Genomic DNA, 53680 nt, shown 5'->3' with positions numbered 1-53680 from the left:
TTACTCACCCGTCCGCCGCTAACCATTCCCCGAAGGAAATGATCCGCTCGACTTGCATGTATTAGGCACGCCGCCAGCGTTCGTCCTGAGCCAGGATCAAACTCTCCATTAAAGAAAAGCTGACTTGCTCATTTTGAAGCATGGCAGAAACTCCATTACAAAGTTTCTATATTTAACACTCACTCGATGTTCAGTTTTCAAAGGGCAATCTTTGTCGTTTCTTGTCGCTACCGTTTAGCGGCGACTTGATTAATATAGCATAACCGCCTAAAGGAATGCAAGCATTATTTTTGAATTTATTCATCTTCGTTATTCTCTGCCTCCCTGCTTATACTACCCAAAGCTTCAATGCAGCCAGTACGGCCAGTCCCGGAAGTCCCAATACACTCACGGTCCCCACCGTTACTGCGTTGAGCGGCAGCTCGATATGAGTGTAGCCGCTGAACAAGTTCATCATATACAAGAGGATCGAAGCAAAGGCGAGATGTAAACACACCTTGCCCAGCATTTGAAAGGCAAAACGGTTTCGAAGAATAACGGCTCCGAGCAGTACCCCCGATCCTATCAGTACGCTCCACAGCATAACCGTCTTCATGAAGACCCCTCCATTGCCCGTCCGGCACAGACCTCTGCCTGTGTAATGTGCATTCCCTTCGCCTGCTTCAACAACATCTCGAACCTTTTCTCCGCAGCTTCCAAAGCAAAGACCGCATAGTCGATCTGCTCTTTCTCCATCACATATTCGAACCGAATTTGGGCGGTGACCCATTCCTTATGCGCTCTCTGAATCTCCCTCACCAGCAGCAGCCTGTCGAGCTCCGCAGCCTCAAGCCGTTCATGCTCCTTGCGGTTCCACCATCTCTCCCAGAACCGGAATCTCCTCCCATGCCCCATTCGCTTCATCCGTATACCTCCCGCGCCACAGTTTGTCCCTACACTAATACATATCCTCTGCGGCACTACGATAGAACAACAAAAAGGCCATACCTCTCGTACCGGGAGTCATCCCGGCACGGAAGTACAGCCTCATCCTAATAAAGCTCTAAAGCTCTCTTCTTCCCTCTAATGCCTTGGTTAATGTGACTTCGTCGGCATATTCCAAGTCTCCCCCCACAGGGAGCCCATGGGCAATGCGCGTGACTTTCAAACCGAACGGACGCACCAAACGGGACAAGTACATCGCTGTGGCCTCCCCCTCGATATTGGGATTCGTAGCCAAGATCAACTCCTGTACCTTCTCATCGCTCAGACGCCGGAGCAAGTCCGGAATCCGGAGTTCATCGGGCCCGATGCCTTCCATTGGAGAGATGGCCCCATGAAGGACATGGTAGTACCCATTGAACTCTTTGGTGCGCTCCATGGCCACCAGATCCTTGGGCTCTTGAATCACACAAATGATAGACCCGTCACGGGCCTTGTCCTGGCAGATCCTGCAAGGATCGGTATCAGTAATGTTGCAGCATACGGAGCAGTAATGAAGGTTCCGTTTGACATTGACCAACGCTTTGGCAAAATCAATAACGTCCTCTTCTTTCATACGAAGCACATGAAATGCAAGACGGCCTGCCGTCTTCGGGCCAATGCCCGGCAGACGAGAGAAAGAATCAATCAGTCGGGCTAACGGTTCAGGATAGAACAATCGGACAACTCCTCACCCTCATAGAATCAACGGACAACGCCGTTCGAATCGGCTAAAAAACAAAAGAAGGAGGCCTTCGGCCTCCGTATCACGCACGCTTGCTTAGAACAGCCCTGGGATATTCATACCGCCAGTCAGCTTGGACATCTCTTTGCCGGCTGTTTCTTCGGCTTTGGTCATTGCATCGTTCACTGCAGTAAGCACCAGATCCTGCAGCATTTCGACGTCATCCGGATCTACAGCTTCCGGTTTGATCGTTACAGCGGTAAGCTTCTTCTGTCCGTTCACCGTAACGCTCACTACTCCGCCGCCGGCTGTGCCTTCGAAGGTACGCACTGCCAGATCTTCCTGGGCTTTGAGCATTTGCTCCTGCATTTTCTTCACTTGCTTCATCATTTGGTTCATGTTGTTCATGTAACCCACGCTCCTTTTAGTGTTCTTTTAGTCTTCTTTAATTTTAACGAGATCTTCTCCGAACATCGAGATCGCCTCGGAAATCCACTCTTCTTTGGTCCCGCCTGCCCCCGGCTCTTCTTCTGGAACGAGCTGCAACTCTTCGCCCGTCTCGGCTGGCTTCGCCTGGTCGGCAGAAGCCCTCCAGTCTTTCATCATGACCGTAACCAGTCGGCGGGGCTCGCCATACACTTCACTGAGCACCTGCTCGATCAACTGCTTATTCGCAGGCTTCTCGGTGGTTTCACGGTGCATGGAGCTCTTGAAGGCAACAAGCAAGTTCTCTTCATGAAGAGATACCGGCTCCCCATCCACCAGCCAGGCATGAACCGTGATCTTCAGTTCCTTCACCCGGGAAAGCACCTGGCTCCACTGCTGCACGGCTGTTCGGAATGCGGGATCCTCGCGGCCCGCGAGATAGGCATCCAGCTTCTCGATCCGCTTGACCACCACCGGGGCGGACGGCTGCCTGATACTGCTTCCTCCGCCCCCACCTCCGCTGGCAGGTGCGACACCCTGCTTCAACAGCTGCGCGAGCTGTTCCTCCAGCTTCTGAATACGGCCCATCAGCTGAGCGACTTGAGGCTCGGGACGGGAGGAAGCAGCAGGGACTGCCGCACTAGCAGCCGCCGCCGGCGAACCGCCAGCTTGACTGCACAGCTTCATCAGCGCGACTTCGAGCAGCGTCTGAGGCTGAACCGAGTATTTCATCTCGGTCTGATAATAGTTCAGCGTATCGATCATAGCGATCAACGCTTCGCTGCTGAACCGATCAGCCACTTCCTTAAACTGCCGAATGTCCAGTATCCGCTCTGTCACCGCCTGGGAATTTGGCACCATTTTGACCATGAGGAGGTCGCGGAAATAATAAATGAGGCTTTCCATGCACTTGTCGGCGCTCTTGCCTTCCTGCATGAAAGCTTCAATCAGCTGCAAGGCTGCCCCGACATCCCGGCTCTGCACAGCCGCCACCAGCTTCTCAAACTGGTCGGAAGCCATCCCGCCCGTAATGGACAGGACATCATCATAGGTTACCCGCTGTCCGGAGAATGCAATAATCTGGTCGAGCAGACTCAGCGCGTCCCGCATCCCGCCGTCGGAGAGACGGGCGATGAAGGAGAGCGCATCCTCTTCGCTCTCGATTCCTTCCTCCGTGCATACCTCGCGCAAGCGCTCCACCTGCTCCTCAAGCGCCACCCGGCGGAAGTCAAAGCGCTGGCATCTGGAAATGATGGTAGCCGGAAGCTTGTGCGGCTCCGTCGTCGCCAGAATGAACATGACATGGGCTGGAGGCTCCTCCAGCGTCTTCAGCAGGGCATTGAACGCCTCCGTCGTCAGCATGTGCACTTCATCGATAATATAGACCTTCTGCCGCACTTCCGTCGGCGCATACTTGACCTTATCGCGAATGTCCCGGATTTCCTCCACACCGCGGTTGGATGCTGCATCGATCTCGACTACATCCATGACGGCGCCTTCCGTAATCCGGACACAGGCTTCGCACTCATTGCAGGGCTCAACAGCCGGTCCCTTGAGGCAGTTGACCGCTTTGGCCAATATTTTGGCCGCGCTGGTCTTTCCTGTTCCCCGCGGTCCGCTGAACAGGTAGGCATGACTGAAGCGGCCTTCCCGTAGCGCATTCTGCAGCGTCTGGACAATATGCTTCTGGCCGACCATGTCCTGGAAGGATTGCGGCCTCCACGTACGGTATAAAGCAATATGTGCCATTCTGGCCCTCTCCAACTGTTGGTTATCGTCTTATTATACTATACTTGCGAAGAGGTTTGAAGCAGACGCTGTACATAACGATCATTCGCCTTTCTTCGAACGGCGAAAGCGCTTAAGCAAATGGTATGCTTACCGTAAATGTAGTCCCAAACCCTTTCGATGACACGCGAATGTGCCCGCCGATGTCATGGATAATCCGCTGACATACCGACAGGCCGAGGCCGGTGCCTTCCGATTTCGTAGTGAAGAAGGGATCGAATATTTTGTCGATCACAAACGTAGGAATGCCCGGTCCGGTATCATGAATATCAATAAGCACCCTGCGTTCTTCCCTGTCGACTCTCTCGGTGATCGTCAGGTAACCCTCATCCCCCATGGCCTCGATCCCGTTCTTGCATAGATTCAAAAACACCTGCTTGAGGAGTTCCCGGTCGGCCACAACATGCGGGAGTCCATACATCGCTTCATATTGAACAACGACCCGGTGCAAAATCGCCTCGTTGTTAATGATCGGAAGGATCTCCCGAAGGACTAGGGGTACGTCCACTTCTTCAAACGAAACGTTCTTCGGTTTACTGAGGAGCAGGAATTCATTTACGAGCTGGTTGATCCGGTCAATCTCCTTCAGCATGACTTCGGTATACCCGGTTTCACGGTTCATCCCTTGGTCCTGGAACGTTCGGCGGAGTACCTGAAGAAAGCCCTTAATGGAGGTCAGCGGATTACGAATCTCGTGCGCAGTGCCGGCGGCGATCTGTCCGATCATGGCCAGCCGGTCGCTGCGCTGAACCTGCTCTTCCAGGGAGCGTAGGTTCGTTACATCTTTGAATATAATATAGGCACCTACCACCTGGTCCTCCTCGTCCCGAAGCACATTGGAGTCGACGAGCAGTTCATAGCGTTCCCGGTTGTTCGTCCAGGATACCGCATGATTACGCACGACGATCCCATCGAGTATCTTGCGGTCGACCAGCTGATGGTCCGCGGGAAGCCCCGAGAAAATGAGATCCATCCCCTGGCCTACCACCTCTTCCCTCGCCACTCCCAGTACGCGGCAGGCCATATCGCTGATATCCATTAACTCATAGGATGGATTAATAAGCAAAACGCCCAAGTTGACATCCTTCAGGAATATATCTGCAAAACGTTGAAGCAAGCTGAGTTCAGGCCGCAACGCTGTTCCTCCCCCCGTGTCTCTCTGTCCGCGCAGCCGCATGCTCTTGCCTTATGTTTCCCAGCCAGCTGCAACACCTACAATACCTACTGCTATCACTTTAAGACAAATACATTCTCCCAATATTTTCATTTTCCTTCTTCAACTTACAAAAAAACACCAGTGCTCTGCCTGATCAACCGGCTTCGGACTGGTGTTGTCTGATTACGCATATGCGATTATGTAAAAAGAGAACCGTGCACCTACCTTGATATTGCGATCCAAGTGGAATTTTTATCGTCAGCTCAAGTTGGGCTACCCTCCGGCACATGGAACATCTCGCTTACGGCTGCTTCCTTCCGGACCTGACCGGGTTCACGAGCTTCCATTGCGGAGGACCCGACTCTCAACACCAACTCTAAAACCCAACCCTTACATCGCAATACCGCGTGTAGGCGATCAACCCCGCTGTAGCGGATTGCGGGTTACAGGGCACCGCTACCTCCCCGTCTAGCACGGTAAGATTAAGTATAGTCGATTCGAAGTCAAATAGCAACCTTGGGGTATTACTTGGAATTTACATCTACCTCTACCTCATACCGAGGCGCTTCATAAGCGAGAACACCGGCTGCTTCGCTGCGAAGCCGATCCCTCTCCTCTGCCGTAGTGTCCGCCGGAACGAATAAGCGGACAAGCGCCTTCGTGCCATTCAGCGAGATCCGGGTGTCCTGAACTTGAGGGAACCGCTTGGCAATCGCATCCTTCATTACACGAAGGTCATCCGGGTAATGACGATACGTCCGACTCATCGGATTATTCGGGTTGACATCCGTGATCCCGAGAAGTCCATCTCGGGAATGCTGCTTGGCCTCAACGGTGCCCTGCTTCTGACAGCCTGCTGTGATGACCACCAGCAACGCAGATGAGATGACCGTAAGCATGGTTTGGCGATACATAAGAAAAACACCTCCTGCGCTCCGTAAGATTACTCTTAGGATAGCCACAGGAGGTGTACTTATGCTCTTCCGGCATATAGAAACAATTAGATGCCGTATTTCTTTTTGAATTTATCGACGCGACCACCAGCATCCAGGAACTTCTGCTTACCTGTGAAGAACGGATGACAGTTGGAGCAAATCTCAACACGAAGATTTTGCTTCAGGGAGCCTGTCTCAAACACGTTACCGCAAGCGCAAGTAACTGTCGTTTGGTGGTAGTTCGGATGGATTCCTTGTTTCATTGACCTTTCACCTCTTTTGCCCTGAAACACCATGTGAATCAGAGTTATAAACGCAGTGTCCCGATTATATCATGCAGAAGGATCCTGTTGCAAGATCTTCTTGCGTGCGTTTGCCAGCTCGTCCGGGATGTGCGTATAAGAACCTAATATGACCCCGGGCAGTTCCTCCCGGAAGATCTCCAGCATTTGTTTCATACCGTAGCGTTCCCCACGGGCAGGAGGGATAAGAGAAAGATAGCTCTCAGGGTCGATATTCAAATTACGCAGCTGAATTAACTTGAGGTCCGTTCTGCGGACGAATTCGATCATCGCTTCCATCTCCTCCTCCCGGTCCGTAACCCCAGGGAAGATCAGGTAGTTGATCGAAGTTACGACACCCTTGTCGGCTGCATAACGCAGAGACTTCTCGACATTCTTGAGCGTATAACCCCTTGGCTTGTAGTAAGCGTTATAGTGATCGTCAAGGGCGCTAATGGTGCTTACCCGCATAAGATCCAGCCCCGCATCCACAATGCCCCGGATATGATCGGTCAAACCGGCATTCGTATTGATATTGATATATCCCATGTCCGTCCGGCTGCGGACCTCACGCATAGCCTCAATAATTGTCTTGGCCTGGGTTGAAGGTTCGCCTTCACAGCCTTGGCCGAACGAGATGATGCTCTGCGGGGTCTTCAGATGCTCCAGCATAACCTGGACTACTTCTTCCACGGTCGGCTTGAAGTTCATCCGGGTCTGCGGCGCGGGGAATCCGCTATCGTCGGGCTGTTCGGAAATACAGCCGAAGCAGCCCGCATTACAGGAGAACGATACCGGTACCGCGCCCTCCCAGCGGCCGAGGAACGTATTCGAAGCTGTGAGGCATTCGTATCCCAACGCACAGTTGGACAAATGCTTATACAGCCGGTTCTCCTCGTACTCGCCAAGAATCCGCTGAACTTGCACTTCCAACTCGGCCGGGTCGCAGTTCTTTGGGTTCCACCGCTCCGGATCATCACAGGCTTCCGCCGCGACATGGAACCCGCCGTCTTTCCACACCACCGCCGTATAGCCGAACAGCGGGAGCACTTTGCTCCGGTCCGCCTTGGCATAGCCGGGCAGCATCAGTCGGGTGAAGCTCTGCGGCAGCAGGGCACCCACGGCCGTATACTCGCCTGGCAGCACCTTCATCTCGCCGGTAGCCGTGTCGATGCCGATCGGCCGGGTATCCGGAAGGGATACCAATGTGGCGCCTTCGGGCAGCGGAATCAATTCCTCCTCGAACAGTTCGAGGATATCCTCACCGCTGCGGCCCACAGCCGTATAGTTCGGATGATCGTATACATTACCGTTCAAGTCGGCGTAAACCAAGTTCATCGTGCTGTTCCTCCTATGAAACGGAATGCTTCACCCGGCGGGAAGCGCTGCCGCCCGATTGGGGCGAACCGCCGCTTGTATCCAGCGAGTCCAGGAATTCCTGATTCGTCTTCGTGTCTGCAAGCTTCTTCAAGAAGGCTTCCACGTAATCATGCGATTCGTTCATATTCTTGCGGATCGCCCAAATTTTGTCGAGTTCTTCTTTGGTCAAGAGCATTTCTTCGCGGCGTGTCCCCGAACGGCGGATATCGATGGCAGGGAAGATCCGGCGTTCCGCCAGTTTGCGGTCCAGATGGATCTCGTGGTTGCCGGTACCCTTGAACTCTTCGTAGATGACTTCATCCATCCGCGAACCGGTTTCGATCAGTGCCGTAGCCAAGATGGTCAGGCTGCCGCCCTCTTCAATATTGCGGGCAGCACCGAAGAACCGCTTCGGACGGTGGAACGCCCCCGGATCGATACCGCCGGACAACGTTCGTCCTGTGGGAGGTACGACCAGGTTGTAAGCACGCGCAAGTCGCGTGATGCTGTCGAGCAGGATCACAACGTCCTTCTTGTGCTCCACGAGGCGCTGGGCTCTCTCGAGTACGAGCTCCGCAACCTTGATATGATTCTCCGGAAGTTCGTCGAAAGTGGACGCGATAACTTCGCCCTTGACCGAACGCTGCATATCCGTTACTTCCTCCGGACGCTCATCAATCAAAAGAACGAAGAGCTCCACGTCCGGATGATTCGTTGAAATGCTGTTGGCAATTTCTTTAAGCAGCAGCGTTTTCCCTGCTTTGGGAGGTGCTACGATCAGACCCCGCTGCCCGAAACCGACAGGAGCGAGCAGATCCATCAGACGAGTGGAAAGTTTGGAAGGAGAGGGTGTTTCCAGTACCAATTTCTTTTGCGGGTACAGGGGAGTCAATGCCGCGAAATGGAATCGCTCCGCAGCCGTTTCGGGACTCTCGCCGTTGACGGCCTCTACATGCAGCAAACCGAAGTAACGTTCGTTTTCCTTGGGGGGCCGGCACTTCCCCGAGACGATATCGCCGGATCTGAGATCGAATCTGCGGATCTGCGAAGCGGAAATATAAATGTCTTCCGTGCTGGGGAGGTAATTAATCGGGCGGAGGAAGCCGAAGCCTTCCTGCAGAATGTCCAGGACACCCTGCATGAACATAAGGCCGCTCTGTTCCGCCTGCGCCCGTAAGATGGCAAATATAAGTTCCTTCTTTTTGAGCTGACCGTAATACGGAATCTGGTGCTTCTTGGCCAGCTTGTACAACTCCGTAAGCTTGAGCGCTTCGAGTTGTGCCAAGTGCATATCCATAGTATCCAACCACCAAACTATTAAATTTTCAAGCTGCGCGAAATATACATTCTAGCATTACCCAAAAACCTTGCCGCCTATACGGACTCAGTCGTTCTGCCGCCAAACTTCCGCGCCTAAGCTTGATAGATTGGTCACGAGGTGATCGTACCCTCTGTCGATATACTCCACGCCCGTAATCTCCGTAACCCCTTCCGGTACGGTGAGTCCGGCAATGACCAGTGCGGCACCCGCACGCAGGTCCGTTGCTTTGACTTTGGCAGCGCTGAGCGTCCCGCCTTCGATGATCGCAGAGCGCCCTTCCACTTTCACTTTGGCACCCATCCGATTGAGTTCGGGAATGTGCTTGAAGCGGTTGCTGTACACATAGTCCGTCATGATGCTGACCCCGCGGGTCTGCGTAAGCAGAGAGCTCATCGGTGACTGCAGATCGGTCGCGAACCCGGGATACACTAAAGCTTTGACATCCACGCTCTCATACTCGGGCTGTCCGACGACCCGGATGGACTCGTCCATCTCGTAGATATGGACTCCCATCTCCTGGAGTTTCGCCGTGACCGCTTCCAAGTGTTTGGGGATGACATTATCGACAACCACATCGCCGCGGGTAGCCGCAGCCATAATCATATAGGAACCCGCCTGGATCCGGTCGGGAATAATGGAGTGGCGGCAGCCGTCCATGCCGTTAACCCCTTCTATGCGGATGGTTTCGGTGCCCGCACCCTTTATCTTGGCACCCATGGAGTTGAGAAGCGTTGCTACATCTATAATTTCAGGCTCTTTCGCCGCATTTTCGATGATTGTGATGCCTTTGGCCCGCGAGGCCGCCAGCATGATATTGATCGTCGCGCCTACGCTGACGACATCCAGATAAATCTTGGCTCCACGAAGTTCTTTTGCGCTGATGTGCAATGCGCCGTTCTCTGTCGTTACCTTGGCCCCCAGTGCTTCAAAACCCTTGATATGCTGGTCTATCGGACGAGGCTCGAAATTACAGCCGCCCGGCATCCCGATCGTCGCTTCGCCGAAGCGTCCGAGGAGCGCACCCATCAAGTAATACGATGCTCTTAACTTCTTCACATTGCCGTTCGGCATCGGCTTCGATACCAGTCGGCTTGAGTCGATCACCATTTGATCCCGGTCCCACCGGACACCAGCGCCCAGCTCCCCGAGCAGCTCCGTGTAAATGGCCACGTCGCTCAGCTCCGGCAGATTGTCAAGCGTCACCGCACTCTCCGACAAGATTGCAGCCGGAATAAGCGCTATGGCGCTGTTCTTGGCTCCGCTGATCTGAACCGTTCCACGCAGCGGACGTCCGCCGGCGATCATCAATTTCTCCATTCGATTGTTATCCTCCCACTTCGATGCTATACGCATGACCAAACTATGAAATCTTGAATCTGAGATGTGTGCTAGAGTTTACGCATGAAGAAGAGAAGGGAAAATACACCGGCCTTCCGGTGTATTTTCCACTATTTCTATACTAAATTAAGCTTGGTTTGCGCTGCCGAACAGTTGAATTTTGGATTTAACCACTTCAACCATGGCGTTACGGGCAGGAGTGAGGTATTTGCGAGGGTCGTACACTTTCGCGTCTTTGCCGAGTACATCGCGGATCGCTTGCGTGCAAGCTACCTGGTTCTCGGTGTTAACGTTGATCTTACCAACGCCAGCAGCGATCGATTGACGGATCATCTCGTCCGGAACGCCGGAACCGCCGTGAAGCACGACAGGTACTGGGATCTGGGAAGCTACCTTCTCGATAATGTCAAAACGGATGTTCGGCTCGCCCGCATACATCCCGTGTGCCGTACCTACAGCAATCGCCAGACAGTCTACGCCAGTCTCTTCGTAGTAGCGGATCGCTTCTTCGGGCTTGGCCAAACTTGCGTCAGCCTCATCCACGGAGATGTCATCCTCTACGCCGCCGATTGTCCCCAGCTCGCCTTCAACGGAAACGCCCATCGCATGCGCCGCTTTGACGACTTCTTTCGTCAGACGGATGTTCTCCTCGAAAGAGTAGTGGGAACCGTCGAACATAACGGAGCTGAAGCCTGCACGGATACACTTCATGGCAACTTCAAACGAGCTGCCGTGATCCAGATGCAGGGCGATCGGCAGGCCGGACTTCTTCGCAGCCGCTTCCGCGATAGCTACCGTGTACTCCATACCCATGTATTTCAGGGCGCCCTCGGAAACTCCGAAAATGAACGGGGAGTTAAGCTCTTGAGCCGCGTCCGTGATGGCTTGCGCGAACTCCAGGTTGTTCATGTTGAATTGGCCTACGGCGAATCTCTTCTCTCTTGCCTTAGGGAAAAATTCGTTCATTGAAACGAGTGGCATGGTATTTCTCTCCTCCTAGAATTAAATGGACCGTGCAGAGTGCAATAGACCGCTCTACTGTCATACTGAGACATTATACCATAATCATTTACAAAGGTTAAACATGAAAAGTCTGTGTTTCTATTGGAGCGGAGCGGGCGGACGCTGCTTCCGCCTTGTCCCTATCCAAAAAGGCATGCACCCCAAGGTCCATGCTTCTTTCGGAAACACAAAAAGAGACCCTTTTCAGGATCCCACAGCATACGAATTATTATTAGGAGAGCGCAGCTGTCCGTTCACGGCTTGACGAAGTTCGTCAATGTCAAACGGCTTCGTGAAGTGCATGATCGCTCCGAGGTCCGTCGCTTCTTTAATCATATCCAGCTCACCGTATGCGGTCATCATGATCACCTTAATCGACGAATCGATGCTCTTGATATGCTTCAGGATGTCCAGGCCGTCCATCCCGGGAATCTTCATATCCAGAAGAACCAGATCCGGCGAAACATTGCGCACGATCTCGAGGGCAAGCTTGCCGTTGGATGCCTGGTACGTTTCATACCCTTCGCTACTGAAAACTTCCATCAGCAAGATACGGATCCCATTCTGATCGTCCACGATAAGCAGCTTCTTCTTCATTAAGTTTCCTCCCGTTCCTTCTCCCGTAGGTTGGAAAGTCTGTCCTCAGGTACCGGCTTCTAAAACATATTCGATATCCCGCTTATGATTCCTGCCGAATGGGGCAAAAAAGTTGAAACTTTTTACAATTGTAGAAGAGTTTGCTCCATGTCTGCTTATTCGGTCCCGTGCGAAAACAGAAAACCGGATCCGTCAAGTGAACTCCTTGACCGGACCCGGCAGATAGATTAACGGGCGCTGTTATAAGCCGCCTCTACAAAATGCTTGAACAAAGGCTGCGGACGGTTCGGACGCGAAGTGAATTCCGGGTGGAACTGCACGGCGAGGAACCAAGGGTGATCCGGACACTCGACAATCTCGACGAGTCTGCCGTCAGGGCTTGTCCCGGAAATTTGCAGGCCGGCCGACTCGATCACATCACGGTACTCGTTGTTGAACTCGTACCGGTGACGGTGACGCTCGTATACGAGCTCATCATCGTAGCACCGCATAGCCAAGGAGCCTTCTTTGAGTTTGCACGGGTACAGCCCAAGGCGCATCGTTCCCCCGAGGTCTTCGATATCCTTTTGCTCCGGAAGCAGGTCGATCACCGGGTAAGAGGTCGTCGGGTTGATCTCCGAAGAGTTCGCTCCCTGGAGTCCGACTACCGAACGGGCATACTCGATGACGGCAACCTGCATACCGAGGCAGATGCCGAAGAACGGAATGCGGTTCTCACGGGCATAGCGGATTGCCGATACCTTGCCTTCGATCCCCCGGTCGCCGAAGCCGCCCGGTACGAGAATTCCCTGTACGCCGGACAAGAGTTCGCCGACGTTGTGATCGAATACTTCTTCCGCGTTGACCCAGCGGATCTTCACTTCCGTATTGCAGTCGATACCGGCATGGCCGAGCGATTCGACGATCGACAGGTAGGCATCGTGCAGCGCCACGTACTTGCCGACGATGGCAATCTCCGTCGTGTCCTTGAGGTTCTTGACCCTCTGCACGAGGCTCTCCCACTCCTGCATGTCCGGCTCGCCGGCCTTCAGCTTGAGATGGCTCACGACGATCTCGTCAAGGCCCTGCTCGCGAAGCATCATCGGCACTTCATACAGCGTCTCGGCATCGCGGCATTCGATGACGGCGCCCGCATCAATATCACAGAACAGGGCCAGCTTGCGCTTCATGTCCTCGGCGAGCGGCTGCTCCGTCCGGCACACGACCACATGCGGCTGGATGCCCAGGCTGCGCAGTTCCTTCACACTGTGCTGCGTCGGCTTCGTCTTGGCTTCGCCGGCCGCCTTCAGGTAAGGAATCAGGGTACAGTGGATATACATCACGTTCTCGCGGCCGATATCGCTCTTGATCTGGCGGATCGCTTCCAGGAACGGAAGGCTCTCGATGTCGCCGACGGTGCCCCCGATCTCGGTGATGACCACATCCGAGTGGGCCTCGCGGCCGGCGCGGAAGACACGCTCCTTGATCTCATTGGTGATGTGCGGGATAACCTGCACCGTACCGCCGAGATATTCGCCGCGGCGCTCTTTGGCAATAACGGAGGAGTAGATCTTGCCGGTTGTCACGTTGCTGTTCTTCGAGAGGTTAATGTCAATGAAGCGCTCATAGTGTCCAAGGTCCAGATCCGTCTCGGCGCCGTCGTCCGTGACGAACACTTCTCCGTGCTGGTACGGGCTCATCGTTCCCGGGTCCACGTTAATGTACGGGTCGAACTTCTGAATCGTCACTTTCAGGCCGCGGTTCTTCAGCAGGCGCCCGAGTGAAGCGGCGGTAATCCCTTTGCCCAGCGAGGAAACCACGCCGCCGGTCACGAAAATATACTTTGTCATTATGTAATACCTCCCAAGTTTGTCATGCCGCCCCTGCGCGGCCCCCTCTTTCGGTACGGACGGAGCGGCTGAGCCGTCTTCGTCTTTCGGAAAGACCGGTACTACCCCCACATGCTTCTGACCCATCCGACAATTACATCAAGGCGTCTTACGGAAGAAAAGAAATAGGCCGCCTATCCAATAGGCTTATCTTACCCCAGGGGGATTCCTTCCACTGCTGCAAACGAAAAACTTCTGTCCGGCCAAGGACCGGATGAAGTTTCGTCGGAACAACCTATGGTTCTAAAAAAGAAAAAGCGCCCCGCCTGCGGACGGGGCACTTTTATTGTAAGGACCGGCTCGGTCCGTTAGATATCTTCTAAAGCCCAAAAAATAGTTTACATCGGCCCTTGGTTCCCTGTCAAGGAGAATCCTCAAGGTCGGAAACAACCCTCTAAGAGAGGTGTTCTAACGTCCATGCCCATACCGGCTCCCCGCGGAATCCTAAGCGGCGGTCCGGCCTTACTTGTCGTCTTCATCCTCATCAGCCGCATCGTCCTCGGCGTCATCCTCTTCCAGCTCTCCGTCCTCGTCCAGTTCGCCGGCCTCGTCGATCTCTTCCTCTTCGGCCTCTTCGTCTTCGAAGAATTCGGTCTCTTCCTCCGCTTCTTCTTCCGCCTCAAAATCTTCACGCGGCGCATCGAAAGAGTCGTAATCCTCCTCTTCAGCGAAGGTGTCCTCTTCTTCGGCGAACAGGTCCTCGTCGTCGAGATCGTCGTCCTCGTCGTTGATGATCCGCGGACGCTTGCCGCTGCCCATGGAATCCTCGGACTTCTCCACCGGATACCAGCGCTTCAGTCCCCACAGGTTCGTGCCGACGCACGCAAAGCGTCCGTCGATATTGATCTCCGTGTAGAGCTGGGCAATCACGTTCATGACCTGCTCGTCCGTCAATTCCTTAATTTTGGCAATTTCGTTCATGAGATCCCGGTAATAGAACGGCGTATTGGCCGCTTTCAGAAGTTCGAAGGCGAGGTCCACCATCGGCATTTCCTTGGCTTGCTCCGCACCGATTTTGAGTGTGTATTGAGCGCTCATTTCAGGGCACATCCTCCCAAATGATTGTGTATGTAACTGCAGATATCCAGCATCCGCCATCTTGAGTTTAAGTAAACCCTATTTTCGGTAAAAATGCAACTGCCCCCGCCCGCCCCAAAGGAGGAGTCCTCCAAAAGAAACGAAGGATCGCACTGCCACCGTAAGCCTCGGTTCGAGGCCCGTACCCGGCCGCAATCTGATCCTTCGTACCCGACTGTATCCGCAAGGAGCGCGCCTCCCTTGGCCCGCCCCTTGCCCCTTGGAGATCGACAGAAGAATGCGGGGGCACTCCTCTCCAGATATCCTATGTTCCCGCCCGCCCTTTAGTCACGGCCTATCACCCATTTATTTTCAATAAGGCCATGGCTCATACCACGGCGCCCTCCCCCACATACGATAGAGCAATGGACGGTCATCGGAACCAAAGCGCTATCAGGAGAGGGGGACGACAGTGAATCCTACGACATTCGTAGCCTGGCTGCATGAAGCCATGCAGCGTCCCGAAGGAGACCACCGCAGGCAGATCATCCGCTTCGGCAGCGACCGGGACTACGGTCTGCTTGCACGGTATATCTCCCGGCAGCGCAAGCAGCTGCCTCTGCTCGGAAAGGTCCAGCCCTTGCGGCTGATCCGCGCCATCTCCTGCCCGGTCCTGCCGGAGGGAACGCTTGCCTCCGCTCCCTTCATCTCTTCCGTCGAAGCCGACAGCCGGATCCGGGTGCACGGCAGCACCAACTCAGGAGCCTCCGGCAGCAGAGGGAAAGCCTCCGGCGGAGCTGCCGTAATCCCCTGGGGCATCCGTCATATTCGTGCGCCGCAGGCATGGAGCAAGTCCAAAGGCGATCAAATCCGCATCGGGATCATAGATACCGGGGTCGATTATACGCACCCCGATCTGCGGCACAGCCTCTCGAGAGGCGTCAATATTTTGAACAGGCAGCTGCTTCCTTACGATGATAACGGCCACGGCACGCACATCGCGGGCACGATCGCGGCCTATGCGCAGCAGAAGGGAGTCATCGGCGTAGCCCCGATGGCCCTGATTCACCCCATTAAAGCGTTCGACCAGCAGGGCGGCGCTTACGTCTCCGACATTATCTCCGGCATCGATTGGTGTGTCTCGAACGGCATGAACATCATCAACATGAGTTTTGGCATGAAAACGTACAGCAAAGCGCTCGAAGCGGCAGTCCTGAGCGCCCACCGGGCCGGCGTCATCATCGTCGCCTCCTCCGGCAACGAGGGCAAGCAGGCGGAGATCGACTATCCCGCCCGGCTGCGCCAGGTGATTGCCGTCGGAGCCACCACGCGCCGAGGGCGCATCGCTGCGTTCAGCAACGCCGGCAAGGGCATCGATATCTACGCGCCGGGCGAGAAGATCTATTCGACATGGCTGAGGGGCAAGTATAACGAGCTCAGCGGCACGTCCATGGCCACCTCCCATGTGTCCGGTGTCGTGGCCTTAATGCTCGCCAAGCGGCCCGGCCTCAAGCCCCTGCGCGTCAAATCGCTCTTGAAGCGGCATGCACGCTTTGTCGTCAGTCCGGGCAAGAAGATCGGGGGCGTAAAGGAGATTCATGCGCTTAGGGCCGTAGCCGCGGTATCCTCTTCCCCCAAGCGCTGATGCCCCGCCCTCGCCCTGCTACGGCATCCGCTCCGCTGTCAGAATGAGGCGGAACTCCCCTGCAGGCTCACCCATCACAGACAACCGGTAAGCCCAGCTGACCGTCAGCAGCAGGCCGGCAGGCTCCGGTGCCCTGTGCCCGCCGCGTACCTCAAGATGCTCGGTGAACGTCTCCAGCTCCATCCGGCCCTGCGGGGTGTCCAGATAGCCGTAATGCGTCACGCCCGCCGCGAAGACTTGGTCGAACGGTGTATCGCCGTGCCGGATGATGCGCAGCTCGGACGGCGCCGCTTTCACGGTCGTGACCGTACGGCCCATCTCCGACTCCGGCGGTTCTTGGTACCGGAGGTACAGGGACCCGCCCTTCGGAAACAGCTCCCCCTCCATCGTGCGGTCCACCGGGCCGCTTCCCGTGCTTCCCCTCAGCGTGATGCGGACACGGCAGCGGTCCGGCAGACCCTCTTGATTCTCCTTCATGAAACGATCCTCTCCGATCACAACGATACTGTAACATGCTTCACCCCATGCTGCTCCCGCCCATTGTACCCAATTCGGCCCCGGAATGCGAACGGTTGTAGGTAACACCGCCCCCCGGCAGGTCATCCACCTGCCGGAACGTTTCACCGGATTCCTTTCCTGCCGTTTTCTTGCTAAGATGTACATAACCAGCCGATATGCCTTGCCGAGCAAGGCGGCTCTACTCTATACCCGCAAGGGGGGAGTCTGCTATGGACAGCAACGTATTCCGCGTCGTGACCGAAACCGACCGCATGCTGCCCGTCTATGTGACCGGCGCTGGCGGATGGCGGCACCAGGAGCCGATGGAGCGCGAGGAAGGCTTCCCCCACTTCCAGTGGATCCAGACGGTGCATGGGTCCGGCTGGTTCGAAGCCGGCGGCCGTACGCATAACGTGGGCCCGGGCCAGGGGATGCTGCTCTATCCCCAGGAGAAGCACCGGTATGCGCCGGTGAAAGAGCCTTGGACCGTGCGCTGGGTCACCTTCGACGGGGCTTATGTCAAAGAAATGCTGGGTGCCGGAGGCCTGAGCGCTTCGCAGGTGCTCTATCTGACCAGCCCCGAGCTGCTGCTGGGCCGCATGCATGCCATCCTGCTCCTGATCGATTCGAAGGATCCCCGCGCGGCACTCGAAAGCTCATCTCTTGCCTACCAGCTCATCCTGGATCTCTACTTATACGCTTCACCCTCCGAAGTACGCTCGAAGGAGCAGCATTATGACCAGCTCGCTCCCGTATTTCATTATATCGCCGAACATTATGCGAAGCCGGTTTCCCTGCAGGACATGGCGGGGCAGCTCGGTGTCACGCCCCAGCATACGTGCCTGCTGTTCCAGCAGACCCTGGGCATGCGGCCCTTCGCTTATCTGACGCTGTACCGCCTCCGCAAAGCCAAGGAACTCCTGCTTCAAGAGCCTCATCTTGAAGTACGGAACGTCGCCGCCAGGGTCGGCTATGAAGACAGCAGCTACTTCATCAAGCTGTTCAAGGGACAGGAGGGCCTGACGCCGAGCCGGTTCCGCAAAATCCACGGCCAGGGATAGTCCTTCCTTATCGCAGGAAGGACTCCTGCAGTATTCTTTTATGAAAATCGTACGGAACTTTTCATAGCCTCAACACGTCATGGTATGAACACCGAACACACGCCCATCCATCAACCATGGAAATGATACATAAATGGAGGATCTCCCGCAATGGACCCGAATACACCCGCTCCCGAAACCAAAAAATTGTCCCGCCGTTCCTTCCTGAAGAAAGCCGTGCTGACCGGCGTCGGCGTGATCGCAGTCCCTCCGGCTGCCTACTCTTATGCGCGCTATGCCGAACCGAAGTGGCTCGATATCCATGAAGTCACCCTGACGCTCGGCAGGCTGCCGAAAGAACTCGACGGCCTGCGCCTTGTGCAGTTCAGCGACGTGCATCTCGGCTTCCACTATGATGCGCCTGCCTTGGAAGTCCTCGCCGAGACGATCAACGGCCTGAATCCCGAAGTTGTCTGCTTCACCGGCGATCTCGTCGACTATGCGGTCGGTCAAGCCGGAGGCGCCTATGTGAAGGCCCTCTCGCTCATCAAAGCTTCCATCGGCCGGTATGCGGTGCTCGGCAACCACGACTACTTCAACGGCCCGAACGCCGTCGAGAAGGTGCTGAACAGCGCCGGCTTCAAAACGCTGCGCAATGCCGGGATCCGTGTGGAGCGCGGCGGCGGGTCGATGTGGCTGGCCGGCGTCGAAGACCAGTGGCACGGCAAGCCGAATCTGGAGAAAGCCATGAACGGAGCCGCTCCCGAGGACTTCACGCTCCTGCTCTCGCACTGCCCGGACTTCGCGGACGAAGCCGTGAACTTCCCGGTCGATCTGCAGCTCTCCGGCCACAGCCACGGCGGCCAGGTCCGCCTGCCTCTCTACGGGCACGTCGTGACGCCGAAATTCTCCAAGAAGTACGTGATCGGCCGCTATGAGCTCGGGGGCGGCAAGCTCCAGCTGTATGTCAACCGGGGCATCGGCGTCTCCCAGCATCAAGTCCGGTTCCTGTGCCGCCCTGAGCTCACGGTATTCACCCTGCGGAAAGCCTAGGCTTCTGCGGCCATGCGGAGCCCAGCACGGCGGCAAGCGCCCCATACAGCTCCAGCTCCATATCGTGCTGCGTATCCCATGGGTCGCCCTGCGTCCCGATGAAGAGCGTGCCGAGCTCGGGCGCCACGAGCAGGGCCACCCACATCTCGATCAGCTCGTAGAAGGCGCCGGTCGCGAGCACGAGCAGGACGGCACCGGTGCGGGCCGCGGCCGGCCTGAGCCCCAGCGTACGGGCAAGCACCTCGGCCGCCGGGCAGGCGAGCAGGAGCCCATAGGCGAGATGGACCAGACGGTCGTATGGCAGGCGACCGCCGCCGAAGACGGCCTGCAGCCACGGGTCGAGCGGCGTCGCGCCGTAAGAGCTGTGCGCCCCGTAAGCGTGCAGAGCCAGAAACAAGCCGAGCTGAATATACGAGACGGCGGTCAGCGGCAGCCTCCGGTACGTACCCGCCAGCAGGCCGACGCAGGCGAATACGAGCAGATTCTCGAGCAGCCAGTCGGACCGGTGGTGCGGCGCATAGGCCATCCACAGCCAGAAGGCCGTATAGGCCCCGGAGAGCCGGAGAACGAACGGCAGCGAAGCTCCCCTGTACCCCATCTCCACTGCGATAGGGATTCCATCCCTTCCCTGCATAGCAAGACCCCCTTCTCTTTTGAGGTTCATTGTATGCGGGGATCTCCCGCGGGCAGAAGTACTAACTTTTTCTAGTACTGGGCGAGGGAGGGACGACGCTGTTCGGCAGTCCTGCACAAGACACGCCAAAAAAACGGCTTCCGCCTCAATCGCGGAAAGCCGTTTTTGGTGTGCGTGAAGCCAAGGCGCCTGAGGCGCCCGCCGCAGCGCGGTCTTACTTCACGAGGCCGAGCAGAATCTCGCGCATGAGCTTCGATGCGACGATCTGCGTCTGCTCCGAGTGGTCGTAGTGCGGTGCCACTTCCACGATGTCCGCGCCCACGAAGTTGATCTCGCTGGCAGCCATCGCATGAATGGCATCCAGGAGCTCCTTGGAGGTAATGCCGCCCGGTTCGGCGGTACCGGTGCCCGGCGCGCACGACGGGTCGAGCACGTCGATGTCGATCGTGAGGTAGACCGGACGGCCCGCCAGTTCAGGCAGCCTCTTCTTCAGCGGCTCCAGCACCTCGAACGGGTGGAAGTTGATGTTCTCGCGCGCATAAGTGAACTCCTCGCGGGAGCCGGAGCGGATCCCGAACTGGTAGATGTTCTTGCCGCCCATCAGGGCAGCGGCCTTGCGCAGCGGCGTCGAGTGCGAGAGCGGCTCGCCTTCGTACGACTCGCGCAGATCGGCATGGGCGTCGAAGTGGATGATCGCCAGGTCCGGATACTTCGCGTACATCTGCTGGATGACCGGCCAGGAGACAAGATGCTCCCCGCCGAGGCCGAACGGGAACTTGCCGTCCGCCAGCACGCCCTTCACATACTCGCCGATGATTTCGAGCGAGCGGCCTGCGTTGCCGAAGGGCAGCAGCAGATCGCCGGCGTCGAAGTAAGTGATGTCTTCCAGGCTTTTATCGAGATAAGGGCTGTATTCTTCCAGGCCGATCGACACTTCGCGGATGCGCGTAGGGCCGAAGCGGGAGCCGGGACGGAACGATACCGTATAGTCCATCGGCATGCCATAGATGACCGCGCGGGATGCCGCGTAGTCGTCCGAGCTCAAGATGAACACGTTGCCGGAGTATTTTTGGTCGAGTCTCATGGGAATTCAGGTTCTCCTTCGCTTCAAGCGGATTCGGGTAAGTAAGGCTTACTTCGTCAGATCTTCCACGAACTTCGGCAGCGCGAATGCGGCCTTGTGCAGACGCGGCGTGTAGTACTTCGTATCGATCTCCGGAATCGCCGTCTCATCCACCTGCAGCGGATCGTACTTCTTGCTGCCGAGGGTGAAGGTCCACAAGCCGCTCGGGTACGTCGGGATGTTGGCGCAGTAGACGCGCACGATCGGGAAGATCTCCTTCACGTCGCGGTTCACGGTCTGGATCAACTCCGCCTTGAACCAAGGGTTGTCCGTCTGGGCGACGAAGATGCCGTCTTCCTTCAGGGCGTCGAAGATGCCTTTATAGAATCCCTGTGTGAACAGATTCACGGCCGGGCCGACCGGCTCGGTGGAATCGACCATAATGACGTCGTATGTATTCTTATGGTCATGGATGTGCATATAGCCGTCGTTGACGATCACTTCGACACGCGGGTTCTCGAGTTCGCCGGCGATCGTCGGCAGATACTTCTTGGAGTACTCGATAACCTTGCCGTCGATCTCTACCAGTACGGCCTTCTCCACTTCCGGATGCTTCAGCACTTCGCGGATCACGCCGCCGTCGCCGCCGCCCACAACCAATACGTGTTTCGGATTCGGATGCGTATTGAGCGCCGGATGCGCCACCATTTCGTGATAAACGAATTCGTCCTTCACCGTCGTCATGACCATGCCGTCGAGCACGAGCATCGTGCCCCACTCGGCGGTTTCGATCATCGCCAGATCTTGAAAATCCGTCTTCTCCGTTACGTGCGTCTCGGTGATCTTGGCCGTAATGCCGAAGTTATCCGTCTGTTTCTCCGTATACCACAATTCCATTTTGAGTATTCCACCTTTCGTATAGAGCCTTCGACCTGGGCCGGACCCTTGCCGGAAAGTAAGTTACACCGGGGTTTCGCGTGCTTTCAGCCTGTCCTCTTGCATGTCACATTGTATTATAGTATTTCTCCCTGAAATTGCAAGCCGAAGGGGGACGAATGCCTAAGGCGCGCGAAAATTTTACACTGCGTTTACACAAGCGCATGAATAGCTCTCCGTTTCTTTTTCCATACTGGGGAATGGAACTTATTTCTATGGGGACTTCTACCTGTCGGTCCCAACGGAGGAGGCGGAGGACATGAACAGTACGCGCAAGGACATTGAGGCGGTGGAAAAGGAACCCATGTACCGCAAATCCCGGGGCTGGCGGGGGTGGATGTCATTCGTCTTTACCTGCCTGATGCTGGGTGCTGCCGCGGCCGTAGTAGGCGTGCTCTTCATGCGCTCCCAGTCGCTCCCGGTCTCCAAGATGGCCTCCGCCTCCGAAATGTACGACATCCACGGCGAGCTCATCGAAGCTTACGGCAGCACGAAGAACAAACAGGCGGTGACGCTGCCCGAGATCGCACCCAGCCTCATCCAGGCCACTCTGGCTATCGAAGACCGCAAGTTCTACGAGCATTACGGCTTCGATCCGAAAGCCATCGCCCGGGCGGCTTGGGTCAACTTCCAGCACATGAGCAAGGTGCAGGGCGCCGGGACCATCACGCAGCAGCTCGCGCGGAATCTGTACCTGACCCACGAGCGGACGTGGACCCGCAAAGCCAAGGAGACGTATTACGCCGTACAGATGGAGCTCCAGATGAGCAAGGACCAGATTCTGGAACAGTATCTCAACCAAATCTATTACGGCCACGCCACCTACGGGATCGGAGCGGCCGCACACCTCTTCTTCGGCAAAGCGGCGTCGGACCTGACCCTGGCTGAGAGCGCCCTGCTCGCCGGCGTGCCGAAGGGCCCGCGCTACTATTCACCTTACTATGATATGGACAAATCGCTGGAGCGCCAGAAGACGGTGCTGCAGACGATGGTCGAGGCGGGCTACATCACGCAGCGGGAGGCCGAAGCGGCCGGAAGGGAGAAGCTGAACATTCTGCCGCTCGAGAGCAAAAAGGCGGTGACGGCCCCTTACTTCCGCGACTATGTGCGGGCAACGGCGACCGAGCTGCTCGGCCTCGAGGAGAAGGAGTTCGAGGAGGGCGGCCTGCGCATCTACACGACACTCGACCTCAAGGCGCAGAAGGTCGCCGAGGAAGTGGTGTCGGAGCAGCTGAAGAGCTTCCCGGAGCTGCAGACGGCCCTCGTCTCCGTCGATCCGCGAAGCGGCTACGTCAAAGCCATGGTCGGCGGCCGGGATTACGCCAAGAGCCAGTACAACCGGGCCCTGAGCGCCACGCGCCAGCCCGGCTCGTCCTTCAAGCCGATCGTCTATCTGACGGCCCTGAAGGAGAAAGGCTTCACGCCTGTCACCCGGTTCAAGAGCGAGCCGACGACCTTCACTTACGAAGACGGCAAAACGTACACGCCGAGCAACTTCGACAACAAGTTCTTCGATTGGATCGACCTGCGGACAGCGCTGGCCAAAAGCGATAACATCTTCGCCGTGCATACCGTGCTCGAGGCCGGTCCCGACCGGGTCATCGAGATGGCGCGCCGGATGGGGATTACCAGCGAGATGAAGCCGATGCCCTCGCTCGCCCTCGGCACGTTCCCCGTCTCCCCCTTCGAGATGGCGTCCGCGTTCAGCATCCTGGCGAACCAGGGCGTCCGCACGGAACCGGCCGCCATCCTGCGCATCGAGGACCGGCGCGGACGGGTACTCTACGAGGCGCAGCCGAAGCAGGAGACCGTCATTGAGCCGGCGTACACTTACGTGCTGACGCAGCTTATGGAGAGCGTATTCGACCAGGGCGGCACCGGCAGCCGCGTCTCCAGCGTGCTGAAGCGGCCCGTCGCCGGCAAAACCGGCACGACGAACTCGGATGCGTGGCTCGTCGGCTATACGCCGGAGCTGTCGACGGCCGTCTGGGTCGGCTACGATAAAGATAGAACCATCGGCACCATCGAGTCTCACCTGGCCGCGCCGATCTTCGCGGAGTTCACGGAACGGACGCTGGAGGCGGTGCCTCCGAAGCTGTTCCCGATCCCCGAGGGCGTAAGCAGCGTCTACATCGATCCGAAGAGCGGCAAGCTCGCGAACGAGGGATGCCCGAACCCGAGGCTCGAAGCATTCGTCCAAGGCACGGAGCCGACGGAGTACTGCACGGAGCAGCCGGATGCGAAGAAGGAAGACGCGAAGCCCGATGCCGGCAAAGAGAACGGGACGTGGTGGAAGGATCTTAAGCGGTGGTGGAGTTCGTAAGCACCGCGAGTAGCGATTATACAGAAGCGGCCGCCTTGGCAGAATGCCGGGGCGGCCATTTTGGGGATGTGTGCCGCTTGGGGCGTGGACGGGACAGAGGCAGGTTGCCGTGTAGGAGTTCGTCGTCCGTTCCCAGTGTAGGGGCCTCCCCCTGTTTCAGCATCCTTCTATATGGTGTATGGGTAAGTACGAGCCTTCGGATCCAAACCGGATGCGCCAGCCTTACTTCAGAAAGGAAGGATGCCCCATGGAAACCCTGCAGGAGCGGACCGAGACGTACCGCGAATGGAAAAAACAGCTCAAGCGGCATTACCGCAAATTCGCCGCCTTCGCCAAGGAGGCGTACCGCTACGAAGACGTGGAGGATGTGCACCAGGCCCGGGTCCACTGCCGCAAGCTCCTCACCCTGCTGAAGCTGCTCGATCCCGAGGACCAAGAAGGCCTCCGTGCGCCGCTGAGAGGAGCCTTCAAAGCGCTCGGCAAGGTGCGCGACAGCGACGTGCTCCTCGCCGACTTCGAGGACCGCAAAGCGGAAGCGCCCGACAAAGAGACGGCCGAAATGCTCAAGCGCTATTTGAAGCAGCTGCGGGACCGCCGCCTCCGCTACGTCGCCCGGCTCGAGAAGCGGCTGCGCCCCGCCCTGCGGGGGAAATTCCGGCGCCGGTGGGAGACCTACCTGAACGGCGCCCTGCGCGAACAGGCGGCGGCGGCCGATGCCACGGCCCAGCTGCGGAAGCTGGAGGCCGAGCTCGAGGCGAAGCAATCGGACCTGCGGGATCTGGCTGCCCGGCCCGATACAAGCGGACTGGACCTCGCCGAGACCCTTCACGAAGCGAGGCTGATTGTCAAAGAAATCCGCTACGTCACCTCGGAAGCGGACTTCGCCCTGAAGCCGCTGCCGGGCGGCGAGCTGTCCCTGCTGCCGGTCAAGCCGCTGCAGGAGGAGCTCGGTGCGCTCAACGACAGCCGGGTCCGGCTCGCCAGGTGGCAGGACGCGAATCCGCAGGCGCTGGGGACCCAGCCCGAGGTATACCGGCGGATGACCGACCGCCTGCGGGGCGAGATGGAGCGGCGGATCCGCGAAGTATCGCTGACGGACCCCGAGGAGCTGGACTAGCCTTGACGCTCCGCACCCAGGCGGTTCATCTGCCGGGGGAGCCGAAGCCGCTCAGCGCATGAGTTCACAGCTTCGACTCCGGAAAGACTCGGATTCGAACAAACACAGTCCTGCCACCTGAGCTTTCCTACTCTTCCTTGCCGTCAGCGGTCCCCGGCACGAACCCTCCGCGCTCGATGGCCTGCGTGCCCGCCTCGCTCTGCAGCCATTGTAGCATCCGTCCCGCCGGGCCGTCCGCCGGCTCTCCTTCACGGGTAACGGCGTACAGCACCGCCGTATAGGGATAGGCGCCGCTGCGGATATGGTCTTTGCTGGGCTCCACTCCGTCTACGGCGAGGAACTTGACGTTCTCGCTGCGGTTCATCTCGCTCGCATAATAATAGAAGGAGTAGCCGAGGCTGTTGCGGGCGTTCCGGTAATCGGCCACGGCTTCGATCAGGCCGCCCATGCCGCTGGGCTTCCGGTCCTTCGGGGGATCAGCCATCTTCAGGCCTTTCATAACTTTTCCTTCCATATAAGTCTGCGAGCCGGAATTGGGCTCCCGCTGGAACGCCGTGATGGTGTCATCCGCTCCGCCGAGCTCCTTCCAGTTGGTAATCTCCCCGCTGTAGATACGCCGGAGGTCCTCCGCTCTCACGCCATTCACCCCATTGTCCCGGTGTACGAGAAAGATGAAAGCATCCCGCCCGAGCGGCGTAAGCTTGAAGCGGATGCCCGCTTCGGCAGCCAGCCGGCGCTCCTCCTCCGAAGGCCCTGCCACCAGAATCAGATCGGCTGTCCCCCCGATGAGGTTGAGGTAAGCCTCGTGGGTGGTATTGAATCGAACGTGCCGCTCCGCCATGCCTTGATTCATTGCGGTAAGCTCCCCCAGCAGGATCCGGCCGAACGGGATCGCTGCCGTCGCCCCGTCTACCCTCGGATACGTCCCGGGCGTAAACGGGGTGTTCTTCGGCAGCAGTTCGAGAGTCAGCGCGAGAGCCCCGGTCAACATCGGCAGGGCGAGAAGCAGCGGAAGAATGCGGCTTCGGCGCGCTTCGGCGGCTTCTCTCTTCCGCAGCCCTGTCCCGATGACGGCAGCGGCAGCCGGCAGCAAAGACAGGGCCAGAGCCGTTCCCTTCATCGCTCTCCCTCCGCCGATGTAATGCGGCAGCGCTTCATATAAGGGGGCCGCCCAGTACGTAAACAAATAGAACGGGATCCAGCTTATATCCGAAATTTCAGCAACGGAACCCGTCCGGCTCATCGCAGTAAGCGTCCAGATGCCGGCCCCGATGAAGGCCACAGGCAGCACCGCCCAAGCTTGCCGGCGCACTGTCGTCCGGTTCTCTCCGGCGGAAGCCCACCCGTAGAGACCGGACAGTCCCGCTGCCCCGAACGTATACAGCAGCATGAGCAGCCAGACCCCCGTATCGCTTCGCCGCTCCGACCGGAAGAGAAGATCCGTGCCCAGCGCAGAGATCAGTATGCCAATCAAAATCATACCAAAGACATACGCCAGCCCGAACAGGCAGCCCAGCGGCATGATCCCCTTAGGAAGCTCACTGCCGCCGGTTCCGCTGACCGGCGGGGTGCCTTCCGTACCCTCGGCATCACTCACACAGTTTCTATCACCCGCCGTCTCGGCATCACTCCCACGGTTCCCACCATCCACCTCCTGGACATCGTTCGTGCGAACATTGTCTGCCGCGCCCGGCCCTTTGCCTTCGGCTTCTCTCTCTTCTTTCATCCCGCTGCCCCCCGTCAATTGTTGGCACACCACTCTTTTGCCCGAGGCCTCCTGCCCTTTTCGCGGTAATCGCCAGCGGCCCCTTTGCCGTCCCCTATACCTACGAATCCCTGACGATTCTTCCAGTAAATAGGTTGCAGCGCCTCCGGTCCGCTTCGTGAAGAAGAACGTGGAGAGCGCATCCACTAAGCCTCACGGCACGAGATAAACGGCTTCGCCGTCCTTTCAGGACGATGCGCATTTATGAGATAGATAAGATTACGGGATCGATCCCTGGCGAGTTAAAAAAACACAAAAAGGCAGACCCTAAGGGCCTGCCTTCCTGCTGTCCTAGTATATGGTGCATATACTAGGGACTAGTATACCTTGTTACAGGGGGTGACACAAGACCGTCACATAATCGACAAAATTAGGATAATGCTTCCTTCAGAGCCGCTTCCGACCGCTCCCACATGCCCGGATCCCACTCGGCCAGGAAGGTGCGGAGCTTGGCTTTCTCGGCTTCTCCGAGATTATCGACCATGACCCGGCGCTTCAGCGCATAGTCCATCCGGTTGACGTGGTCGGCGAGGATTTTCCAGCCTCTGCGCGCTTCCGTATCCACCGTCATAGCGCAGGAAGTCACGCCCGCATAGTACTTGCCGTCTTCCTTGAAATCCACGGCCACCCACACGATCCAGCACGGACGCCCATTCGGAACCTCATCCGCGTTGACCGTGAACTTGATGCCCTTCTCGATCTTGCTCTTGGCATGCAGCGTCCCGTCGTCGAGATACACCTCATCCCCATCGATGATGACCCCCGACAGCTGGCTGAGATCGATCGAGCCTTGACCGTAACCGCGGTGCTTCGTTTCCTTGGGTGAAATGATATTCAGCGCAGGCAGCTTCTTCTCCTTCTCCTGCCCGTTCCCGTTGTTCTCCATGAGGCACCCACCTTCCATCTACTTTTTCTTATCATACTGCAAAAGCCTGTTCTTCACAATTTTGGCGCCCGAGAAATAATCCCCTGTCCACCTACATATACATGCTGTAGATGCTTGTCAACGGGGTGAAAATGAGATGAAAAACCGACTGCATACCTCCATCACATCATGGGGCGCCATTCTGATCGCAGCCTGCGGCGCCGCGCTGCTGACCCATACCCTGCTGCTCGCAGAAGAATCTGCAAAGGACAAGCGGCAGGCCGCCTGGGCGGTAGCGGCAGACACCGGCGCAGGGCTGCCGATGCTCAGACCCGCGTCCACACACCACGTCGCCGCCGCGCCGGCTTGGCCGCTGGCCCGGGGCCCGGCGGACGGCTCCTCCACGGGCCTCTTCCTGCCCTCCGGCAGCGGGGAAGCCCTCCCGGCTTCTGCCCGCGTCGCTCCGGCCGGCGAACAGCCTGCGGTGCCGCCGTCGTCTCCCGCCCCGCCGAGCCTGCCGGCGAAGCCGGCGGAGAAGCCCGCTCCGAAGCCGCTGTCCGGCCGCGTCGTGGAATACCACCTGAACGCGGAGTACGACGCCACGGGCAAGATGATCACCGGCACCTCCTCCCTCACCTGGACCAACCCGGGCAGCGTTCCGGTGTCCGAGCTGTATTTTCACCTCTACCCGAACGCGTTCGAATCCAAGAAATCGACGTTCATGCGGGAATCGGGAGGAAAACTGCGCAGCGACGTCTCCAAAGACGGCAGTGTCGGAAGCATGACGGTCTCCTCTATCAAGATGCTGGACGGTACGGAGGCCGAGCTCAGCGGGGCTGCCGAGTACGTGCAGCCGGACGACGGCAACAAGGACGACCGGACCCTGCTGCGGGTGCCTCTGCCCAAAGCGGTGGAGCCCGGCGCCAAAGTCACACTGCGCACCGACTTCTCGGTGAAGCTGCCGCAGGTCTTCGCGCGGATGGGATATGCCGGCGACTTCGTCATGGCGGGCCAGTGGTTCCCGAAGCTCGCCGTGTATGAGCCCGAGGGAACAAGAAGCCGCACGGACGAGGGCTGGAACCTGCACCAGTATCACGGCAACTCGGAGTTCTACGCCGACTTCGGCATCTTTGATGTGAAGCTCAAGCTGCCTGCGAATTATAAGGTCGCAGCCACGGGGTTCCCGACCAAGACGGCGGTGGACGACGGACCGAACAAAATCCACACCTTCTACGCGGATGACGTGCATGATTTTGCCTGGTCGGCTTCGCCCGACTTCATCTACTACGAAGAGCCGTATGCCACGCCGCATCTCCCGGGTGTGCGTATCAAGCTCTATCTCGACCCGAAGCACGAGCATCTCAAAGCACGGTACATGACCGCCGCCAAAAAAGCGCTGGCCCGCTATTCGGAATGGTACGGCACCTACCCGTACTCCACCCTCTCGGTCGTCGTCCCTCCGGAGGACGGCAACGGCGCCGGCGGCATGGAATACCCGACCCTCGTCACCGCCTGGGGGGCTGCCGAGGAGAATCCGAGCCTGGAGCTCGAGCGGGTGGTCGTGCACGAGATTGGACACCAGTTCTTCTACGGTATGGTCGCGAGCAACGAATTCGAAGAAGCTTGGCTGGATGAAGGCTTCACTTCCTATATTGAAGACCGGCTGATGGAATCGGAGTATGGCGTGCGGCCGAACCTCCTAGTCGAGTCCAGCTATATCACAAGCCCCGAAGCGCTCAAGAAGAACTCCTGGAGCTACGAGGGCCACGGCCATTATGCGGAGAACGTCTATACCCGGGCCAAGCTCGTCTTGACAGCGATGGAGCGGCAGGCAGGTCCGGAGACGATGAACAAGATTATGCGCACCTACTTCCAGCGCTGGAAATTCAAGCATCCGACGACCTCCGACTTCCAACTGACGGCGGAAGACGTCACGAAGAAGAGCTGGCAGAGCTTCTTCGACCAATACGTGTATGGCGGTTCCATGGTGGATTATGCCGTTGCCTCCATCGATACACGCAAACGGAGCGAGAACGGCCAGACCTACTATGAGAACAGCATTCTCCTCCGGCGTCAGGGAGGTTCGGTACAGGGCGTTCCCGTCCGCTTCCACTTCACGGACGGTACCCAGCTCGACAAAACGTGGGAGGGGGCCGAAAGCGAGGTGCTCATCAAGCTCAATCACGCTTCGCCGCTGGACTGGGTCGCCATCGATCCGCAGTACTCGATCGTACTCGAGAACAAACGGATCAATTCGTTCATGAAAACCGAAGTCGATCCACAGCTGTCCGTCCGCTGGAACCTCAGCGTGCTCAAAATTCTGGAGGTCCTCTCCGGCTGGCTTGCATGGTAAAGGAGGAACATCGAAGATGAATGCTTTGGGAAGCCGCATCGCTCAAGGTTGGGCCATAGCCTGGAAGCAGCCTTTTGCCGTCATTGCCCTCTTCACCTACCACCTGGCCTGGGGCGTACTGCTCTACAAGCTGATCCAGTCGGTCGTGCTGCCGCTCCTTCACCGTTACCCCGGCGGAGAGCTCTCCCGGGAAGCCGTCCAGCTCTTCTGGATCGAAGGCCAGTTCCAGCTCATGAAGACCGATCTCCTCCAGCCCTATCTCTGGTGGGCGCTCGGGCTGCTCGCCCTGCGGATGGTGCTGCACCCCGTGCTGAATGCCGGGGTCCTCTATTCGCTGCACAATCAAGACCTGAATGCGGGCTACCGGTTCGTGGAAGGGGTCCGCCGGCTCAGTATCCCGTTCTTCTCGCTGTATGCACTGCAGCTGCTGCTCACGCTCGCCCCTCTGTACTGGCTGCTGCCTTATGCAGCCGGACAGTATACGAAACACGCATCGTACCTGTCCTACGGGAAGTCGCTGCTCCCGTCGCTGGCTTTCTTCATCATCTGGCTCTTCCTCCTGCAGCTCCTGTTCCTGTTCCTGCAGATAGCGAAGACGGCCGGACGCTCTACCCTCTACGCCTTGATCTTCGTCGTCCGCCACCTGCCGGCCATCGTTGCCGCAGGAACAGCCGTAGCCGTCCTGACCCTGCTGTGCTCGGCGGCCGTGATGGCTTCGAGCTTCCTGTGGGCCGGCTTCCTCGCTCTCATCGGCTATCAGGCGTACCGGCTGCTTCAGATGTTCTTCAAGGTGTGGGCCATCGGAACCCAGTATGCCCTGTGGCTCGAGAAAGCCTGACTTCCTCTCTGCCAAAGGGTCCCAAGGCAAGCCTGTCCGCTCCAAATACCGGCGACCAACGCCGCCTGCCATCCAGTTTGATGGCAGGCGGCTTTTTTTGTGCGGTAACGGCTGCTGCGAGCAAGACTGGCTCACGCGGACAGCCCCCTCTTTAGATTCGACAAGTCCATGTGAAGATGCCGTAAATAACCGTAGAAAACAACCTTCCAGGAAATATATGTATGCGCTTGCAATCCTTATTGCACCTATAAACAAAAGGTTTCACTCTAAACGGCGATAATGTGACAAATTTGTGTCTCAAGCAGGAGAAACTCGAACTTACTCGAATATAGTTACTCGGTAATAAAAAAAGAATATTTTGCCGAATTTCTGTCTCAGAAAACGGGGGATCCAATTTTGGGTGAATTGATCTCGCTTCAGAGTGATCATAGGGAACCTTCAACCGAACCCTTCAGCTAACCTCGTAGGCACTTGGAAGGGGAAACTTCTTTGAAAAAGCAGCTTGTTGGACTCACACTTGCATTATCCCTGTTCTGCGGCATTTCCGCCGGTAGCGCTTACGCGGAATCCTCATTAAGCGCAGCGGTCAACGATGGTTTGGGTGCGCCGTACAAATGGTCCGGCACCACCAAAAGCGGATTCGACTGCTCCGGTTATACGTCTTGGGTATTCTCCAAGTTCGGCGTCGACCTGCCTCACACCTCCAAAGGCCAAGCGGAGCTCGGCAATTGGGTGGACCAGAACAACCTCCGTGCCGGCGATCTCGTGTTCTTCAACACCGACGGCAAAGGAATCTCCCACGTTGGCGTGTATGTCGGTGAAGGCAACTTCTACCACTCCGCCACGAATCAAGGCGTTACGATCACGAAACTCAGTGACGGCTATTACGCCAAAAGGTACGTTACCGCCCGTCGTGTCCTCTCTGATGCTTCTTACGAGCAGCTCATGGCCGACAAGTAACATCTCCTGCGACGTAACCCATCCTTACTTATTTAATCGAAAGCCTTTTGGGCCTCCTCCCCGTTCACGGGCAGGACAAGCCTGGAAGGCTTTCTGTCTTTGTTCTGCCGGGAATAAGCCTAAGACCTACGAAAGGAGCTGCACCTCCCCGATGATCTTGTTCCTGCACCGTAAGGACCTGCGCACGGACGACCTGCCTGCTTATGACTATATCGCTGAGAGCGGGAGCGGGTCCCCGAGCCTGCACGTGCTCGTGCTCGACCCGTTCCTGCTCCGCAAAGGCCGCCACCTCGAGCACAGCGGCCGCAACTTCCTGGCGCATGCCGCCCGGCTGCAGTCCCTGTACGACGCGGCGGGACAGCACCTGCATGTGCTCTACGGCGAGCCGGCCGGCGTGACGGCCGCGCTGCTCGAGGCGCACGGTGTGCGGGAGCTCGTGTTCCACGAGGACTACACGCCGTACGCCGTGACCCGCGACCGCTCCCTGCGGGAGACGGCGGCAGCCCGGGGCGTCCGTGTGACCGGGCTGGCCGAACAGACGCTCGCGGACCTGCGGGACTTCCAGCACAGCGCCGGGCGCAGCGAGCCGTACAAGGTGTACACCCCGTACTACCGCCGCTGGCGCGAGTACCTGAGAGAGCACTTCCGCCCCGCTTCCACGAGAGGCCTCGGCGGACTGCGGACGCTCCCGCTGGCCGAAGGCGTCGCCAGCCGCTTCCCGCTGCCGGAGGAGCTCGCACAGGCCTTGGCGGACTCCCGGGCACGGCCCGCGGCGGAAGAGCCCGAAGCCGCGCTCGAGGACTTCCTCGGCGAACGGCTCGCCGGCTACGCGGAGGGGCGGGAGCGGTTCGCCCGCGAGGAGACCAGCCGGCTCTCGCGGCACCTGAATACGGGCGCCCTCTCGATCCGCCGCGTGTACGAGCAGCTGCTCGAGTGCGGTACCGAGGCGGAGCCTTGGCTGCGCCAGCTCGCCTGGCGGGACTTCTATCTCTACCAGTCCCGGCTCGATCCCCTCTTCTACCGCTACGAGAAGGAGTATGATCTGACAGAGCTGCCGACAGACGGCTTCCACGCCTGGGCAGAGGCCCGGACCGGCATCCCGATCATCGATGCGGCCATGACGGAGCTGAACGCGACGGGCTGGATGCCGAACCGGCTGCGGATGATCACCGCCATGTTCCTGACGAAGAACCTGCTCTGCCCCTTCCCTTACGGGGAGCGGTACTTCCGCAGCAAGCTGGCGGATTACGACAATGCGCTCAACCGCGGCGGCTGGCTGTGGAGCGCTTCGCTCGGCTATGATGCCGCGCCGTACTTCCGCGTGATGAATCCCGTGACCCAGTCGCAGACGTATGACCCGGGCGGCAGTTATATCCGGCGGTGGCTGCCGGAGCTGGCGGGGCTCTCCGACAAGGAGATTCACCTGCCCCGGCCTGACGCGGTCGTGGATCTCAAAGCGTCGCGCGCCCTGTCGATCGACGTCTACAAGGGCATATTGGCTCGGCGCGCCGATGCCGGAGCCGAGAGAGGGAATCCGGCTAGGTAACCAGGGCCAGCAGGAAGCAGTCTTCCGGGCGCAGCCTTGCGCGCCTTCCTATAAGGGGCAGGCAGGCGGTAGATCGCGCTGCTGGGCCGCAGACCGTGCGGGGCGCTGGACTAAGGTCCAGCTGGAATCCCATCGCGGGTCCGTTTTGCCGGAACAGAGGGAGCGTTACAATAAGCGTATAACAAAACAACACATTCCTCTATCCGAAAGGTGGACTTTATCATGAGACGATGGTACCGTTCCGTATCCGATAAAAAAATCACAGGCCTGTGCGGCGGACTGGCGCAGTACATGGGCATCGATGCTACACTGCTCCGGCTGCTGGTCGTCGTTCTGACGTTCGTTTCGAGCGGCAGTCTGATTCTCTTCTACTTCCTGGCTGCCCTGATGGTTCCCAAAGAGCCCTTCTCCGGGTCGACGTTCCCGTCCGCTTAATCCGTAGCCTCTCCCTTCCTGGGGAGAGGTTTTCATTTTCAATTTCTCCCTTCTACCTTTTGACAATGATAATCTTTATCAATTAGAATGAAAGTATATTCCTTCTCATCCTAATTTACGGATTTCTGCCACAGGAGGCCCTCTACATGTTAATCCAAACCCGGACCATCGTCGTCCAAAAAGGCTATGCCGATGCCGTAGTCGAACGTTTCAGCAGCAAAGGCGCTGTCGATGAAATGGAAGGCCTGCTCGATGTAAGCGTCATGGTCAACCGTTCGAAGAAAGAAGATACGGAAGAAGTCGTCGCGATGATCCGCTGGGCATCCGTCGATGCGTGGAAGAACTGGGAGAAGAGCGACGCGCACATTCAAGGGCACAAAGAGAACCGCGGCAAGACGCCCCCGGAGTATGTCGTCAGTTCCAACGTCAACATGTATGAAGTGAAGACGGTCCGCGAAGGCACGTACGGGAAATAAGAAATGTACGCGCTCGGCGGCGGAAAAAGGCAGACTCCCTTGCCCTGCCGAAAAAAGAGTACAATCCGCATCCGGATTGTACTCTTTTTTGGCGCCCGCAGGATATTATTCCTGTTCTAGGAGGGAACGGATTAAAGAAAGGAAGAGTTCTTGATCCGGACCAGCATCTTGGCAGTCACTACCTCCCATCCGCATCCTTCGTCGCCTGTTTATTCTTCTTTCTCGGCAATCGGGTTGATCGCAAAGAGTGAATGAATGTTCCCGTCAGGGTCCGCAAAAAATCCTGTTGTATGTCCCCAGGACATGGATTTCGGCTCCGTAACCGACACAGCTCCCTTCGAAACCATTTCATGATAAATCGTGTGGACTGCTTCCGGCGATTCACATTGAAAATTAAGTTCGAAGGCCTGCCCTTTGCGTTCTTCGATAAAGGAATAATGCCCGTTCGTATTATCCGCCATGAGCGACTTGGAACAAATTGCCAATCGAATACCGTCATTTACAAATTCAGCATAATGACTTTCCTCCACAACGGCAGCCAATCCAAGCACCTCCCGATAAAAACGGGCCAACCGGGACACATCATCCGACAATACCGTAATCCCTTCCCACTGCACTCTCATCCTTGCAGCTCTCCTCCTTCATCATCGTATCCGGCTTCTCCGCCCTCTTTCGAGAATAACAGGAATAGGTGTCAGTGTATGTCACCTTTCCGTGCTGTAATTGAGAAAAAAAGCCCTTAAGCCCGTGTCTAACGCAGCTGCTCAGCCCTTATTCTTCCCCCGTCGCCACAGGGTTCTCCCCGTACGAGATCCAGTCGCTCCAGCTCCCGGCGTACAGCTTCACGTTCTTCAGACCAGCTTCGCTCAGTGCCAGCACATTCGGGCAGGCCGTCACACCCGAGCCGCAGTAGACGACGATCTCTTCGGCCCCCGCCAGGTCCGCGAACCGCTCCCCCTGCAGCTCGGGAGACTTCCAGCCGCCCTCCGCTGTCAGGCTGTCTTTCCAGAAATAATTGACCGCCCCGGGGATGTGGCCGGCAGCCTTGTCGATCGGCTCCTCGATCCCGAGGTAGCGACGTTCCTCCCGCGAGTCGATCAACACCGTACCCGGTCGGCCGATCCTCGCCTTCACGCCTTCCATGTCCACGAGCAGCTCGCTGCGTATCCGCGGCGTGAATTCCGCGGGATGGACAGCCGGAGGCTCGTCGGTGACGGGATACCCCGCTTCCTTCCAACGGGAGTAGCCGCCGTCCAGAATGCATACCCGGTCGTGCCCCAGATAGGTGAGCAGCCACCAGAGTCTGGAGGCCATCGCCCCACCCTGGTCATCATAGGCGATAACCACCGAGCCGGAGTGGATGCCGATCTCGCCGAATTTGCGCGAAAGCGCCTCCACGTCCGGTAGCGGATGGCGTCCTCCATGATCCGTTACAGGGGCCGACAAGTCTGCCTCCAAATCCAGGTAATGCGCTCCGGGAATATGATCCCGCTCGTAAGCCGACCGGCCCGAGTGGGGCTGCCCCAAGGCGAACCGGCAGTCCACTAAGATCATCCGGTCGTCTGTGCCGTGCTCGAATAACCATTCTCCGCTAACTACATGCTTCATATGCCACACGCTTCCTTTCATGGATGGATATGCTGTATAGTACCCAGTATACACCCGGAGAGACCGGCTAGGAAACAGCAGATACGGACCCGGCAGGACCCGGTTCCCCCGGGCACTCGGAATCGGCCGTTCTTCGAGGAGGCGACAAACGCAAGTGTCAACCATCCCCACCCGGTTTCATCTAGGTACGCTCACCGAAGAGCACGGCCGGATGATCTGTAGATGGGCTTATCCGCCCCCTTATGAGATTTATAATTGGAAGTCCTGGGAGCAGCTGCTCGAAGGCGGCGAAGAATTCGCCGACCCCGGTATCCGCGAGAGCCAGTACCGCAGCGTGCTGGACGAGCAGGGAGAGCTGGCGGGCTTCGCCCAGCTGTTCCCAATCACAGGCGTCACCCGGCTCGGGCTCGGGCTGCGGCCCGACCTGTGCGGCGCCGGGCTCGGAGCGGCCTTCGTGGAGGCCATCGCACAGGAAGCCCTGCGGCTGAATCCCGGCAACGAGATCGATCTCGAGGTACTGACCTCGAATACACGCGCCATCCGGACGTATCACCGGGCGGGCTTCCGCATCACGGACACCTACAAGCGGATGACGCCGAGAGGACCTGACCAATTCCACTGCATGGTCTGGTCGGGGAAGGCCTCTTCCCAGCCGTGACCGCCCGGCCCTCTTGGTATGCCGCCTACCTATTGAAGTAGAAGCCACCCCCATTCCAATCCGAAGGAGGCCGTTACCATGCCCCATGCCGCAGATGATCCCGGACTTGCCAAGCTGCCTCCCCGGCACCTGCGGGCGCTGCGCACGATCGCCGGAGCGCTGGACGGCGCAGACATCGCCTGGGGCCTCGGCGGCTCCGCCCTGCTGTATGTCCGGGGGCTGACGGCCCGCTTACCGAACGATATCGACCTGCTCTTGGACGAGAACGAGGCCCCGCAGGCCTTCGAGAGGCTAGCAGCCTTGGGACCGGCCGAGCTGCAGGGGCTCAAGGAGCCCTACTGCTCGCTGCACTTCCGCCGCTTCACGCTGGAGGGGTGCGGCGCAGACCTCATCGCCGGCTTCGGCATCCGTCACGAAGAGGGGGTGTACCGCTTGCCGTGGAGCCCGTCAGCCGCATCCCCCCGGCTGCCGCTGCACGGCACCCCGGACGGCATCCCGCTGACGCCCCTCGAAGACTGGTATGTGCTGTATTTGCTCCTCCCGGGCCGGGCGGACAAGGCCCAGCTCATCGAAGACGGCTGGAAGGACGGGGTCCCTCTCCGGAGCGGCCTCCTGCGCGAAGCATTGGACCGGCCGCTGCCGGCCGCTGTATGCCTTCGTATTCTCGCCGTGCTGAAGAAGGCGGGGGAGCCGGGAGCGTAAACCCTTCTTTTGCCTACAACTCCCCTCTTCCTCCCCCTTCATATAACTGGAACGCCGGACGATATATACCCTAACCGAAGACATGCCTTGTCATCAGGCGTGTCTTCTTTATTCCGACGGTCCCGGATCCACTGTTCCGGATCCACTGTTCCGGATCAATGAAGCGAAGGAGGGCCTTCCCCCATGAATTCAGTACACCATTCCCCGCCGCCAACAGTTACCGCCCATGAGCAATTTGCTTCCAAACTGCTTGTCGGCACCTTGATCGCTCTCCTGCTCTCCTGTCTACCGATTTATACCGTTCTATGGCTCGCCGGCATCGTCACGGGTCCGACGACCCTCGCATTCATGGCTTCCGTCGGCCTTCTGGTCTCGCTGCTGCCTTGGCTCCTGAAGAAGTACGGGCCCCGTCCCGAAGGGAAGACGGTCCTGACGGCGTACATGTTTTTCGTGGGATTCACGATTCTCTGGTTCATCCCGGCGGCCGTATCCTGGACCGCCCTGCTGATCTATAGCGCGCTGTCTCTCGTGTACCTCCATACGAGAACCTCCGTGATCGGGACGATCCTCGCTCTCTCCATTGTCATCATTCACACCCTCTTCAACCCTTACGTCGGCGAGCAGCCCATATTCGACAAAGTGGTGATGTTCGTAGTGACCCTGATGGTAGGCTTCGCCGGCGCCTCCGTGTGCATGATGGGCAAAAGAATGGTAGCGGAGCTGCGCGGGCAGCAGGAAAGCATGGCCGAACTGATGCGTGATGTGCAGTCTTCCGTCCAAGGGCTCGACGCCTTCGGCCAGCAGCTGAAGGAGAATGCGGTCGAAACCGACCGGATCGGCCGCGAGCTTGCGGCAAGCTTCGGCGAGATCGCCCAAGGGATCGAATCCCAGGCGTCCAGCGTAGCTGACATCAATTCGTCGATTCAGGACTCGGGGGCTTTCATCGCCTCCATCGGCGCGTCGACGGCAGACATGATGCGCATGTCCGAACGGACGGCAGCCGTCACCGGCGCAGGCAACGAGCATATCGCCAGCTTGCAGAGCGATGTATCCCGGGTCGGCGGGATGATCGACACGACGTACGATTCCATGGAAGCCCTGCGGGTGCAGAGCGAACAGATCTCTACGGTGCTCCAGTCCATCCAGGCCATTGCGCGGCAGACGAGTCTGCTTGCTCTCAACGCGGGAATCGAAGCGGCGCGGGCCGGGGAGCATGGCAGAGGATTCGCCGTCGTCGCCCAGGAGATCCGCAAACTGTCGGCCGGTGCGGAAGAGTCCACGGCTCAGATCACCGATATTCTCACGCGGATCCAGGAGCAGACCCGGGTCGTATCCCGGCATATTCTTCAGGGCAAAGAGGCGATCGGCACCATCCGGTCGTCCGGCGACGAAGCGGGCAGCCTCTTCGCCCAGGTGCTTCAGGAAGCCGCCTCCGTATCGGAACGTTCCGCTTCCATCGCTTCCATGCTGCAGCAGCTCGAGGAGCGCTCGAAACAGACGGAGCAGGAAGTCGGCACGGTATCTGCGGTAACGGAACAGTCCAGCGCTTCGTTCGAGGAGATCAACGCGAGCCTCGACGAGCAGAGCGCCCGGACCGGCCGCATTGCGGCGAGCCTCGGGGAGCTCGAAGAGCTTACAAGGCAGCTCAGCTCGAAGTTTACGGACCAGGGCTAAGTCTTCCGCCGGTTAGGACGGAGTTGCGTTCCCGCCAAGGGAGAACGGCCGAACTGGAGCACCTGCCGCGGCAGATATCGCACAAAGAAAGCAAATCCGTTCGGAGAGCAGGCTCGTCTGCTGCCCGATAGCCCAAAGAAGGGGAGACCGCATTCCGCGGTCCCCCCTTCTTTGGCATTATGGTGTGCGCTCCACACTTCCCGTCCGTCTCCCCTGCGTCTATCTGCAGGCTGACTATGGCTGTATGGTTCATTGCTCCGTCGCACCGCCTGCAGGCGCCTTCTCCCACGGACGGTAGGCTTCATCGAACCGGGCCGCCGCGGTGAAGTCCAGCAGCGTTAGCCCGCCGGCATGCCAGGAGGTCAGCCGCAGCGTAACCAGCTTGTAGTCGACCGCGATGAGCGGATGATGATCCAGCGCCTCGGCCGCCTCCGCCACCCCGTTCACAAACGCGATGCTGTCCTTGAACGCCCCAAAGCGGTATTTGCGCACGATCCAGCGGTGCTCCTGCAGTACCCAAGCCGAACTTCTCTCCGCCAGGAGCGCTCCCGCCTCTTCCTCCGTCAGCCTGCCGCGGCCCATGGCTGCGCCTCCTTTATACGAGATGAATCACCCTCGTAAGCGCTTCCCCATGATCGATGCGGATCAGGTGGCGCTTCGGGTCATGGGTCACCGTGCAGCCGCCGACGCTCATCGGCGATTCGGTGCCGAGCCCATAGAACAGATCGTCCGCCAGCGTCTTCATGCACTCCTTCTGCTCCACGCTGTCCATGACGTTCCAGTCGTCCGCGGACATCTCCAGAAACTCGTGGCAGCCGTCGATCCCTTGCAGCGCATCGGTGAAATCGCTGATGATATCGCTGTATTCCCTGCCGAACTTGATGCCCATGGACACGCCTCCTCTGATCTTTCTTGATCCTTTTGCCTCATTGTACCCTCAAAGCTTATAGCCTGCAACCGTTCCACCCTGCGGGAGGTAAACGGATTCATTCTGCCGCCTGTCCTGCCATCAGCCTGCTCCCTCCTCCGGCCCGCTCTTCAAAAAATCGGGCGAATCCGGGGATTCGCTGCGCATTCTCATGCAAAATCTGGTACACTATAAGGATAGACAAAAAGGGCGGAGGGCGAAACATGCTCAAGCTGCAGATTCCAAAAAATCGAATCAAAGCGCTGGCCAGGCATCTGCGCGACCAGTTCGAATTGGACCGGCTCGAGCGCGGCTGGGAGCTGTTCCATAAGGGGCTGGCCCAGGATGTGGAACTGAAGAACGGACTGGAAGTACATGCCTTGGTCCGCGATACGAAACCTGCCGAGGTCATTCTGAACCTCGAGACGATACCGAAGAGCGAGTGCAGCTGTTCCCACGGCGAGCACTGCGAGCATCAGGCTGCCCTCGTATTCGCGCTGTTCGTGCCGCACGGGCGGCCCGAGCTGCTCCTGGCCCAGTTGAAGCAGGCCATTCTGGTGAAGAACCGGCAGACTCAATCCCGCCAGGGAAGCACGCGTACGGCGGAGAAGAAGCAGGAGCAGCGGCTCGAACCGCCGGTTCCGGGCCAGAGCCCGGGGCTGTGGCAGCGGTTCTTCGACCAGCAGTTCTACGGCTTCTCCCTCAACCAGCAGAGCTCCATAGAACAGTTCTACGGTGCCGTCAAGGAGAAGCTCGGCGGCCACGCGGAAGGGTGGTCTTCTCCGCAGAAGGAGCTCTACGCGCTGCAGCTGCTTTTGTTCGTCATGCGTAAGATCGAGCAGTTCTATCAGGAGACGAAGACTTCCTATCTCTCCTATTATATTGAGACCGGCTGCCGGACCGTAGGACGGCAGTGCCATGACGAGCTGTTGAAGCTCGTGCCGAAGATCGACATGGACGCGCTCGCGCGCAAGCACTCCGCACAGTGGAAGGAGACGCTTGCGATGATCTCGGATGCCGCCCTCTCCGGCAAGGAGTCGCCGCTGTCCTGGTCGACCGTATACCGCAGCATCTGGTGGCGGATGCCCGAAGACGGGCCTTGGATGGCCGAGGAACGGGCCAGGCTCGCGGCGCTGCTTGGCGCCCCCGACTTGATGCCGCGTCGCAGAGACGCGCTGATCATGGCCGAAGCGCACTTCCATGTCGTCGAAGGCGATGACGAGAAAGCGCGCCAGCGGATGGAGCGGCTCGGCAAGCGGGAGGCCAAGGACTTCTTCCTCTACCTGCACCGCTGTTACGAAGAAGAAGCCTGGGACCGTATGCTCGCTTGGCTGCGGTGGCTGCTGCCGGCCGTTCAGCGGGCGCAGCAGGAGGAGCTCCGGCAGTTCTGCCATTATTGGATGGAGGCCGTGCAGCGCCAGGAGAGCGATGCCGAATGGATCGACGTCATGGCGGCTCTGCTGCCGCGCACGTATCCCTTCTATACGGCCTACCTTCTGAAGGCGCACCGCTACAAAGCATGGATCGACCTGCAGATGGCCAGCCGCGTCTCGCCGCTCAGCCTCTACCCGGTCGATCTGCAGACCGTCGAGCGGGAGGATCCGTCGCTCGTACTCCCGCTCTACCATCAAGCCGTGGAACGGGCGATCGCAGAGAAGAACCGCACCGCGTATGCCACGGCCACCAAGCTGCTGAAAATGCTTCACTCGTTCTATACAGGACTGGACCGTCTTCCCGAATGGGAGGAATACATCTACCGCCTCTCGGTCAAATATTCGCGCCTGCGCGCGCTGCAGGAGGAGTTGAAACAAGGCCAATGGATTCCGTAACCGATACTTCCGCCATCCAAGTGAACGTGCGCTGGGCTCCGCAGGGCGGCTTCTTCCTCTGGGGAGCCCGGACGGGCGGGGGCATCTGCGACCCGTACGAACTCCGGGATTGGCTCTTCGCCTGGCATGCACCTTCTTTCTATGGCACCTTCATCGAGACAACGGAGTCGCTCAATATTGAAGGACTGCTGCTTCCCGCGCTCGACGCGCTGGATTATCTTACCGCGCCCGGCATCGTACAGCACCATCCGCTCACCCTTCACCGGGAGCTGCAGGAGCTGATCAAGCTGGCTCCTCATGTGAAGGAGGCCCTCACCGCCGGCCGGTTCATGCCCGACTTCGCCAAATGGAAGAACGGCGAACTGGGCTGGAAGCTCCAGCTGCCCGAAGCTGCCGCCGCTTGGGGAGCCTCCCCGGTAGCCGAAGCCTGGATGGACCGCCTCATCCCCGAATGGACGCGTGCCGACGGCGTCATGCGCCAGAGCCTCGAACAGCTGGAACGTGCCTTCCCGCTTCTCTCGCGAGGCCAGGCGACGGGCGACATCTGGATGGATGAGGAAGACTGGCTCGTCTCCATCGGCTGGCAGTCGGACGGTACACCGTTCCGCACCTGCCTGCGGCTGGAAGAGCCGGCCGAACAGGGCGCCCTCTGGCCGCTGCACGTCATCCTGCAGGACCGCAGCGACAAGGAGATCCAATACGCCGTGCCTCCCGCCGCGGCAGCGCAGTGGGCAGCCCCTTCTGACGATGCCGCGGTCTCCGGGGAGCCGGCCGATCCCGCCGCCGGGGTATCCGATCTGCCCGGCGCCGATGCGCTGCCAGCGGCATGGCGTCCGCATCTCGGCAGGGCGGCCCGCGATGCCGCCAAATGGCGTCGCATGCTGCCTTGGCTGGCGGAAGGCGAGGAGCGCCTGCGGGACGCCCTCCCGCAGAGCGAAGCGTGGGAACTGCTCTCCAAAGGCAGCCTACGGCTCATGGAGGCCGGTTATTCCGTCATCCTGCCCGCCTGGTGGGAGCGGATCCGCAAGTGGAAGCCGCGCCTGAAGGCGAAGATCAAGTCCTCGGTGGGCACGGGCCCGCAGGCCATGTTCGGGCTCAATCAGCTGCTGCAGTTCGATTGGAAGATCGCCCTCGGCGATATCGAACTGACCGAAGCGGAATTCCGCGAGCTCCTCGAGCAGAATAAGCGGCTCGTGCAGATCCGCGGCCAGTGGGTGCAGCTGGATCCCGCCCACCTCGCCCAGCTGCAGACCGTGATGAGCCAGGTAGAGAAGAAGCAGGGACTCTCGTTCCGCGATGTGCTCGAGCTGCATCTGCTCGGCTCCAGCGAAGGAGAGGAAGACCTCGACTTCCACCGGACCTTGAAGATGGAAGTCGAGCTCAGCGACCAGCTCGAAGAGCTGGTCGGGCTGCTGAACCATGCCCAGCGGCCCCCGCTGACCGAGCCTCCGGACAGCTTCCGCGGCACGCTGCGGCCTTATCAGATCGAGGGCATCTCCTGGCTCGTGTTCCTGCGGCAGTGCGGCCTCGGCGGCTGCCTCGCCGACGACATGGGTCTCGGGAAGACGATCCAGATGATCACCTACCTGCTCCATCTGCGCGAAGAGGGCTTGATCGCCTCGAACCAGGGAACGGATGGCACGCCGGTGCCTCACGCCCCTTCCCTGCTCATCTGCCCGACCTCGGTGCTCGGCAACTGGCAGAAGGAGCTGCAGCGCTTCGCTCCCGACCTGCGGGTGAAGCTGCATTACGGCCCGGTGCGGGCCAAGGGCGAACGCTTCACGGAGAGCCTGCGGGAGTGCGACCTCCTGCTGACGACCTACACCTTATCGCATCTCGACGAGGCTGAGCTCTCCACCACCGAGTGGGAGTCGATCTGTCTCGACGAGGCGCAGAATATCAAGAACGCCTATACGAAGCAGGCACAGTCGATCCGCAAGCTGAACGGGCGGCACCGCATCGCTCTGACGGGTACGCCGATCGAGAACCGGCTCACGGAGCTGTGGTCGATCTTCGACTTCCTGAATCCCGGGTACCTCGGCACCCTCAGGGACTTCTCCCACCGCTATGTCAGTGCCATCGAGCGGACGCAGGACGCCGAGCTGATCGGCAAGGTCCAGCGGCTCATCCGGCCGTTCCTGCTGCGCCGCGTGAAGAAAGACCCGTCGATCCAGCTGGACCTGCCGGACAAGTACGAATACAAGACCTATGTCTCGCTGACGGCCGAACAGGCCACGCTCTACGAGAACTACATCCGGGATATGTTCGAGAAGCTCGATACGCTCTCGCCGATGGAGCGCCGCGGGCTGATCCTCGCGGCCCTCACGAAGCTGAAGCAGATCTGCAACCATCCCTCCCTCCTGTCCAAAGACTCGGCGAGAGCGTCTTGGCAGGGGCGTTCGAACAAAGTGGAGCGGCTGCTGGAGATGGTCCAGGAGCTCCGGCAGGAAGGCGACAAATGCCTGATCTTCACCCAGTTCGTCGAGACCGGGCTTCTGCTGCAGCGGGTGCTCCAGGAAGACTTCGGACGCAAGGTGCCGTTCCTGCACGGAGGAAGTTCCAAGGCGGAGCGCGACCGGATGATCGAAGTCTTCCAAGGGGAAGCGCAGCAGGACCCTCCCGAAGAGGATTCGGGCATCTTCCTCCTCTCGCTCAAAGCCGGCGGGACCGGCCTGAACCTCACCGCTGCCAACCACGTCTTCCACTTTGACCGCTGGTGGAATCCTGCGGTGGAGAACCAGGCGACGGACCGGGCCTTCCGGATCGGCCAGACCCGGCAGGTGCAGGTGCACAAGTTCGTCACCCTCGGCACGCTGGAGGAACGCATCGACGAGATGATCGACAAGAAGCTCGGTCTCAGCCAGCAGATTGTCGGCACCGGAGAACAGTGGATCACCGAACTGTCGACCGACGATCTCAAGGATCTGTTCGCTCTGCGCAGCGAGTGGGTCGAGTGAGTCCCGCCGTGACCGATGCCGCCTTTTTTTTGCAAATTGCCGTCACAATTGCCCTGCTCCCTGACGATATAAGGGGTATCGATTTATGCCGTATTCCGGTCGGATGATCCCGTTACCTATGATGAGTTACCCGCAGCCCGGCAGGAGAACCGCCTGCCCGGCTCGAATCTACTACCGGGAGACTCTTCACACTTCGCCTAGGGTGGTTAGCCTATGAATAAATTCGCTTCCAAAATCCCCATGTACTATGTGGTTATCATCATCACGCTGCTCGTTATTGTCGGCGCTTCCAGCCTCATCGCCTCTTTCAATACGGAAGCGAAGCTGAACAAGGTCATCGACGATGTGTTGCCGCTGACCTCGCTCTCCGAAGAACTGCTCGCGGATCTCATTAATATGGAGACGGGGCTGCGGGGTTTTGAGGTCATGGGAGAAGAGAATTACCTCGAGACCCATTATGGGGGACTGGCGGATCTGCAGCTGGATCTGGAACGCATGCGCCAGTACGAGCAAATGTACCCCCGCGTCTCCTCCGTGATGGAAGCGGACGTGATGCCCCAAATCCGGCGGCTACAGGAGCATTACTCCTCGCAGATCAACTTGATCCGCACGGGACAAAGAGATGTAGCGCTGACGAGAATGTCGAACGGCAAATCGTTAATGGACCGCTACCGGCAGCTGCACGCCAAGCTCAGAACCGAGATCGACATCATCGCGGGCGAGGCCCATCAGTCCGCCCTGAGTGCAGGGAGCACCGCACGCATCATCATCACGGTCGGAAGCGCCATCGCCATCATCGTCGGACTCTATTCCGCCTTCATCTTCCACCGGGCCAACCGGGCTGAAGCGGCGCTGCGCAAGAGCGAAGAGACCTACCGCTTCATGGCCGAAAGCCTTGAGGTGCAGAACGAAGAAATCATTGCCCAGCAGGAAGAACAGGAAGCGACCCTCGAGAAGCTGTCCCTGCGGGAGCAGGAACTCGAAGCCATCTCCACCTACCAGGAGAAGCTGACGGGGGCGAAGAATATGGAAGCCTTCCTGGCCGCCTCCCTCCCGGCGCTGCTCGCCTCCCTGAAGCTCGAAGCCGGCATGCTCGTCATGAAAATGCCGGGGCAGGAACAAGGGGAAGACCCGCTCTATGAAGTGCTCTATGCCCTCGGGTACCCTTCCAGCGGCACGACTGTTCGTGAAAGCGAATTATACGGTCCGGCACGCCGGGTCATGACCGAGAAAGTGACCTTCGAGAGCACCCGGGAAGTCACGGAAAGCGAGCGCGGCCTCCATCATGGGATCGCTTATGCCGTCGACCGTTACTATGCCCTGCTCGACGAACGCAAGGAAGCGGTAGGCTTCCTGCTTCTGACCGGCTACCAGCGGACCTCCGATGAGCAGAAAGCCCGGTTGTCCAAGGGGCTGCTGCGCCAATTCGAGCTGGCCTTCCAGGTACAGCGGTTCAATGAAGACCGGCGCCGGCAGGCAATCCGGTTGGAACAGCTCAACGAGCAGCTCTTACAGGAGAAGCGGCTCATCGAGGAACAGAACAATCTCATCGGCAACATCCTGGAGTCGACCCACGAGTCCATGATGATGACCGATGCCTCCGGGAATATTCTGTTCGCCAATTCCAAGATGAATTTGGCTTCCCGCATCGGCGACAACATCGGCGACGTGTACCGGTATGCCGTCGAGCGGGTCCCTCAGCTCGGCCCCCTGTACGATATGATCCAGTCCCTGCTGCGCGGCGAGCGGGAGCAGCTCAACGAGCGGTTCCACTATCCGAACGGCGAGGATGGGCAGCTCCGGCACTTCGAACTGTACGCCAGCAAAGTCGAACAGAAGCAGTCCCGCGAAGTGCAAGGATTCTTATTCGTCTTCCGTGACCGCACGGAGGAAGAGAAGGTCGACGAGATGAAGAACGAATTCATCTCGATCGTGTCGCACGAACTGCGCACTCCGCTGGCCAGTGTACTCGGATTCATCGAAATTCTGCTGCACCGCCAGCTCTCCCAGGAGAAGCAGGAGCGGTACATGCAGACAATCTACAAGGAAGCCACCCGGCTGTCCACGCTGATCAACGATTTCCTGGACCTGCAGCGGATGGAAGCAGGCAAGCAGTCTTACCACCTTGTTCCCGTAGAGCTCGGAGGCATCGTCCGGGAAGTCACCGACCAGTGGAACAGCAAGCAAGGACAAGGTCACGACATTCTCCTGGAATCCTTCCCTCAGGAGATCTGGATCCGCGGGGATGTGGATCGTCTTAAGCAGATTATCCACAACCTGTTCAGCAATGCCGTCAAATATTCGCCTCAGGCCGACCGGGTGAATGTCAAGCTCTCGCTGCAGCAGGGAGAGGCCGTGCTGGAGGTTCAAGACTACGGCCTGGGCATTCCCGAAGACGCCAAAGATAAGCTCTTCAACAAATTTTACCGGGTCGACAACTCGGACCGCCGGCAGATTGGCGGGACGGGGCTCGGGCTCTCGATCGTCAAGGAAATCGCCGAGGCCCACGACGGCTCCATCACGTTCGAGTCGGCTATGGGCGAAGGAACGACCTTCTCCTTCCGGCTTCCCTCCATTCCGGTGGAGCTCTCGGAAGGCCGCATTCTGATTGTGGAAGATGACGATAACCTGGCCAAGCTGATCGGCGATGCCTTGGGCAGGCTCGAGCTCCCCGTCACCCATGTCCGTTCCGCGGAGGAAGCGATCCTGCTCCTGGACCGGAGCCAGGGGGAGGGCCCGAGCCTGTGCATCGTCGATATCCTGCTCGACGGCACGAAGAGCGGTTGGGACTTCCTGCTCGAGCTCTACCGCCATCCGCAGTATTACCGGACGCCCATCATCGTCTCGACGGCCCTGGATCAGCCGGAGGGCTACCGCGAGAAGGACCGCGAGAAGTTCCTCCGCAAGCCGTTCACCATGGAGAAGCTGCTGCAGGTAGCCGAGCAGCTGCTGACGCAAACGGACGGCCATCCTTCCTACGTCTTTATGGGACATGACGAGCTGGCCGTAGCCTCCAGCCTGGCGAAGAACGGCATCGAGATTCAAGAAATCACGCGCAAAGACGATCATATTGAGGTCGAGCCCCGGCCTGCCGGCTTCCTGCCGGATACGGACCGCCCCCGCTCTTCCTAGCCTACGGTCTCATTCCCATTTTGTTCACGACCAAAAAAAACCATCCGCCGCTCCATTCTGTAAGGTGAGCAGCGGATGGTTTTTGGTATTGTGCCTTAGGGCAGGTTTCTGCTGTCCACCTCATCTTCACGCCAGCCACCCGAGGCCATTCATAAGATAAACCGCCAGCCCGAGGCCCGCCACCATCAAGCACAAGGCCACCAGCGCCCCGATGTGCAGCACGTCTCCAAGCGTATCGCCGCCTTCCTCCCCGGCCGTGCGGGAGATCGTCCCGGCAAAGAGAAGATAGAACAGCAGCAAAGCCGAAAGAAAAACAACAACCATCACGATCGTTCACCATCCTTGGTAACGATTGTAACGCCTGCCGTCCCTTCGCGGCAGTACTAACTTTCCATAGTACCTCTCCGCCGAGCAGCAAAGCAAAAGCCGGACGCCGCTCCCGGCTGCCCCTGTCCTTGCCCATATTTCTACCGCATCGCCGCTCTACACTTCTTCCTCTCCAAGCCTGCGCACGTCGACGCTGACATCAAGCTTCTGACGGCCTGTCCCCCGGTAGACGCCCTTGACCGGCACGATGTCAGCGTAATCTCTGCCATGGCCAAGCTTAATATAACGCCAGCCCGCCTCGGCGTTATTGGTAGGGTCAAAACCGAGCCAGCCCGTACCGGGAATATGCACCTCGACCCACGCATGCGAAGCCTGCTCGAAATCCGCGCTGCCCCCGCTGAGATCCCCCACGAAGTGGTACCCGCTCACATACCGGGCAGGCAGGCCGCGGCTGCGGCAGATCGCGATCATCAGATGCGCGTAATCTTGGCATACCCCCCTCTTCAGCTTCAGCGTCTCCAGAGCCGTCGTATGCACGCTGGTCACGCTCGGATCGTAGGTAAGCTCGCTATGAATGGCCCGCGTCAGCCGCTTCACCCACGGGTACAGCCCCGCGTCCTCCAGCGGATAGCGGGCCGCATAGGCCCGCAGCTCCGCCGTCTCCTCCGTATATCCGGTCGGCAGCAGGTACTCGATATAACGGTTCTGGAACTCCTCTCCCGCAAGCAGCGCAAGCTGTTCATGGAGGGGCAGCTGCGGCAGACCTTCGCCCTGGTGCCGGTCCATCGTCGTCACGGTGGCCTTCACGTGAATGATCAGCTCCCGGTGCGGCTGATGCACAGAGAAGGAGTGAACCCGGTTGCCGAAATAATCTTCATAGGTGAACAGCGGCGTACCCGGCTCTACCCTGACCTCATGGTGGAAGCACGACTGGCGGTCATTGGTCCGGGGGGTCAGGCGGATTTCATTGACACTGTCCGTGACTTGATCTTCGTACGTATAGCGGGTCACATGGGAGATTTCGATCTTCATGCGGTTGCCTCCTCGATCCGAAAAAAGGTAGCCGCCATTCCCTTTCCGAGCCGTTGGACGCCGCTCATCAGATACTCCAGAAGGCGCTCCGACTCCTCCATCGACATCTCTTCGTCGAGGCAGGCCAGCTCCGCGCTGATTTTGGCAGCCTGACGAACGGCCTTCTCATGGGGGAGCTGCGCGTCCCGGTCATCCAGCTCAATCCCCGCCAAATGCTCCTCGAGCTTGGCGAAGGAGAAGCGGATCGAGCGCGGGAAGGCTTCGCATTCGACCAGGAAGCGGATGATATGCTCCGCAGAAACCGCATCGGCATAGTGGCGGCGGAACGACTGGTGCCCGCTGACCGACTTCAGCACGGCCTGCAGGTACGGATAAGGCGGTGCCCCCGCCCCCTCAATCGCCTGGATCACCGATTGGAGAATCCGCACCGTATTCTCCGCGCGCTCCAAGAACCGGCCGCTCTCGATGAAATGCCACTCGTTCTCCCGCAGCATCACTGACTGTTCCATGCCGAGAAACATCGCCGTGCGCTCCTTGATCCCTTTGTAGAACGGAAAAGGCGCCTCGCACAAAATATCCGCCACCTTCTTCTCGCCGAGCCACAAGTAGAACGAGTTCATCACTTCCCACAGCTCGCCCGGCAGCTTCTCCCGAAGCGTCCGGAGGTTCGTCCGCGCCCGGCTGACACAGGAGAACAGGGAGTTGACGTACCCCCGATCGAGCGTAATGAACGAGAGCACATCGCGTTCAGTGAAGGTACCAAACTGCTGCAGATAATCGGAGCGGGCGCCGAGCGCATCGATGAGACGGGCCCATTTGTGCTCCTCGTCCGCGAAGTCCCCTTCATGCTGGATGTGATAATGAACATCAATGAGCCGCGCGTGATTCTCCGCCCGTTCCATATACCGTCCTACCCAGAATAAAGCCTCCGCATTGCGATTCAGCATGCTGCAGTCACTCCTTTGCGTTGGACAAGATAGACGTCCGGCCAGAAGACCGTGATCAAGCCATGACCCAGGTGTCTTTGCAGCCGCCGCCTTGGGACGAATTGACGACGAGCGAGCCTTCGCGCATCGCCATCCGTGTCAGCCCGCCGGGGATGATATGCATCCCTTCTCCGGCCCCCATCAAGACGAACGCCCTCAGGTCGAGATGGCGCGGCGCCAGCTTCCCGTCCACAAGCACAGGAGCCCGCGACAGCTGCATCGCCGGCTGGGCAATATAGCGGGCCGGATCATCCTCAATCCGCCGGGCGAAGTCCGCTAGCTCCTGTTCGGAGGCCGCGGGGCCGATCAGCATCCCATATCCGCCGGAAAGCGAAGTCTCCTTCACCACCAGCTCCGTCAGGTGGGCAAGCACATACTCCCGTTCATCCGGCCGGGACAGCACATAGGTCGGCACATTCTTCAAGAGAGGCTCTTCGTTCAGATAATACCGGATCATGTTCGGCACATAGACATACATGGCCTTATCGTCCGCCACCCCCGTACCCGGCGCATTGGCAATCGCCAGATTGCCGGCGCGGTAGGCATTCATGATGCCGGCCACCCCCAGCATCGAGCCCGGATTGAAGGCCAGGGGATCGAGGAAGTCGTCGTCAATGCGGCGGTACAGCACATCCACCTGCTGCAGCCCCTTCATCCCGCGGATAAAAATTTTGTGGTCGATGGCGGCAAGATCCCTTCCTTCCACCAGATAGATTCCCATCTGCTGCGCCAGGAAGGCATGCTCGTAATAAGCGGAATTGTATTCTCCCGGAGTCAAGAGGGCGATCACCGGATCCGGCTTGCGGCCGGGCGCCAGGCTGCGCAGGACGGAGAGGAACTCGTTCAGGCTCTGTTCCACATCCCGCACGCGGCTGGCGAGAGTCAGTTCGGGGAAAAGCTGGTTCATGAGATTGCGGCCCTGGAACAGATACGAAAAGCCGGAAGGCGACCTGAGGTTATCTTCCAGCACATAATATTCACCATCCGAATGGCGTATGAGATCAATCCCCGAAGTCGTGATGTAAGCATCCCCGGGCACGCGAAGGCGCATCATCTCCGGACGGAAGTAACGGTTCGCCACCACCATCCGCCGGGGTACGATCCCGTCCCGGATGATGTGCTGGTCATGATAAATATCATGCAGGAACCGGTTCAGGGCATGCACCCGCTGCAGCAGTCCGGCCTCGATCCGGCTCCATTCGCCCGCGGGGATGACACGCGGAATCATATCGAAGGGAATCGTCCGCTCCAGGGGGTGGGCCTGTGCGGGATTGTAGAGGGTGAAGGTGATGCCTTCCTCCATCATGCGGCGGTCGATGGCCGCCTGCTTCAGCGCCCATTCGCCCGCGGTCATGGCGGCAAACCGGCGGTATACTCCATCGTAGTGCTCCCGGACGACCGGTCCGGTCTCTTCGGCGAACATCTCGTCGTAATATGTTTGAAGCGGGTAGGGCGAGAAAGACGAACATTCCTTCTTGGCCATCGAAGTTCCTCCCTACTCTACTATTTATGTTATATTAAATGACATATAATAGATATTTAGGGTACATAATCCGTCCTATAGCCCATATTATAGTATTTATCATATGCCCGCAGTGGTATTGTGTCAATATAATTAACACATGATTTGTCCGGCAGCAGGGATGTCCCTGAGCGGTTCCAGCCCTGCCGACAAAGTACACTCTTCCTCCGCCACAATACAAACAGCGGCAGCCAAGGGACGGGAACATCAGGCCCTGGGCTGCCGCCGGTTCATTAAGTTAAGGTTCATCAAATAAACGAAATGCCGTTGATTTCTAAATCCTATTTAATAGCGCAGCGAGCCTGTCTAAATTCTGTTCATTCGCTTCTTCACAAATCGGCTTGGCTTTTTTATAGTCTACTTCTGTTTCGAAAGTCTGCCGGAAAGTCATTTCCGTCCCACCGTCAGCGTCCTGGAAGGTAGAAGTCAGGGTAAAGCGATGTCCGGTCTCGTGTCGCAGCACAATCCGTTCCGGACCGATTTCATGAAAAACGTTGCGGCTTGGATAGTCTGTTCCGTCTGGACCATGCATCGTATGTTCCCAGACTCCTCCCGGCCTCAAATCGAACGTGTGAAATGTATTCGTGAAACCGTTAGGTCCCCACCACTGAGCAAGCAGTTCCGGTTCCGTCCAAGCCCGGTAGACCAAATCCCGAGGAGCATTAAGCTTACGACGGGATACCAGTTCGAAAGCTTCGGGATTACTTTCCCCAAGCGACTTGCCGAGAAGATCCAGCAATTCTTGGGTCCCCTGCTCACGCTGTTCCGGCGTGTCATGGCCGTCGAAGAACGTGGCCTGCTCTGTAAACACCAGTGTAGTACCATCGCTGGCCGGGAACAATTCAATGGTTGAGAGGGAGACGGAAATCCGGAGTTCTCCTTGGTCCAGACTGTAGGAGTACACCAGACGTTCATTAGGCACAATCTCCTGGTATTGAGCGTCAAATGTAAAGACAGGTCCGCCTGCAGGTCCGCCTTGACTAAACTCTCGCCCCCCTACGCGGAAATCGAATACCTCAGCAGGTTGATACCAGCGCGCTTTGGCGCTCCGGTCCGACCATGCCGCAAATACGCGTTCAGGTGCGGCGCGGTAATTGCGTTCAATTTGAAATGTGGTGTGAGTCGTAAATCGCGGTTTCATCAGGTCAATCCTCCCCTATTGGCGGCAAATTTTTGTTCAAAAAATCGCCCAGCTGATCAAAATGGCGTTCCCAGTTCAGCCGGTGTTCAATGATATACTTTTCGTGGTTCATCTTCATCGTTTCCAGTAACGAGATAAACTCGTCAACGGACGGCGGATCCTCATGGTTCATTTGTTCAGCAACACGTTCGAGTTCAGCCAGAAGTTTCTGTTGGTTTTTCATATTGCTGCGGACCCGTTCAATCTGGATATCCACGATGTGAGAGGGGGTATACGTATGCCCTTTAAGTACCGAATGGATTTCTTCAAGCGATAAGCCCAAATCTTTTAAGGATAATATTTGGTGCAGTTGTTTGATATCTGCTTCGTAATACAAACGATGGCCATGATCGGAATGCCCGGATGGTGAAAATAATCCAATCTGATCGTAAAATCGAAGGGTACGGACGGTAAGCCCGGTTAATTTTGCAAGTTCCCCCACTTTCCAATACTGCGGCATAACCCACTCCTTTCTTTGCTGCCAGCTGTTTACCGGTAACTGTAGTATAAAACGTGACGTTACGTAAGGGGCAAGAGATATTTAATAAGATGTCTAGATAGAAATGGCATCCTCTAAGACAGGAAGCGCCATACCGTCCCTTCCGTCCCCTCCTTACATCGCGGGTGGTTGACTCCTTGGAAGCGGGATCATGGGAGACATCCCGGGTCGGGAGCGTATTCGACCGCATTCGACGGCTAATCCGGCGGCGATTTGGGTCTTGGCTAATGTTCTTTGTTCTTATATAATAAGAACAAACGTTCCCCTACTTCTTTCCTTTTATTTCTTTTGTCGAATCAGTGTTTGAAGTCTCTCCCGGATGGTTAATAAGAAGCGGAGGTGATTCCACATGGAAAATCCAATGGTGAAGTGCAGTATTGCTAACTG

49 protein-coding genes, 1 rRNA gene, 1 other RNA gene and 1 riboswitch (1 of these 52 running past the window's edge) are annotated in these 53680 nt (G+C 58.3%); of the genes, 18 read left to right on the top strand and 33 right to left on the bottom strand.

Features of this window, described 5'->3' with window-relative positions; genetic code table 11:
- The 17 genes from O9H32_RS26265 to rpoE form a co-directional block, all read right to left on the bottom strand.
- Positions 1–112, bottom strand: a 16S ribosomal RNA gene (locus tag O9H32_RS26265); the annotation flags it as partial.
- A 216-nt stretch (positions 113–328) separates the two neighbouring features.
- Positions 329–595: a pro-sigmaK processing inhibitor BofA family protein gene (locus O9H32_RS26260; RefSeq protein ID WP_269869092.1), complete on the bottom strand. Its 267-nt coding sequence runs from the start codon at positions 593–595 to the stop codon at positions 329–331.
- A complete protein-coding gene (locus tag O9H32_RS26255) occupies positions 592–903 on the bottom strand; it encodes a DUF2508 family protein (RefSeq protein WP_269869091.1) in 312 nt (103 codons plus the stop codon). The genes O9H32_RS26260 and O9H32_RS26255 overlap by 4 nt, the downstream gene beginning before the upstream one ends.
- Before the next feature lie 139 nt (positions 904–1042).
- A complete protein-coding gene (gene recR, locus O9H32_RS26250) occupies positions 1043–1639 on the bottom strand; it encodes a recombination mediator RecR (RefSeq protein WP_269869090.1) in 597 nt (198 codons plus the stop codon).
- 102 nt (positions 1640–1741) lie between these two features.
- Positions 1742–2053: a YbaB/EbfC family nucleoid-associated protein gene (locus O9H32_RS26245; RefSeq protein WP_269869089.1), complete on the bottom strand. Its 312-nt coding sequence runs from the start codon at positions 2051–2053 to the stop codon at positions 1742–1744.
- A 27-nt stretch (positions 2054–2080) separates the two neighbouring features.
- Positions 2081–3820 (bottom strand): DNA polymerase III subunit gamma/tau, encoded by a 1740-nt coding sequence (gene dnaX, locus O9H32_RS26240; protein ID WP_269869088.1) that lies wholly within the window; start codon positions 3818–3820, stop codon positions 2081–2083.
- Positions 3821–3932: 112 nt separating this feature from the next.
- Positions 3933–4994 (bottom strand): ATP-binding protein, encoded by a 1062-nt coding sequence (locus O9H32_RS26235; RefSeq protein ID WP_319946956.1) that lies wholly within the window; start codon positions 4992–4994, stop codon positions 3933–3935.
- 234 nt (positions 4995–5228) lie between these two features.
- Positions 5229–5492, bottom strand: an RNA gene (gene ffs, locus O9H32_RS26230) — signal recognition particle sRNA large type.
- Positions 5493–5539: 47 nt separating this feature from the next.
- Entirely contained in the window at positions 5540–5929 is a 390-nt protein-coding gene (locus tag O9H32_RS26225) for a hypothetical protein (RefSeq protein ID WP_269869086.1), read from the bottom strand.
- 86 nt (positions 5930–6015) lie between these two features.
- On the bottom strand, positions 6016–6213 hold the full coding sequence (rpmE, locus tag O9H32_RS26220) for a 50S ribosomal protein L31 (RefSeq protein WP_014372606.1): 198 nt from the start codon (positions 6211–6213) through the stop codon (positions 6016–6018).
- Positions 6214–6282: 69 nt separating this feature from the next.
- Positions 6283–7569, bottom strand: a complete 1287-nt coding sequence (locus O9H32_RS26215; RefSeq protein ID WP_269869085.1) for a radical SAM protein — start codon at positions 7567–7569, stop codon at positions 6283–6285.
- A gap of 13 nt (positions 7570–7582) precedes the next feature.
- A complete protein-coding gene (gene rho, locus O9H32_RS26210; RefSeq protein WP_269869097.1) occupies positions 7583–8887 on the bottom strand; it encodes a transcription termination factor Rho in 1305 nt (434 codons plus the stop codon).
- An 87-nt stretch (positions 8888–8974) separates the two neighbouring features.
- On the bottom strand, positions 8975–10228 hold the full coding sequence (locus O9H32_RS26205) for a UDP-N-acetylglucosamine 1-carboxyvinyltransferase (protein WP_269869084.1): 1254 nt from the start codon (positions 10226–10228) through the stop codon (positions 8975–8977).
- Positions 10229–10375: 147 nt separating this feature from the next.
- A complete protein-coding gene (gene fba, locus O9H32_RS26200) occupies positions 10376–11230 on the bottom strand; it encodes a class II fructose-1,6-bisphosphate aldolase (protein ID WP_269869083.1) in 855 nt (284 codons plus the stop codon).
- 225 nt (positions 11231–11455) lie between these two features.
- Positions 11456–11848: a response regulator gene (locus O9H32_RS26195; protein WP_269869082.1), complete on the bottom strand. Its 393-nt coding sequence runs from the start codon at positions 11846–11848 to the stop codon at positions 11456–11458.
- A 227-nt stretch (positions 11849–12075) separates the two neighbouring features.
- Positions 12076–13677 (bottom strand): CTP synthase, encoded by a 1602-nt coding sequence (locus O9H32_RS26190; RefSeq protein WP_269869081.1) that lies wholly within the window; start codon positions 13675–13677, stop codon positions 12076–12078.
- 501 nt (positions 13678–14178) lie between these two features.
- Entirely contained in the window at positions 14179–14754 is a 576-nt protein-coding gene (gene rpoE, locus O9H32_RS26185) for a DNA-directed RNA polymerase subunit delta (RefSeq protein WP_269869080.1), read from the bottom strand.
- Between the two features lie 490 nt (positions 14755–15244).
- Between rpoE and O9H32_RS26180 the strand changes: the two genes are divergently transcribed.
- Positions 15245–16378 carry a S8 family peptidase gene (locus O9H32_RS26180; protein WP_269869096.1) on the top strand — a complete coding sequence of 378 codons (1134 nt, stop codon included), beginning with the start codon at positions 15245–15247 and terminating at the stop codon, positions 16376–16378.
- Positions 16379–16396: 18 nt separating this feature from the next.
- Here O9H32_RS26180 and O9H32_RS26175 read toward each other — a convergent pair whose 3' ends face one another.
- The gene (locus tag O9H32_RS26175; protein ID WP_269869079.1) at positions 16397–16855 is read right to left on the bottom strand and encodes a DUF1934 domain-containing protein; all 459 of its coding nucleotides are present in this window, start codon (positions 16853–16855) and stop codon (positions 16397–16399) included.
- A 251-nt stretch (positions 16856–17106) separates the two neighbouring features.
- On the opposite strand from O9H32_RS26175, the gene O9H32_RS26170 reads away from it, so the two are divergent.
- Positions 17107–17937 carry a helix-turn-helix transcriptional regulator gene (locus O9H32_RS26170; protein WP_269869078.1) on the top strand — a complete coding sequence of 277 codons (831 nt, stop codon included), beginning with the start codon at positions 17107–17109 and terminating at the stop codon, positions 17935–17937.
- 150 nt (positions 17938–18087) lie between these two features.
- Positions 18088–18969, top strand: coding sequence for a metallophosphoesterase (locus tag O9H32_RS26165; RefSeq protein ID WP_269869077.1), 882 nt, complete (start codon positions 18088–18090; stop codon positions 18967–18969).
- Here O9H32_RS26165 and O9H32_RS26160 read toward each other — a convergent pair.
- The 3 genes from O9H32_RS26160 to speE all read right to left on the bottom strand — a co-directional run bounded on the left by O9H32_RS26160 (position 18950) and on the right by speE (position 21563).
- A complete protein-coding gene (locus tag O9H32_RS26160) occupies positions 18950–19633 on the bottom strand; it encodes a DUF2238 domain-containing protein (protein ID WP_269869076.1) in 684 nt (227 codons plus the stop codon). The two genes, O9H32_RS26165 and O9H32_RS26160, sit on opposite strands and share 20 nt — an antisense overlap.
- 184 nt (positions 19634–19817) lie before the next feature.
- On the bottom strand, positions 19818–20687 hold the full coding sequence (speB, locus tag O9H32_RS26155) for an agmatinase (RefSeq protein WP_269869075.1): 870 nt from the start codon (positions 20685–20687) through the stop codon (positions 19818–19820).
- Positions 20688–20735: 48 nt separating this feature from the next.
- The gene (speE, locus tag O9H32_RS26150) at positions 20736–21563 is read right to left on the bottom strand and encodes a polyamine aminopropyltransferase (RefSeq protein ID WP_269869074.1); all 828 of its coding nucleotides are present in this window, start codon (positions 21561–21563) and stop codon (positions 20736–20738) included.
- A gap of 298 nt (positions 21564–21861) precedes the next feature.
- On the opposite strand from speE, the gene O9H32_RS26145 reads away from it, so the two are divergent.
- Together O9H32_RS26145 and O9H32_RS26140 are read left to right on the top strand one after the other, a co-directional pair.
- Positions 21862–23925, top strand: a complete 2064-nt coding sequence (locus O9H32_RS26145; protein ID WP_269869073.1) for a transglycosylase domain-containing protein — start codon at positions 21862–21864, stop codon at positions 23923–23925.
- A 247-nt stretch (positions 23926–24172) separates the two neighbouring features.
- Positions 24173–25042, top strand: coding sequence for a CHAD domain-containing protein (locus O9H32_RS26140; RefSeq protein WP_269869072.1), 870 nt, complete (start codon positions 24173–24175; stop codon positions 25040–25042).
- 127 nt (positions 25043–25169) lie between these two features.
- On the opposite strand, the gene O9H32_RS26135 is transcribed toward O9H32_RS26140, so the two are convergent.
- Together O9H32_RS26135 and O9H32_RS26130 are read right to left on the bottom strand one after the other, a co-directional pair.
- Complete coding sequence (locus O9H32_RS26135) at positions 25170–26768, bottom strand: PstS family phosphate ABC transporter substrate-binding protein (protein ID WP_269869071.1); 1599 nt, start codon at positions 26766–26768, stop codon at positions 25170–25172.
- Positions 26769–27177: 409 nt separating this feature from the next.
- Positions 27178–27693 carry a YwhD family protein gene (locus O9H32_RS26130; protein WP_269869070.1) on the bottom strand — a complete coding sequence of 172 codons (516 nt, stop codon included), beginning with the start codon at positions 27691–27693 and terminating at the stop codon, positions 27178–27180.
- Positions 27694–27829: 136 nt separating this feature from the next.
- Between O9H32_RS26130 and O9H32_RS26125 the strand changes: the two genes are divergently transcribed.
- The 6 genes from O9H32_RS26125 to O9H32_RS26100 all read left to right on the top strand — a co-directional run bounded on the left by O9H32_RS26125 (position 27830) and on the right by O9H32_RS26100 (position 34280).
- A complete protein-coding gene (locus tag O9H32_RS26125) occupies positions 27830–30025 on the top strand; it encodes a M1 family metallopeptidase (protein ID WP_269869069.1) in 2196 nt (731 codons plus the stop codon).
- 16 nt (positions 30026–30041) lie between these two features.
- Positions 30042–30863 (top strand): hypothetical protein, encoded by an 822-nt coding sequence (locus tag O9H32_RS26120; protein ID WP_269869068.1) that lies wholly within the window; start codon positions 30042–30044, stop codon positions 30861–30863.
- Between the two features lie 349 nt (positions 30864–31212).
- Positions 31213–31348: riboswitch (cyclic di-AMP (ydaO/yuaA leader) on the top strand.
- A gap of 4 nt (positions 31349–31352) precedes the next feature.
- Positions 31353–31823 (top strand): C40 family peptidase, encoded by a 471-nt coding sequence (locus O9H32_RS26115; protein WP_269869067.1) that lies wholly within the window; start codon positions 31353–31355, stop codon positions 31821–31823.
- 151 nt (positions 31824–31974) lie between these two features.
- Complete coding sequence (locus O9H32_RS26110) at positions 31975–33369, top strand: cryptochrome/photolyase family protein (RefSeq protein WP_269869066.1); 1395 nt, start codon at positions 31975–31977, stop codon at positions 33367–33369.
- 222 nt (positions 33370–33591) lie between these two features.
- Entirely contained in the window at positions 33592–33804 is a 213-nt protein-coding gene (locus O9H32_RS26105) for a PspC domain-containing protein (protein ID WP_269869065.1), read from the top strand.
- 146 nt (positions 33805–33950) lie between these two features.
- Positions 33951–34280: an antibiotic biosynthesis monooxygenase gene (locus tag O9H32_RS26100; protein WP_269869064.1), complete on the top strand. Its 330-nt coding sequence runs from the start codon at positions 33951–33953 to the stop codon at positions 34278–34280.
- A gap of 209 nt (positions 34281–34489) precedes the next feature.
- On the opposite strand, the gene O9H32_RS26095 is transcribed toward O9H32_RS26100, so the two are convergent.
- A complete protein-coding gene (locus O9H32_RS26095; protein WP_269869063.1) occupies positions 34490–34903 on the bottom strand; it encodes a VOC family protein in 414 nt (137 codons plus the stop codon).
- A gap of 148 nt (positions 34904–35051) precedes the next feature.
- Positions 35052–35888, bottom strand: coding sequence for a sulfurtransferase (locus tag O9H32_RS26090; RefSeq protein ID WP_269869062.1), 837 nt, complete (start codon positions 35886–35888; stop codon positions 35052–35054).
- 211 nt (positions 35889–36099) lie between these two features.
- On the opposite strand from O9H32_RS26090, the gene O9H32_RS26085 reads away from it, so the two are divergent.
- The 3 genes from O9H32_RS26085 (at position 36100) to O9H32_RS26075 (ending at position 38922) form a co-directional block, all read left to right on the top strand.
- Complete coding sequence (locus tag O9H32_RS26085) at positions 36100–36546, top strand: GNAT family N-acetyltransferase (RefSeq protein WP_269869095.1); 447 nt, start codon at positions 36100–36102, stop codon at positions 36544–36546.
- Between the two features lie 78 nt (positions 36547–36624).
- Positions 36625–37248, top strand: a complete 624-nt coding sequence (locus tag O9H32_RS26080; RefSeq protein WP_269869061.1) for a nucleotidyltransferase family protein — start codon at positions 36625–36627, stop codon at positions 37246–37248.
- 183 nt (positions 37249–37431) lie between these two features.
- A complete protein-coding gene (locus tag O9H32_RS26075; protein ID WP_269869060.1) occupies positions 37432–38922 on the top strand; it encodes a methyl-accepting chemotaxis protein in 1491 nt (496 codons plus the stop codon).
- Positions 38923–39171: 249 nt separating this feature from the next.
- Here O9H32_RS26075 and O9H32_RS26070 read toward each other — a convergent pair whose 3' ends face one another.
- A complete protein-coding gene (locus O9H32_RS26070) occupies positions 39172–39504 on the bottom strand; it encodes a 4a-hydroxytetrahydrobiopterin dehydratase (RefSeq protein ID WP_269869059.1) in 333 nt (110 codons plus the stop codon).
- 13 nt (positions 39505–39517) lie between these two features.
- Positions 39518–39811, bottom strand: coding sequence for a hypothetical protein (locus O9H32_RS26065; RefSeq protein ID WP_269869058.1), 294 nt, complete (start codon positions 39809–39811; stop codon positions 39518–39520).
- Between the two features lie 242 nt (positions 39812–40053).
- On the opposite strand from O9H32_RS26065, the gene O9H32_RS26060 reads away from it, so the two are divergent.
- The 3 genes from O9H32_RS26060 to O9H32_RS26050 all read left to right on the top strand — a co-directional run bounded on the left by O9H32_RS26060 (position 40054) and on the right by O9H32_RS26050 (position 47747).
- Entirely contained in the window at positions 40054–41658 is a 1605-nt protein-coding gene (locus tag O9H32_RS26060) for a hypothetical protein (protein ID WP_269869057.1), read from the top strand.
- Positions 41646–44615: a DEAD/DEAH box helicase gene (locus O9H32_RS26055; RefSeq protein WP_269869056.1), complete on the top strand. Its 2970-nt coding sequence runs from the start codon at positions 41646–41648 to the stop codon at positions 44613–44615. The genes O9H32_RS26060 and O9H32_RS26055 overlap by 13 nt, the downstream gene beginning before the upstream one ends.
- A 213-nt stretch (positions 44616–44828) precedes the next feature.
- Positions 44829–47747 carry an ATP-binding protein gene (locus O9H32_RS26050; protein ID WP_269869055.1) on the top strand — a complete coding sequence of 973 codons (2919 nt, stop codon included), beginning with the start codon at positions 44829–44831 and terminating at the stop codon, positions 47745–47747.
- 126 nt (positions 47748–47873) lie between these two features.
- Here the strand turns inward: O9H32_RS26050 and O9H32_RS26045 are convergent, their stop codons facing one another.
- From O9H32_RS26045 to O9H32_RS26015, 6 genes are all read right to left on the bottom strand, one after another.
- Entirely contained in the window at positions 47874–48071 is a 198-nt protein-coding gene (locus tag O9H32_RS26045) for a hypothetical protein (RefSeq protein WP_269869094.1), read from the bottom strand.
- A 159-nt stretch (positions 48072–48230) separates the two neighbouring features.
- Positions 48231–49106 (bottom strand): transglutaminase family protein, encoded by an 876-nt coding sequence (locus O9H32_RS26040; RefSeq protein ID WP_269869054.1) that lies wholly within the window; start codon positions 49104–49106, stop codon positions 48231–48233.
- Entirely contained in the window at positions 49103–50053 is a 951-nt protein-coding gene (locus tag O9H32_RS26035; RefSeq protein WP_269869053.1) for an alpha-E domain-containing protein, read from the bottom strand. Before O9H32_RS26035 ends, O9H32_RS26040 begins: the two co-directional genes overlap by 4 nt.
- Positions 50054–50108: 55 nt before the next feature.
- A complete protein-coding gene (locus O9H32_RS26030) occupies positions 50109–51575 on the bottom strand; it encodes a circularly permuted type 2 ATP-grasp protein (RefSeq protein WP_269869052.1) in 1467 nt (488 codons plus the stop codon).
- Between the two features lie 313 nt (positions 51576–51888).
- The gene (locus tag O9H32_RS32800; RefSeq protein WP_319946955.1) at positions 51889–52755 is read right to left on the bottom strand and encodes an SRPBCC family protein; all 867 of its coding nucleotides are present in this window, start codon (positions 52753–52755) and stop codon (positions 51889–51891) included.
- A 4-nt stretch (positions 52756–52759) separates the two neighbouring features.
- A complete protein-coding gene (locus O9H32_RS26015; RefSeq protein WP_269869051.1) occupies positions 52760–53254 on the bottom strand; it encodes a MerR family transcriptional regulator in 495 nt (164 codons plus the stop codon).
- 388 nt (positions 53255–53642) lie between these two features.
- Between O9H32_RS26015 and O9H32_RS26010 the strand changes: the two genes are divergently transcribed.
- Positions 53643–53680 carry the beginning of a DUF1540 domain-containing protein gene (locus O9H32_RS26010; protein ID WP_269869050.1) on the top strand. It continues 184 nt past the right edge of the window, so the window shows 38 of its 222 coding nt (coding positions 1–38); the start codon lies at positions 53643–53645; its stop codon lies beyond the right edge, outside the window.

The sequence above is a fragment of the Paenibacillus caseinilyticus genome, assembly GCF_027533645.1.
Taxonomy (GTDB): Bacteria; Bacillota; Bacilli; order Paenibacillales; family NBRC-103111; genus Paenibacillus_G; species Paenibacillus_G caseinilyticus.
This window is presented reverse-complemented; position numbering and strand designations above follow the sequence as displayed.

Bases quoted from the DNA above. Each gene is read 5' to 3' on its own strand.
- O9H32_RS26080 (WP_269869061.1), top strand. From the start codon at position 36,625: ATGCCCCATGCCGCAGATGATCCCGGACTTGCCAAGCTGCCTCCCCGG.
- O9H32_RS26180 (WP_269869096.1), top strand. From the start codon at position 15,245: ATGCAGCGTCCCGAAGGAGACCACCGCAGGCAGATCATCCGCTTCGGC.
- O9H32_RS26110 (WP_269869066.1), top strand. From the start codon at position 31,975: ATGATCTTGTTCCTGCACCGTAAGGACCTGCGCACGGACGACCTGCCT.
- dnaX (WP_269869088.1), bottom strand. From the start codon at position 3,820: ATGGCACATATTGCTTTATACCGTACGTGGAGGCCGCAATCCTTCCAG.
- O9H32_RS32800 (WP_319946955.1), bottom strand. From the start codon at position 52,755: ATGAAACCGCGATTTACGACTCACACCACATTTCAAATTGAACGCAAT.
- speB (WP_269869075.1), bottom strand. From the start codon at position 20,687: ATGAGACTCGACCAAAAATACTCCGGCAACGTGTTCATCTTGAGCTCG.
- O9H32_RS26075 (WP_269869060.1), top strand. From the start codon at position 37,432: ATGAATTCAGTACACCATTCCCCGCCGCCAACAGTTACCGCCCATGAG.
- rho (WP_269869097.1), bottom strand. From the start codon at position 8,887: ATGGATATGCACTTGGCACAACTCGAAGCGCTCAAGCTTACGGAGTTG.
- O9H32_RS26090 (WP_269869062.1), bottom strand. From the start codon at position 35,888: ATGAAGCATGTAGTTAGCGGAGAATGGTTATTCGAGCACGGCACAGAC.
- O9H32_RS26205 (WP_269869084.1), bottom strand. From the start codon at position 10,228: ATGGAGAAATTGATGATCGCCGGCGGACGTCCGCTGCGTGGAACGGTT.
- rpmE (WP_014372606.1), bottom strand. From the start codon at position 6,213: ATGAAACAAGGAATCCATCCGAACTACCACCAAACGACAGTTACTTGC.
- O9H32_RS26060 (WP_269869057.1), top strand. From the start codon at position 40,054: ATGCTCAAGCTGCAGATTCCAAAAAATCGAATCAAAGCGCTGGCCAGG.
- O9H32_RS26065 (WP_269869058.1), bottom strand. From the start codon at position 39,811: ATGGGCATCAAGTTCGGCAGGGAATACAGCGATATCATCAGCGATTTC.
- O9H32_RS26175 (WP_269869079.1), bottom strand. From the start codon at position 16,855: ATGAAGGAGAATCAAGAGGGTCTGCCGGACCGCTGCCGTGTCCGCATC.
- O9H32_RS26095 (WP_269869063.1), bottom strand. From the start codon at position 34,903: ATGAGAGTGCAGTGGGAAGGGATTACGGTATTGTCGGATGATGTGTCC.
- O9H32_RS26120 (WP_269869068.1), top strand. From the start codon at position 30,042: ATGAATGCTTTGGGAAGCCGCATCGCTCAAGGTTGGGCCATAGCCTGG.
- O9H32_RS26085 (WP_269869095.1), top strand. From the start codon at position 36,100: ATGATCTGTAGATGGGCTTATCCGCCCCCTTATGAGATTTATAATTGG.
- O9H32_RS26030 (WP_269869052.1), bottom strand. From the start codon at position 51,575: ATGGCCAAGAAGGAATGTTCGTCTTTCTCGCCCTACCCGCTTCAAACA.
- fba (WP_269869083.1), bottom strand. From the start codon at position 11,230: ATGCCACTCGTTTCAATGAACGAATTTTTCCCTAAGGCAAGAGAGAAG.
- O9H32_RS26070 (WP_269869059.1), bottom strand. From the start codon at position 39,504: ATGGGCCGCGGCAGGCTGACGGAGGAAGAGGCGGGAGCGCTCCTGGCG.
- O9H32_RS26135 (WP_269869071.1), bottom strand. From the start codon at position 26,768: ATGAAAGAAGAGAGAGAAGCCGAAGGCAAAGGGCCGGGCGCGGCAGAC.
- O9H32_RS26105 (WP_269869065.1), top strand. From the start codon at position 33,592: ATGAGACGATGGTACCGTTCCGTATCCGATAAAAAAATCACAGGCCTG.
- O9H32_RS26255 (WP_269869091.1), bottom strand. From the start codon at position 903: ATGAAGCGAATGGGGCATGGGAGGAGATTCCGGTTCTGGGAGAGATGG.
- O9H32_RS26040 (WP_269869054.1), bottom strand. From the start codon at position 49,106: ATGAAGATCGAAATCTCCCATGTGACCCGCTATACGTACGAAGATCAA.
- O9H32_RS26100 (WP_269869064.1), top strand. From the start codon at position 33,951: ATGTTAATCCAAACCCGGACCATCGTCGTCCAAAAAGGCTATGCCGAT.
- O9H32_RS26045 (WP_269869094.1), bottom strand. From the start codon at position 48,071: ATGGTTGTTGTTTTTCTTTCGGCTTTGCTGCTGTTCTATCTTCTCTTT.
- O9H32_RS26190 (WP_269869081.1), bottom strand. From the start codon at position 13,677: ATGACAAAGTATATTTTCGTGACCGGCGGCGTGGTTTCCTCGCTGGGC.
- O9H32_RS26245 (WP_269869089.1), bottom strand. From the start codon at position 2,053: ATGAACAACATGAACCAAATGATGAAGCAAGTGAAGAAAATGCAGGAG.
- O9H32_RS26215 (WP_269869085.1), bottom strand. From the start codon at position 7,569: ATGAACTTGGTTTACGCCGACTTGAACGGTAATGTATACGATCATCCG.
- speE (WP_269869074.1), bottom strand. From the start codon at position 21,563: ATGGAATTGTGGTATACGGAGAAACAGACGGATAACTTCGGCATTACG.
- O9H32_RS26260 (WP_269869092.1), bottom strand. From the start codon at position 595: ATGAAGACGGTTATGCTGTGGAGCGTACTGATAGGATCGGGGGTACTG.
- O9H32_RS26195 (WP_269869082.1), bottom strand. From the start codon at position 11,848: ATGAAGAAGAAGCTGCTTATCGTGGACGATCAGAATGGGATCCGTATC.
- O9H32_RS26015 (WP_269869051.1), bottom strand. From the start codon at position 53,254: ATGCCGCAGTATTGGAAAGTGGGGGAACTTGCAAAATTAACCGGGCTT.
- O9H32_RS26130 (WP_269869070.1), bottom strand. From the start codon at position 27,693: ATGGAGAACAACGGGAACGGGCAGGAGAAGGAGAAGAAGCTGCCTGCG.
- O9H32_RS26225 (WP_269869086.1), bottom strand. From the start codon at position 5,929: ATGTATCGCCAAACCATGCTTACGGTCATCTCATCTGCGTTGCTGGTG.
- O9H32_RS26160 (WP_269869076.1), bottom strand. From the start codon at position 19,633: ATGAACCTCAAAAGAGAAGGGGGTCTTGCTATGCAGGGAAGGGATGGA.
- O9H32_RS26140 (WP_269869072.1), top strand. From the start codon at position 24,173: ATGGAAACCCTGCAGGAGCGGACCGAGACGTACCGCGAATGGAAAAAA.
- rpoE (WP_269869080.1), bottom strand. From the start codon at position 14,754: ATGAGCGCTCAATACACACTCAAAATCGGTGCGGAGCAAGCCAAGGAA.
- O9H32_RS26170 (WP_269869078.1), top strand. From the start codon at position 17,107: ATGGACAGCAACGTATTCCGCGTCGTGACCGAAACCGACCGCATGCTG.
- O9H32_RS26145 (WP_269869073.1), top strand. From the start codon at position 21,862: ATGAACAGTACGCGCAAGGACATTGAGGCGGTGGAAAAGGAACCCATG.
- O9H32_RS26035 (WP_269869053.1), bottom strand. From the start codon at position 50,053: ATGCTGAATCGCAATGCGGAGGCTTTATTCTGGGTAGGACGGTATATG.
- O9H32_RS26125 (WP_269869069.1), top strand. From the start codon at position 27,830: ATGAAAAACCGACTGCATACCTCCATCACATCATGGGGCGCCATTCTG.
- O9H32_RS26165 (WP_269869077.1), top strand. From the start codon at position 18,088: ATGGACCCGAATACACCCGCTCCCGAAACCAAAAAATTGTCCCGCCGT.
- O9H32_RS26055 (WP_269869056.1), top strand. From the start codon at position 41,646: ATGGATTCCGTAACCGATACTTCCGCCATCCAAGTGAACGTGCGCTGG.
- O9H32_RS26050 (WP_269869055.1), top strand. From the start codon at position 44,829: ATGAATAAATTCGCTTCCAAAATCCCCATGTACTATGTGGTTATCATC.